Origin of the sequence: Lacinutrix iliipiscaria (assembly GCF_042686125.1) — a bacterium.
In the GTDB taxonomy this organism is placed as follows: Bacteria; Bacteroidota; Bacteroidia; order Flavobacteriales; family Flavobacteriaceae; genus Oceanihabitans; species Oceanihabitans iliipiscarium.
Window position 1 is genome coordinate 1 of the sequence record NZ_JBHUOV010000005.1, and the last position, 57538, is coordinate 57538.

Here is a 57538-nt window from a genome sequence, read left to right on the forward strand (position 1 = left end):
TTTGGGAATCAAATTACATACAACGTGTTCGTGTATGATTTTTTGCGGATTGAGCCGAAGCTATTTTTGGCTTCGGATGAGCCACTTGTGGCGAAAAATCCGCTGGAGGAAAATGGCAAGGCTTTGACTTGCGAATTTTCCGATTAGATAAATATACAAATTGTAGGATAAAATCTTCCTCTTAACCAACATTGCGTAGCAATTAATTATACACGTTGTTACCTGTTGTTATTAATCAACGGACCAATCTAAAACGTTTAAAATATCATCTAGTCCAAAATATATATAAATTTCACCGTCAGGTTTTATTAGTAAATGATTTATTTTAAATTGTGAACTTTGAAAAAACAACTTTTCTAATAAATCATAATTATCAAAATGGATATGTTTCTGTTTATTCGGTTCAATTTGTGAGTCTTTGGTTCCAATTAAGAAAGATTGATATCGATCGGAGTTGTTTTTTATCCATTTCCAATATCTTTTGTATTTGGAATCTTTATAAATGTTCTTGTTATTTTTCCTATACAAATGTATCATAGTCTTTTTTTCTTGGTTGAATTCAGGACCAATAATCTTTGTCAAGAACATTGTAATTTGTTTGAGCTTAATTGAGTCAAGTATTCCAATATTTTTATGATTATAAATATTCTTAATAATTGAAGAATCATTTTCAATTTTTCTTGTGTAATATTTTCTATTGTCAATTGATTCAAATACTGTTTTGTCAATTTCATTATTTTGATAATAATAGTAAGTTTTTTTGTTTGAATTTTGACAAAAACAGTTGATTGAAATTAAGAATATTATTATAGTTTGAATGATTCTCATAATTACAGGTAACGTGTTCGTGTATGGTTTGTGCGGAATTTCAGCCGAAGCGCTTTTGCGCTAGGATGAGCCATTTCAGGCGAAAATTCCGATGGAAAAAAAGCGCAAGGTTGCGTTTGGCTTTTTTTCCAAGTAATCATACTTGTTTGTTTAAAGATAGAAATAATAATTGAAGTTCAAGTGATAGCATGAATTATACACGTTGTTGTACAACGTTTTTTATTCGCTATATGTAAAAGTATAATCTGAGTCTTCAAGTTCTTCAAAAGTTAAGTCTATTCTTTTTAAGACTAAATTATTAGCCCTTATTTCGTTCCAAGGAGAAGAATCGACTATTTCACTAGAAAACACATAAACTGAAAACTTCCCTTCTGGAAGTTCAGAATATATTTGATTCCAATTTGGATCCACGTATTTACCAGAACTACCATTCGCAATTATCGATTGTAGTCCAAGAGGTTTTTCCATAGGTAGAATAGTGTCTGAAAAATGTCCAATTGTAAAATCTTCGGAATTATAAAAATATACATCAATAGAAGAATCATTTACTAACTTCAAACCTTTTCCTTCATGTTCATCTGGTTTACAGTTTGTTATTAATACTGCGATAATTATTAAAAAAGTATATTTTATTTTCATTTATTTCTATTCTTTGTATTCAATAGATGAATGAATTATCAAAAGGTTGCGTTGATTTTGATTTTTTTGAAATGTTGTACAACGTGTTCGTGTATGGTTTCGTGCGGATTTTCAGCCGAAGCGCCTTGCGCTAGGATGAGCCATTTCTGGCGAAAAATCCGATGGAAAAAAGGAGCGAGGCTGTGTCTTGCTGTTTTTCCAAGTAAACCATTCAGTTTGTTTAAAGATATAAATTTAAATTGAAGTTCGTGAGCTAGCATGAACAATACACGTTGTTAGGCAATGTTTTTATTTTCAATTTGTGTAATAACATCTTCTATCGCGTTGACTAAATTTTCATAAAGGTTTTTGTCATCTAATTCAAAATCAGTTACTTCAAAATGTCCAAGTTTGTCCGTTTTTCTTTTTATGAATTTAGCAGAATCTCTACTGATTTTGGAATTAAATTTTCGTCCAGAATGAGCAATCATATTCCGAATTAAATTCAATAAATTAAATAGTTGCTCGTGTTTCTCATCTTTAAAAACTTCAATTCCAAAACCAGCTTTTAGTGTTCTTTTCCAAGTTGGTAAATCATATGAGTTTTCAATAGCTATGTGGTCAATTATAAAAGTCCGAGTACTCTTTTGAGTTTTCCAATCAAGTATGTCATCTACAGAAATTTTTTTGTCTCTCGGTAAACTATCAGGGAATTTAATATAAAGTTCTCTCAAAAAATCAGTCATAAATGCTTCAAAGGAAGCATAGAGCCTAATAAAACATAATTCATATATTTGGTTAGTCTTTTTTTCATCGAAAGTAATTTTTTCCAATGCACCTTCAACTTGACTATTTAATAATTCTCTAAATTTTGGATTTGATGTAAATTTTTTAAAAACTATAACATAGGTAATTAACCCAGTTAGAAGCTCATTCATTTTTGCAATGTTTTCCTTGAGTTCACCTATCGATTTAAATTTTTTTCGTCTTGTCATTCAAATGTTGCCTAACGTGTTCGTGTATGATTTTTTGCGGATTGAGCCGAAGCTATTTTAGCTTTGGATGAGCCACTTGTGGCGAAAAATCCGCTGGAGGAAAATGGCAAGGCTCTGACTTGCAAATTTTCCGATTAGATAAATATACAAATTGTAGGATAAAATCTTCCACATAACCAACATTGCGTAGCAATTAATTATACACGTTGTTGTACGATGGCTTATTCTCCTTTATAATTTGTGAGTCTATTATTTCTAGTAAACTTTAGGTCGTTCTGTTCTCTTCTTAAAATCGACATGCTATCTATTCTATTCTCTCCATTTACAGCACCATAAAAGACATAATCATAGAGTTCAAAACTGTTATCATTTTCGTTTCCTATATATGCTTTTGTTAGAACAATTTTTTGATGATATTTCGCTATTTCATTTTCAATGCTTTTTATAAAAAGTTCAGTGCTATCCAAACTTTTTTGATATTGCTCTATTTTTGAAAGAATTTTTTTGCTCTTTGAGTAATTCATTACATTGTTAAGTAATTCCCTTTTCTCATTTAATTTATCTAATACTATTTGCTCAAGTTCAATTCCATGATTTAAACTATTAATTCTAGTGTTTAATATAAAATCGAAATCAACAGTTGTTTTTTTTAAGATATTGATACTGTCAATTTGAATTGTATCATTTTCTGTTTCCGCCGAAATATAGTAAGCACTTACTATTTCCGATTCTATGTTGTCATTTTTACATGAGAATATAATTAGGAATAATAGAATATTAATTGAATACTTCATTTCTCAGCTTGCGTACAACGTGTTGTGTATGGCTATTTGCGTTGGTTAGGTCTAATTTAGTAAAAGAAAACGAACCAGAGGAAAATCCGAAGGATTTTCCGAGTACACACAGAATAGCAATTAGTTATACACGTTGTTGCCAGTAGTTTTTATTTTCCACACTGTTTCTCTTAACGATACTTTAAATTCATCTCCTATGTTTATTTCTTCCATCATTATTTTAGTATTCAGATTATTTTTTGTTAATACTTTTATTGTGAAAAATACATTAGTCGAATCATAAATAAAATACTTTTCGGTTATAATTCCGTCAACTGAGAGATCAAATGAATTTCTAAATTCCCAATCCATAGTTGGACATGGGTAATCAACAACACTATTGTTTTCACTTACAGGCATTTTAATATTAATAGTGTCATTTACTTTATAATTTTTATAAATTTCTAATCCTTTTTTTAGTTGTATTTCAGCACATTCAAATATTGGTTCCCAGTAATCTTTAAATCGGTTTACTTGTGATTCAAGTTCAATATTTTGGTTGTTCAAATATCTTTGATACGAAGTGAGAATAATTGAAGACATATCGTCATAATGGTATATACCAATTGAATTAAAAAAATCGTTCAAGTTCTCAGACTGTTCGTGATGTCTTAAAAGGTTATTTCTCAAATACATTCCAATTCCGAAATGATAATTTCTCGGTGTTGTATCATTTTCTGAATAGTTTTTAAAATTCTCTATTTCTTTCGAATCCCAATTTTCATTAAGATACTCAAATGAGTAAATTAATTCTTTAGGAATTTCTTCTCTTTTATTACAAGATTGTATTGATAAAATTAGAAGAATTAGAATGAATGTTTTCAATGTGTTTTTCAAATTACTGGCAACGTGTTCGTGTATGGTTAGTTGCGTGTTTGAGCAACTAATTTAGCAAATAAATCACAGATAGAATGTTCCGTAGGAATATTCGTAAGTAGGCTAGAACTAGCAATTAAATATACACGTTGTTGTACGTAGTTTTTAATTTACTTTATTTTGGTGTTCTTTTATTTCAGATTCAGATAAATTCAAAAAGCGAGCTGCGTTATTATAATAAATATCTCGTTTTTCTTTTTCAGTTAACCAGTCCATATTATAAATTATTTCAATGTGCTTTCTAACTGTTCCAAAATAGTCAGAGGCGAACATCAATCTGTTTCCAAGACCTTCACGAAACAATTTTTTTACATTTGGTTCCCAAACCTCTTTTGGCATAAATAAACTTACTGCTGAAACTTCGCAATATATTTGAGGGTATAATTTCATCAATTCTATTGCTTGTTCTGAATAACCTCCTCCATAATGCAAGATATAAATTTTTAAATTAGGATGTTTTTCTAAAATAGGTTTTAACAATTCTGGATTTGCGAAAGCTGGATTGTAATTAGGTCTTTCCTCTTTGTTTACCCTTTCTGGTGGTGGTCCAATATCAGCATGAATGCCTATTGGAATACTAAATTCTTCAGCAATTTTCCAGTATGGTTCTAGTCTCTTATCGGTTGGTGGAATTCCATAGTAGTTAAACATCGATTCTCCCAAAATTTTTAGTTTTCCGGTCTTATATATTTCCCGAAGTTCTAATTCATTAAAAAACTCTTTGTCGCAAGGTTCATCTTGTTCGACTGTTTTCATGCAAGGAAAAACCAATCCTCCCCAAAAAAGGCTATCAGTTTCAACATACATTTTAGAGTATTTTAATGTTCCTCCACCAAGTGCTAAAACCACATTGTTTTTATTGTAATCTTCAATAATCCAATCTATTCGCGCACTATCAATATCTACTTTTCGTTGGTTATAAATCTCATTATCTGCATACCCTTTAGTAATATGGAAATGCATATCGATAATTGGTTGATTCTTTAAAAATTCATCAATATTATTTTGAGCAACAATTGATGAAGTTGTAAAGATTAAAAACAAGGCTATTATTTTTGAAACTATATTTTTCATGATTTTGTCAAATTACGTACAACGTGTTTGTATATGGTTTGTTGTGTGGTTTAGCACTTAATTTAACAAATAAAAACCGAATAGAAAATCCGCGAGGATTTTCGTAAGTAGGCTAGAACCAAGCAATAAATTATATACGGTGTTAGCCATAGTGCTTTACACTATAAGTAATTCACTATTCTTTATTTCAACTGAATTTTTTAAGCGTAAAACTATATTTCGTTTTCTCTTTAAATTTAATAAATAATTTGGTGTGAGTGAGAAATTCGTAAAGGGTTCACTTTGGATAGGTAAGGACGCTATCAGATATGCAGTATTCTCAATAGTGATTATTCCGTTTTGAAAATAGTAATATCTTGTTTTTAAAACTTGTTTAATTGCTTTTCTTAAATTTCTATTATTGTTTCTTGGTAATGAACTATACTTTAATTCACAAAATAATACCCAAGAAGTATTTGTAGATACAGTTGGGAAAATTACTGCCTCACATTGTGATTTTGGATTTCCATTTGAATGAACAAAACTATTATTATCAAACTCAATTCCATCAATATCTAAAAGTGGTGGATTATTTATCGTGAAATAATTTATGTCAATTGGTGGATTTGGTGAAAAGAATTCAACACTCCTTTTAATTAAATCCCTTTTAGTTTGTTCTGTATAATCTGCAATGTGTGTGTTATCACTAAAGTTATTTATTAAATTAAATTGATGAACATACTTTATTTGTATTCTTTGTTTAATCATTCGTAATGGTTCAGCATTATATAAAATTCATCCATTACTTCTTTCATTTGAGCATCAAAGAAGTTCTCTCCTATTAATCCATCATTTTGTTGGATAGTGTTAATCATTCCATTTTTAATCTGAAAAATCGAAATTAATTTCGGGTCAATTTTTGAGTGAATACAATCTAATTTATTTTTTTCCGAATCAGAAAGATTATTATGAATCAAACTAGCCATTATACAATTATTTAATGCATAAAGGATATATGGACTATGAGTTGTAATTGTAAGTGTATGATTTCGTTTCGTTTCGCTAATTCTATTTAACAAATAATAAACTAATTCTTTTTGGGTTTTTGGAAACAAATTTTGTTCAGGTTCTTCAATAATAAAGCTTGAATAATGATAATCAGATTTGTTCTTAACTAGATTTAAAATTTGTTCAACTCTATCATTTAAAGAAAATTTTTCAAATTCCGAATCACTCTTACTAGAGTACTCTTTCATTACCTGAGTTATTAAACTTTTTATATTTTCTTTTTCGTTGACACTAGAGGATTTCTTTTTCTTGTAAAAGCTGTTAGTTAAATAATCAATAATCATTATAAGTGGTATTACTGATTGTAAGCCACTAGAAGCGTTTCGTAAAGAGATTTCTTTTTTCGGTTCAATTAATGTTAGTACATCCGAATCAGTATCTTCAATGTGATGGTAATTTATGCCTAGAGATAGAACAGGTAAAGACTTTTCTTTAGAATATTGTTTTTTTGCATCGTACCAATCATATAAAAAACTCATTATATTGTCGTTAGTTTCTTTAAATCGAGAAAGGTTAGGAATGACAGATACAAAGTTTCTTTCAGCAGGAATATAGATATTTTTTGATTTTAAATATTCAAGATTCCTTTCTTTTCTTTTAACCTTTTCTTTAAAACTGGTGCCTTTATATTGTATAAGAACAAAATCAGTTTCGTAAGAGTAACTTGAGTTTTTGTTAAAATAATTCTCATCAACCTTATGAAATTCTATAAACTGTTCCTTAAAATCATATTTATATTCTCCATCCAATAGATATCTTTTTTCAACCCATTGACAATAACTAACAATTTTAGCAATGGTACTTTTTCCACTACTTTGTTCTCCCATAAATACGTTAACCTTATTCAAACTAAAGTTAACTTCATTTATAGGTCCAATATTTGATATTTTTATGCGTGTGTTATTCATTTAACTTTTTACTCCTAATTTTAGATGTAAAGGTAGTAAAATTGATTTTAGATTTATCAACAATCTTGCTTTAGATTTGTTGCGTTAATGTCTTGAATTCGGCTCGGTTTTTCAGCATTATGGCTAACGTGTTCGTGTATGGTTTCGTGCGGATTTTCATCCGAAGCGACTTTCGCTTTGGATGAGCCACTTGTGGCGAAAAATCCGATGGAAAAAAGGAGCGAGGTTGTGTCTCGCTATTTTTCCAAGTAAACCATTCAGTTTGTTTAAAGATATAAATTAAAATTGAAGTTCATGTGTGAGCATGAAGTATACACGTTGTTGTAAAACGTTTTTAGTTAATTGTTTACAAAAATCTCTATTAGTTCGATTGAAATAGAGGATAAAATTTTTCCACCATTTTTGTTGGATGTTCATCTCCAACTTGACTCACTAAAAACGAACCACCCCAAACGACATCTGGAAATTTAATAATCTGCTTGGTAATCTGATTTATTGAACTTACAGAGCATTTTTCAACAGCTTCATCCATTGGTATCCATTGCACATCATCCTTTCCTTCCGGTATTTTGAGTTCACCACTAACATATTTAGCAACAAAATAACTTCTTAAAGTAGAATATGGATGATAATCATATTTGTAACTGAAATAACCTTGAAGTTTAGGTGATGTTATTTTTATGCCATATTCATTTGATAAACTATCTAGACCTTCTTTTATAAACTGAGATTTATTATAGACTAGAGATGGTGTAAACCATAAATCTTTTTGATTAGACATTAAAATTTCATTATAATCATTAATAATTATAAGGCGCTGTACCGTAAAGTTGTGAGTTGGATCCTGATGTTCATTTCTATTACAGGATAATAAACAAAATATTGCTAATAATATAATAATCTGTTTTTTCATAAATTTATTTTTTCACAATGGTTCAAAATGTTTTACAACGGTTTCGTATATGATTTGTTGCGTGTTATAAGCGAGTAAGTTAGCAAATAATAACCGAAATAGAAAAGCCGAAGGGCTTTTCGTGAGTAGGCGAGAAGCAGCAATGAATTATATACATTGTTGGCAAACGTTTTTTATTTTCCTGCGTACTGTTTCCACGTAATATTTCCGAACGTTTTGCTATTCATACGTTATTTGCATTTTTTACTTAAATATCAAAAAAATCTTCGAATTATTATTCCGTTTTTTCCACAAAGAGAATCAGTATCGATTGATTTAAGCAACCAAATTCCGTTTAATTAAATGGCGAACAGTTCAACCGTACGTTTTGACATTCCGCTTATCAGCCAAAAGTTGAGGATTGCTATATTTTCGAATTAATGAGTAAAAGTTGGGCAAGCCAAAATTCGTGCGTAAAGTTCCGTAAGAGTGATAAAATCCAGTGTAATATTTTTTAAGATTCAGATTATACTTCTAGCGTAATATTTGTACTGCAAAAACTAATAGAATTGGGTGAAAGCCCTAAAATTATTGGTGTGACGAAATGTTTGCCAACGGTTTAGTATATGGAAAGTTGCGGGTTTGCGTGCGAGGAATTTCCGAAGGAAATTCAGACGTAGCAAACGTGCAACGACCTTTGATTAAGCACAAAACAGCAATTTTTTATATACTGTGTTGTGTGTAGTTTTTTATTTTTTCAGTTCAGTTTTGGCATTAATTTCCGTGTTTGTTTTAATGCTCTGTGTTTAATTCCCATTTCAGAAATCAAGTCAAGATAATCACAAAATTGCGTATTAAATTTCCTGTATTCAGTTTGGTTTTCAATATGAATTTCCCAAAGTGCTCCAGAACCACCAAACAACTCTCGGCTAACAACTAATTTTTTAAATTCCGATTCATTCTTATTTTCAGCCGCAAGTCGGATTTCAGATAAATAGTCGACATAAAAACCAAGTCCGTTATCAATTAGAGTTTGTCCGAGCAAATCAGATTTCAGAGTCAGTTCCAAAACATTTTTATCCGAAAAGTCAATCGGTATTTTCTTTTTTTTCAGAAAGTCAAATATTCCCATTTAGTTTCTTTTCAGTTCGGTTGCTCAAATTACACACAACGTGTTCGTGTATGATTTTTTGCGGATTGAGCCGAAGCTATTTTTAGCTTTGGATGAGCCACTTGTGGCGAAAAATCCGCTGGAGGAAAATGGCAAGGCTCTGACTTGCTAATTTTCCGAGTAACTAATATAAGAATTTTATCTAGATCGTTTACATAACCAACATTGCGAAGCAATTAATTATACACGTTGTTGGCAACTGTATTTTTTATTTTCACTCGCCAAATTATAAAATTTATTAAATAAATTATTCCAGAAACTACTGCTATATAAAAAGCGAAATGCTCAAAATCCGAAGTTCGTTCTCCAGTCAAATATTCATATACATAGAAACTTCCAGCACTATCTCCGAAATCGAATTGAAATAGAAAAATCAATGGATAAGCCAAAATTCCAATCCAAGCTAATTTTTTGTCAGAAGGTTTTAAATTGTCAAAGTGATTTGATAATTGATATAAAAATAAAAGGTGAATTATTCCGAAAATTAGAGTCGAAACTATTCCAAAAAGAAAAAGCCAACCAGCTATACTTAATCTTGCAAGAGTGCTTATCAATCCAAGCGCAATTCCGATAGTCAGTATAATGTTTTTTTCGTTTTTCATATTGTTGCCAACTGGTTATATCCAAACAAATATAACACTTTTTAGGTGCTAATTTCTGGATATGCCAAGTTTTGTCTTGTCTTTTTGGGTTTCCATTATATGCTTAACGGCATGATCTAACGGACTCTGTATCGCTAGTAAATCCTTTTTCGCAACATGTGTATATATCATCGTCGTTTCTGGTTTTGCATGACCTAATAAAGATTGTATATAGCGTAAATCGGTTCCTTGTTCTAATAAATGTGTCGCATAACTGTGCCTTAACGTATGTGGTGTCACACGTTTTTTTATCTCTGCTGTACGACAAGAAGTTCTTAAAAAGGCACGAATACTTTCCGGACTGTATTTGCCTTCGTTTCGTCCTTCAGCAAAATACTTTTTAGGTTTATAAGTATGTAAGTAATTATGCAAAAGTGGTAAAAAACTTTCAGCAATAATAACATAACGGTCTTTCCGACCTTTAGAATTCTTAATCGTTATTTGCCTTCTATCTATATCAATATGATTTAATTCTAAATTAATTAACTCGCTAATACGGAATCCGCAAGAGTAAATTAGCGCAATAATTGCACGATGTTTTAAATTCTTGGTCACACTTATAATTTGAATCACTTCTTCTAACGATAAAACAGTCGGCAATTGTTTATTTCTTTTCGGACGAACAAGTTCAAGCGCTTCAATTTTTATATTAGGATAAAACTGTTTAAAAACTTTTAATGCACTTATAAATTGTCGTTGTTTGCTAATCGAGTAGAGTCGCTTTATATAAATATCTTCAATATAACGCTCAACATGCCTATTGGTTAAATCCTCAATCCTATTTTTATAATAATAAGCTATAAAATCTGCAACCAAAAAAGTATAGGTTTCTATAGTGCTTTCACTATAACGCTTGCCTCTTAAATATTTTTTAAAATAATTTATAATTGTTTTTTGCCCTTTGGTTAACGATGTAGTGTGGTGATACTCTTGTTTTTTATGATTGCTCTCTAGAATATAATCGTTTATCGTGTAATCCTTCAACGTGTTTTTAATGATTTGTAAAGCTTTCGGACTATGCTTTACATACCAACTTTTTAAACTCAAACTCCATTTTCTGCCAGGAATTGTTTTAACTAAATCAATGATTTTATCATCGTATTTAAAACAAATAACAATTTGCTCAACATTGTGATGACGCTTTGATTTAAGCGTAATTATAGGCTTTTTCATATATTTTTTTATAAAAGAGATTAATCTTTAAATATAGAAAAAAATCGACACAAAACCAAGCTAACTTACTTCCATTTTATATTGCAACCAATACTCGGTTTTTGAGGCTTCGTATTAGACTCGTTTGCTAGAATACAATCTAATGCATGCCTTAAATCACTTCCACTTACAGCAATACCATTTCCAGGACGTGAATCGTCTAATTGCCCTCTGTAGGTTAGTCTTAACGCAGCATCAAACACATATAAATCTGGCGTGCAGGCTGCATCATAAGCTTTGGCAACATTCTGCGTTTCATCATATAAATAAGGAAAAGGATACTGGTTTTCTTTGGCATGAATCGTCATTTTGTCTGGAGCATCTTGCGGATAATTCTTTGCGTCATTGCTTGATATCGCAATAAAACCTATCCCTTTTTCTTTAAACTCATTAGCTATCGCAACCAATGCTGCATTCACATGAATCACAAACGGACAATGGTTGCAAATAAACATAATCACAGTTGCTTCAGGGCCTTTTAATTGCTGAAGACTTAACGGTTCATGCGATACTGTATCATATAATTTAAAATCTGGTGCTTCAGTACCTAAAGGAAGCATATTCGAAGGTGTTCTTGCCATAAGATAAAATTTTCTCTAAAATATAAAAATTCATATCTTCATCGTCGCTAACTTATAATAAATGACAGAAACTATAAACTTCGAAGATTTTACTAAAGTCGATTTACGTGTCGGAACCATTGTTGAAGTCCACGATTTTCCCGAAGCACGCAACCCAGCATATCAGCTCAAAATCGATTTTGGTAGCTTAGGAATCAAGACGTCCTCAGCGCAAATTACGACACTCTATAAAAAGGAAGAGTTAATTAACCGACAAATTGTGGCTGTAGTTAATTTCCCCAAAAAACAAATCGGAAAATTCATGAGCGAATGCCTTGTTCTTGGAGCAGTCGATGGTAAAGATGTTATTTTACTCCATCCAGAAGCCAATGTATTAAATGGCTCAGTGGTTTCATAATGGCTTTTTGGGCGTTCCACTTTTATTTAAAAGTGTCGCGCTTTCGCAAGTCGCTTTTTTAAAAAATTAAAAAGAGCTCCAACAATTGCTCAATCGCTAACGCAACTAAAGGTCTTTTATGCTAGAACTAGATGATGTTCAAATTAATTTCGATACTAATGCACTTTGGATTCTCAATCTCGCATTGGCTGTAGTGATGTTTGGTGTAGCACTAGGTGTGACGCTTAACGATTTCAAACAATTAGTGCGACAGCCTAAAGTAGTGGTTCTTGGTATAGTCTCGCAATTCGTATTACTGCCTTTTATTACTTACCTCTTTATTTTGCTTATTAAACCTCAAGCGAGTATTGCACTAGGCATGATAATGGTTGCGGCTTGTCCTGGCGGAAATATTTCTAATTTTATGACACATTTAGCCAAAGGAAATACAGCGCTTTCTGTGAGTCTTACAGCTTTTGCCACTTTTCTTGCCATGATAATGACACCACTAAACTTTCAGTTTTATGGCAACTTATACGCACCTACAGCACAATTACTGCAAAGTGTAGAACTCGACTTTTTTGAGTTGGTAAAATTAGTATTACTAATCCTTGGTATTCCTCTAATCTTAGGCATGACCTTACGAAGTCAAAATAAGAAATTGGCAGAAAAGCTATCTAAAATATTAAAACCTTTTTCTATAATAGTCTTTGTTACTATTGTTATCATTGCCTTTTCTAATAATTTAGATGTTTTTTACAATTATATAGATCGTGTTTTACTTATTGGTATAAGTCATAATATAATTGCATTAACTTTGGGCTTTTTATTAGCAAAGGCATTTGGGTTGTCATTTAAAAATCAAAAGACCTTAGCAATTGAAACAGGAATACAAAACTCTGGTTTGGGATTATTGCTTATTTTCACCTTTTTTAATGGTCTTGGTGGCATGGCAATCATAGCCGCATTTTGGGGAATCTGGCATATTGTTTCAGGTTTGAGTTTAGCATTTTATTGGTCAGCATCTAAAAAATAATACCTATTGAAATACCTTTGGTTACATAGTATAAGAACATATATAAGATTCGGACTCTTCTGTTATTACAAGAGTTTTAGAGTATATAACACACAACATGTTCCAAAAAATAAACCTGTTTTGTTTTTAGCTAACCATCAAAATGCATTAATCGATCCGTTATTAATTGCGACAAAATCTGGGCGATTTTCTTACTTTTTAACTCGTGCTTCTGTATTTAAAAAACCTTTAGTAAGTAAGTTTTTGCATAGCTTGCAAATGCTACCTGTGTATAGAATACGTGATGGTTGGAGTAATATAAGTAATAATAATTCAATATTTTCTACATGTACAGAGCTGTTGCATCAACATAAAGCAATAGTTATTTTTCCAGAAGGCAGTCATCATATTAATAAAACAGTTAGACCTTTAAGTAAAGGGTTTACACGAATTGTTTTTGAAACTTTAGAGAAATATCCAGATATCGATTTGCAACTCATTCCTGTAGGTATAAACTTTAAACAGTCTGAAGCTTTTGTTGATCGCACAGCGCTTTTCTTTGGTAAGCCCTTAGACGCGAAGGCTTATTTGCAAAAAGATAGAAATAAAGCTGTAATAGCTTTAAAGCAGGATGTACAAGAAGCCATTTCAAAATTAACCACACATATTCCTAACGATAACTATGAGGAGACGTTTAAAAAATTAGAGCAGCATCATGTGGACTACCTTAATCCTGAGGCAGTAAATACCTGTATTCAGACTAATTTTGAAACCTGTAAAGTAGGTGTGAAGCCTAAATTTAATCCGTTTAAACCTCTTGTTAAATATATCCTTCTCATAAACTTCATCTTGCCCTTTTTGATTTGGAGGCATGTTATCATTCCAAAAATAAAAGAAATTGAGTTTAAAGCCACGTTTAGATTTGCTATTTATGTGACCTTATTTCCTATTTGGTTTTTTGCAATTACACTAATTTTAGGCGCTTTTTTTGGATGGCAAGTGGCATTAGGTTATGCGCTTAGTATAACAGTTTTATCGTTATTGTATGTGAAGGTTTTCTAACGTTCCGAGTTTTTTTAGAAAAACTTACCTCTCTTTAGCATAAGAGAGGAGCAGGTTCTCGTTATAATGTATGTGAGAACTAAAAAAAGGAGGTTGATTTACTAATCAACAATAGCAGTAAGGCCTTTAAAATTTAAAATAGTCTCGGTTTTAGTGTAGGTAATACTATATGAAAAACCTTGCAATTGAGCGCCTCTATAACCTTTACCTCTTGTTTTATGAAGGTTTTCAATTTGGCTCCAGTCTTTGACTAAAAACTGTCCTGTTGCGCACATATTTTCATTAGTAATGCTGACCAATAAATAGTCTTGGTTGTTTTTGGTTATAACAGCTTCTAACCAAAAGGCGAGGTTTTGTTCTGTGCTTAATTCACGCGTTAATTCGTCATTGTAAATTTTAGAATCTATAGCGTTATCTATGTAAATGCGATTTAAATTTTCGCAGCGAGGTTGATCGCAACCAGATAAAAAAAGGCTTGCTAATAGCATACCAACAAAAATGATTTTTTTCATAATCTTAAATAAAAAAACCGTTACTGCGAAGTAACGGTTTGTAGAATTAAAGAATGTTATTAGATATCATCAAAATCAACATCAGTAAAACGACTTTCTACCGAATCTGTTGTTTCAGTTGAAGTATTGTCTGTTGTAGAAGTTGTGTCATATTCTTTTTTAAAGTCTTTTTGGTGACGTTCGCTAATCACTTCATCACCTTTTTCAGCAATAATATAATCAGTCATCTCAGCTAAAATGCTATTAAACTCAGAAAAATCTTCTTTATATAAATAGATTTTATGTTTTTTATAATGAAATGAGCCATCATCATTGGTAAACTTCTTACTTTCAGTAATTGTTAAGTAATAATCACCAGCTTTAGTTGCTCTTACATCAAAGAAATAGGTACGTCTTCCAGCTCTTAATACTTTCGAATAAATTTCTTCTTTCTCCATCATGCCATTAGTTTCCATAGTGTGGTTTTATATTAAAGGATTAATTAATAGTTGTTCAAAAATCAAAAAAAAATCCATAAGAACCAACAAATATTATATTTCTTTTTAAAGATGCTGTTATATAGGCTTTTATGAAACCTATAAGAGTTATACTTTTTCAGAGCTTTGTTTTAAGTATAAGTCTTTGTAGTATCCTGGGTTTTGAATAAGGCTTTCATGCGTACCATGTTGAACGATTTTACCATCATCTAAGACAATAATTTTGTTTGCGTTTTTGGCAGAAGACACTCTGTGACTGACAATTATAGTGGTTTTACCTTTGGTGACTTTTTTAAGGTTGTTTAAAATTTTCTCTTCAGTTTCTGTATCAACAGCAGACAAGCAATCATCAAATAATAAAATTTGTGGTGCTTTTATAATAGCTCTTGCAATAGACACACGTTGTTTTTGTCCACCAGAAAGCGTGATGCCTCGTTCGCCTAAGACCGTGTTATAACCTTGGTTAAACCCAATAATATTGTCATGAACTTGGGCGTATTTTGCAGCTTGAATGACTTCATCATTTGTAGCGTCTTCTTTACCAAACTTAATGTTGTTGTTTATAGTGTCGCTAAACAGAAACGCATCTTGTGGCACATAACCAATACTGTCTCGTAAGCTTTTTAAATTGATTTGGTCAATGGCTTTGTGATCGACAAATAATTGTCCGCTTGAAATATCGTAGAGTCGTCCGATTAAATCTAAAATCGTAGATTTTCCTGAGCCTGTTTTTCCGATGATAGCTAATGTTTCTCCTTGATTTACAGTAAAACTGACACCTTTTAAGGCTTCTATATTGGTGTCGTCATAAGTAAAAGATACATTTTTAAAGGCGATATGACCTTCAATAACAGAAGGAGCTTCACTATTATTTTTAATTTCAGGCACTAATTTTAAAAAATCATTAATTCTTTTTTGTGAAGCTTCCGCAGTTTGAATGATAGAAGTTACCCAACCAACTGTCGCCACTGGCCAAGTTAGCATATTAACATAAATAATAAATTCGGCAATGGTTCCTAAGCTTTCAATTTCACCATTTATATATTGCATACCTCCAACATAAATCACTAATAAATTACTTAGACCGATGAGTAAAACCATCATTGGAAAAAATAAAGCCTGAACTCTAACTAAGCTTAATTGTTTTTCTTTACTAGCGGTTGAAAGCGAATCAAAATTAGCAGAAGTCTGAGATTCTATGCCATAAGCTTTAATAATAGAAACACCACTAAAAGATTCTTGGGTAAAGGTAGATAGTTTAGATAAATACTCTTGAACTATTGTACTTCGTTTATGTATTTCTTTGCTGAGTTTGTAGATTGCAATAGAAAGAATAGGAAGTGGTAAAACCGTATATAAAGTCAGTTTTGGAGCCTGATTGTACATATATATAAGCGCAATAACAAATAAGGTAAAAGTGTTTATGCTATACATAATGGCAGGTCCAGCATACATACGTACGCGACCAACATCTTCGCTAATACGATTCATTAAATCTCCAGTTCTGTTTTTCTTATAAAAGTTTAATGAGAGTTTTTGGTATTGTTGATAGATTTCATTTTTCAAATCAAATTCTATGAAGCGCGATACGTTTATAATGGTTTGACGCATTAAGAAGGTAAATACACCAGCAACTAATGCAGCGCCTATAATGTAGAGGATGTTTTCAAAGAGTTCTGTCTTTACAATAGTCATGTCTGTAACTAAGCCATTTCTATAGTCATCGACAACATTTATAGATTTTCTAATGAGCTGAGGTGTGAACAGTAAAAAAATCCTTGCAATGATAGTAATCAAAATTCCAAAAAGTAATCTCGATTTATATTTTAAAAAGTACTTGTTAAGATGCTGTAATTCTTTCATTTACAGATTTGGTATATATATAAAGTTTTTAACAATTTCATAAATTAACAGCATTTATGTTGTGTTTATATGAATATTCGCTTAATTTTGCGCGTTGTTTTTTTGAATTTCATAAAAGAACAACATAATCCTAAATAAAAAATAAATGGTTTCAGATATAATAAATGCTAATGATTTAAAAAAAATGGATCCTGTTTTCGGACAAGTTTCATTTGATAATCATGAGCAAATCGTTTTTTGCAACGACAAAGATACAGGTTTAAAAGCAATTATTGGAATTCATAATACAGTATTAGGTCCAGCGCTTGGAGGCACTAGAATGTGGCAATATAACAACGAATGGGAAGCACTTAACGATGTGCTTAGGTTATCACGAGGCATGACTTTTAAGTCGGCAATTACAGGTTTAAACCTTGGTGGAGGAAAAGCAGTTATTATTGGTGATGCTAAAACCCAAAAAACACCTGAACTCATGAAGCGTTTTGGTGAGTTTGTACATTCTTTAAGCGGACGATACATTACTGCAGAAGATGTAGGTATGGAAACAGCTGATATGGACTTAGTGCGTGAAGTGACTCCTTATGTTACAGGAATTTCAGAAAGCAAAGGAGGAGCAGGAAACCCTTCACCAATTACAGCTTATGGCGTATTTATGGGAATGAAAGCCGCAGCTAAATATAAATTTGGTTCTGAAATATTAGAAGACCGAACAGTTTTAGTTCAAGGTATTGGACATGTTGGTGAATCTTTAGTAGAACACTTAACAAATGAAGGTGCAAAGGTTATTATTACAGATATTAACCAAGAACGATTACAAGAAGTAAGTCAAAAATATGACGCATCGATTTATACTGGGAATGATCTTTTTAGTGAAGAGGTAGATATTTATGCACCTTGCGCTTTAGGAGCAACTATTAATGACGATACCATTAATAAGCTAAAAGCTAAAGTAATAGCAGGAGCAGCAAATAATCAATTAGCAATAGAAGAAAAACATGGCGCGATACTTCAAGAAAGAGGTATTGTTTATGCACCAGATTTTTTAATTAATGCTGGCGGAATTATTAATGTGTATGCAGAATTAGAAGGCTATGATAAAAAAGAAATTATGCGTAAAACAGAAAATATCTATAATACGACACTTGAAATTTTATCGAATGCAGAAACTAATAAAATTACAACAAATAGAGCTGCATTAAATATTGCTCAAAGTAGAATTGAAAACAGAAAAAAAGAGAATTCTAAATAATTCTTTTTAAATAAATACTATTTTTGCAAGGCGAGAGTGATTAACTTTCGCCTTGTTAATTTAAAGTTCTTTGTAAATATGCTTAATAGAAGACATATACGTATTAAAGTCATGCAAACCTTATACACTTTTAAAGGAGGAGAAAGTGACGATTTTAGTAAAGACCAAAAGTTTTTAATGTACAGTATAGACAATATGTATAATTTGTATTTATTAATAATGTCTTTATTAATAGAAGTACATAAGAAAGCAGAAATACATTTAGATAAAACCCAAAAGAAACTTCTAGCTACTCAAGAAGATAAAAATCCCAACAAAAAATTAATCCATAATGAAGTGTTTCAGTTATTAAAAAATAATGAAGCCCTTTTGGAAGCTATAAAAGCACATAAAATTAATAATTGGGAACTCGATGAGGAGTATGTAGATATCATTTTTAGAGCGCTACTTTCAAGTGATTTGTATGCAGAATATATGCAAACAAAAACGTCTGATTTTAAAGAAGATAAAAATTTTATTGTCGATGTATTTAAAGAAGTAATAGCTCCTAATCCTAGGTTATATGAATATATAGAAGACAAGAATTTAACGTGGTTAGACGATTTGCCAATAGTTAACACAGCCATCCTAAAATTATTGAAGCAAGTTAAACCATCGTTAAAGCCAAATCATTTTACACCTAAATTATATAAAGATGAAGGCGATAAAACGTTTGCAATTGAGTTGTTAAAGAAAAGCATTTTAAATCAAAGCAAACTAAATGCCGAGATTCAAGGAAAAACTAAAAACTGGGACGCAGATCGAATTGCAACAATAGATTATATTTTGATGCAAATGGCCATTTGCGAACTGTTAAATTTTCCGTCTATTCCAGTAAAAGTAACAATTAATGAATATTTAGAAATCGCCAAAGAGTACTCTACACCTAAGAGTAGTATTTTTATTAATGGGATTTTAGACAATTTAGTAAAGGAATATCAAGACCAAGAAAAACTAAATAAAATAGGTCGAGGATTGATGTAATAATAATTTATTATTACATTTACACCTCAAAATAAATTTTGAACTAATTTAAAAAAACAAATTATGAAAAAAGTATTGTTAGGATTAAGTGCATTTTGCTTAATCGCTTTTACTTCATGTAAAGAAGATGCATCAAAGAAAATTGATGACAAAAATGTTGCTGAAGCAGCAGTAAGAGACGCTAACTCAACAGATTATCCAATAATCACTTTTGATGAAAAAGAGCATGATTTTGGTGAGATTGAGGCAAAAACTCAAGTAGAAACAAAATTCAAGTATACGAATACAGGTTCTGCGCCATTAGTAATTACAGATATTAAAAGTACTTGTGGATGTACAGTACCTAAAGATTGGTCAAAAGAGCCTTTAGCTGTTGGCGAATCAGGAGAATTTACTGTAAAGTTTAACGGTTCTGGAAAAAATGCTGTAACAAAAACAATTACTGTTACTGCTAACACAGAAACTGGAAAAGAAACAGTAAAAATAAAAGCTTTCGTAAAGCCAGATCCAAACGCACCAGCAACACCAGCTAAGAAACCAGCTGCTGCTGTAAGCGCTGCAGGATCACCAGCTGTACAAACAGTAAAGTCTAGTACACAACCAGGTCACGAAGGTCATAACCACGATTAATACAAATGGGAGAAGGTTTAAGTAGTTTTCTACCGTTTATAGCAATGTTTGCTGTTGTGTATTTCTTTATGATTGCACCTCAAATGAAACGTGCTAAACAAGAAAAAAAGTTTTCTAGTGAGTTAAAACGTGGTGATAAAGTTATTACCAAAAGCGGTTTACATGGAAAAGTAGCAGAACTTAACGATAAAGATAACAGCTGTGTTATTGAAACTATGGCTGGAAAGTTAAAGTTTGATCGTTCTGCAATTTCAATGGAAATGAGCCGAAAATTAAACGTTTCTCCAACAGAGATAAAGAAATAAAATATTTCTAAATAATAAAAAGGCTTCCTCATTAAGGAAGCCTTTTTTATTATAAATAAACGCTGTGTTTAGCAGTTCTTGTATTTGTCATGTAAACCAACACCTTGAAGAATCATTGGTTTTATTTTGTCTAATCTAGCATATTTAGTGGCTTCGCGTTTCGCACTTTCGATGTGCTCGCAGTATTCACGTTGCTTTCCAGGAGTAAGGGCTTTAAAAGCATCATGAAAAGATGTGTTGGACTCGAAATTTTTTTGTAATTCAGGAGGAATAATAACCTCTTTCTTTTTACGCTCGGGTTTTATTTCTTTACCTAAACGCTGATTTTCTATTGCTTCTTTGACGTATGACAGCACAATACTTTCATTAATTTCATCAATAGAATTAAAACGCATCTGTCTTAAACCCTTAGTTTTTTCTTGAGCATTCATTAATAAACCTTGCTCATCTTTTAAAAAGACACCATTAAAAAACCAAACGCAAAAATGATTTTTAAATGCGCCAATACTTAAAACATTCTTTCCATTTAAATCATAAGTAGGTGCTGACCATTTTACAGATTCGTTGAGTTCTGTTGTATTTATAATGTCACGAAGCATTGATAATGCCTCACCAAAATGGGAGTTGATTTCAATGTATTCTTCAACGGAATAAACTTTTTTCATTTGATTAATTAATTTAAAATATCCTTCTTTATGGTTTTAATTTTTGCAAAATTTTCAAGCGATATAATAGTAAAGCCATACGCATCCCATTCAATATTAAAGAAAGCTAATGTCATGCCTTCTTTATTTAAATCTTCGTTTATTTTGTTAAATAACTCAAGAATAAATTCACCATCTCTTTGGTCTAAATCCTTAGATTTACTTCTAAAATTTTCAGTTTCTGAAAAATCAACTTCAGTATTTAGAATGTCAGTAATATACTCTTCAATTTCGCCTTTGTTTTCTTCGCCTCTCCAATCTATATAAACTACTTTGTTTTTAGAATCTCCATAAGCGTACAATAAATCTATAAGCGTAGATTCGCCAGGTGTGATGTAAAAATCATTAATTAATTCCGAATAATTTTCTTCAAATTTTGAGGTATTGTCTACAAATAACTGAAAACAATTTTCAATGTCATCAGCATATTCTGGATACAGTATTTTTGCAATTTTTATAAAATCATCTTTATCATTTATAGGGCTTTTGGAGCTATTTTTAAAGCTTAGGCAAAGACTTACAGTAAAAGCCATTATGAGTATTGTTATTATTTTTTTCATAAGTGGAGATAAGTTTATTTAATTATTTTTTTCAGCCGTTAATTCAACAATCTTACAAATTACTTCTGTAGCTTTTATCATGCTTTCTACAGGAACATATTCGTAGCGTCCGTGAAAGTTATGTCCACCAGCAAAAATATTTGGACAAGGCAGTCCTTTATAACTTAATTGCGAACCATCAGTGCCACCTCTAATGGCTTTAATTAAAGGTTTTATGTTGAGTTGCTTCATGGCTTCTTCGGCAATATCTACAATATGCATAACAGGTTCAACCTTTTCTTTCATATTGTAATATTGATCGTTCATTTCTAGTTCAATGACTTCACGACCATATTGAGAATTGATTTCATTGGTAATTTTTTGCATGACTTCTTTTCGTGCTTCAAAATGCTCTCTGTCATGATCACGAATAATATATTGCAAAATCGTTTCTTCAACTTCAGCCTTTATAGAATACAAGTGAAAAAAACCTTCGTAACCTTCAGTATGCTCTGGAGTTTCAAGTCGAGGTAACGAGTTAATAAACTCAGTAGCAATGTACATGGAGTTTATCATTTTTCCTTTGGCATAGCCAGGATGTACGATTTTTCCTTTCACTTTTACTACAGCACCAGCCGCATTAAAGTTTTCATATTCTAATTCACCAATCTGACTGCCATCCATGGTATAGGCCCAATCAGCACCAAATTTTTCGACATCAAAATGATGCGCACCACGACCAATTTCTTCGTCAGGAGTAAACCCAACACGTACTTTTCCATGCTTAATTTCAGGATGTTGAATTAAGTATTCCATTGCAGAAATGATTTCGCATATTCCAGCTTTGTCATCTGCACCAAGTAGCGTTGTGCCATCTGTTGTAATTAAAGTTTGACCTTTATATAATAATAGATCTTCAAAATAGTCAGGTGAAAGCACGATGTTTTCAGCTTCATTTAAAATCAAATCTTTTCCGTCGTAATCTTCAATAATTTGTGGTTTTACATTGGCTCCAGTAAAGTCTGGAGTGGTATCAAAATGCGAAATAAAACCAATGGTAGGCACTTCGTGATCTACATTACTTGGTAAAGTCGCCATGATATACGCCTTGTCATCAATAGTGACGTCTTGCATACCAATAGCTTTGAGTTCATCGACTAATGCATTGGCCAAATCCCATTGTTTTGCTGTGCTAGGCGTTGTATCACTTTCTGGATCAGATTCTGTATCTATTGTCACGTAGCTTACAAAACGTTTTATAATATCTTCTTTTGAAATCATATGTAATATTAATTATTTATAGTGCTTGAGTGAGATTGTTAACAAACCCTAAGGGCTTAAAGATACAATTTATGTTTTTTTTTGAGATTTGAATTGTGTCATTTTTTATTTAAGTCTATTTTTGCACAAACACAGCCAAATGTATAAACGCTTCATTCGACCTTTATTTTTTCTTTTTGATCCTGAAAAAATTCATCATTTTACATTTAAATGTATTCGCCTTATAAATAAAATACCAGGATTCTCATCTATTATAAAGCAGTTATATGTGATTGAAGATAAGCGTTTAGAGCGCCAACTCTTTGGTTTAACCTTTAAAAACCCTGTGGGATTAGCGGCTGGTTTCGATAAAGACGCGAAGCTTTTTAATGAGTTGAGTAGCTTCGGATTTGGTTTTATTGAAATAGGAACACTAACTCCAAAACCTCAAGAAGGGAATCCGAAGAAACGATTATTCAGACTAAAAGCAGATCAAGCGATTATTAATCGAATGGGTTTTAATAATGGAGGCGTTGTTGAAGCTGTAGAGCGTTTAAAACACCCTTCGACTTCGCTCAGGTCAAGAGGTGTGCTTATTGGAGGAAATATTGGCAAAAATAAAGTCACACCAAATGAACATGCTGTAGATGATTATAAGATTTGTTTTAATGCACTGTTTGATTATGTCGATTATTTTGTAGTGAATGTAAGTTCTCCTAATACACCAAATTTAAGAGCCTTACAAGATAAAGAACCACTAACCAAATTGTTGAAGGTTTTAAAAGAAGAAAACGCCAGTAAAAACTATCAAAAACCAATTCTACTTAAAATTGCACCAGATTTAACTAAGGAGCAATTATTAGATATTATTGATATTGTTGCGAGTACAAAAATTGATGGTGTAATTGCCACAAATACTACAATCTCTCGTAAAGACTTACAAAGTGAAAATAAGTCCGAGGTTGGTGGTTTAAGTGGAAAACCTTTAACTTCTCGTTCAACCGAAGTGATTCGTTTTCTTTCAGAACAAAGCAATAAAGCCTTTCCAATTATAGGTGTTGGAGGGATTCATACCAAAGAGGATGCCTTAGAAAAACTTAATGCAGGAGCCGATTTAGTGCAATTGTACACAGGCTTTATATATGAAGGCCCTCAGTTAATCAAGCGCATCAATAAAGCTTTACTCCAAGATTAATTTTTGAGTTTTTGTATTGGTGTTTATATCTGTCATTTTAACCACATATAAGCCTTTGCTAAGATGTGATAAATGAAGCTCTAATGTTGGGTTTTGTTGCACTTGGATTCGTGTTACAAGTCGACCTAATATATTGTAAACTTCAACAGTTTCTAAATCTCTTGTATTGGTGATTGTTACTTTACCTTGACTAGGATTTGGAAAAAGTTTTATCGCATCTATACTGTTAAGGTCTTCTACACTTAATACATTGGTGAGTGTGATTTCAATAAAACCAATATCATTACCATTAAAAGGTTCGATTGTATTAGACATGTCAAAGATAGAAATAGGAAGATTAGCATCGTTATTTCCAGAAGTATAATTAGATCCACTATCTGTTCCAGCATCATATACGAAAGTCATAGGAATTGTTATTGAAGTTTTCCAATTGCCACTTGCATCTAATAAGTTAAGACCATCAAGACCAATATACCAATCAGGACTAGGTGCTACCATTGATAATAAGGTTAGTAAGGGGAAATCTTGATTGACTTCTAGTCCAGTTATTGTTATTGTACCTGCAGCAGTAGAAAGGGAAGGACCATTAATATATTGTTGAGCATCTAAAGCATCAATAGCGTTTTGAACATCTGTGTCTCTAAAGACATCATTCGTTCCGTTTTCAGCAATCAATTCAACACCAAGAGTAGCCATTTGCCCAACTTCAAAAAAATCAACATCACTATTGTGATTCACTCCAACTAATTTAGACCAATGCGCATTTCCTGGAAGCGACATGTCCATTGCATTAGTATGTTCACTAGCATTCCAAGTACTTGTAAAAACAATATCGTAAGTAGCTATTGATTGCGATTGAAGTGTTGCGAAAATGCTAGCCAGAAATAAGGAAAGTAAAAGTGTAATTTTTTTCATGGTCGTTAATTTTCTGATTAAGTCGTTATTTATTTAAAAGACTTACTTTTTTAAACCACTTAATTTCTAAAAACTTATTTTTGAAAAAATTTCAATATTGAATTACGAGCTTCTTCTTTCTTTTGTATTAGCCACTTCAGCATTAGCATGTTCTCCAGGACCAGACAATATTTATGTTTTGATGCAAAGCATTACCAATGGAAAACAATATGGATTGGCAACAGTTGCTGGATTGATTTCTGGGTGTATTGTACATACTACACTTGTGGCTTTTGGAGTTTCAGCAATTATAAAAGAGAATGATACTCTGTATTTTGCGATTAAACTTTTTGGAGCTTTGTATTTATTCTACTTAGCCTATAAAGTATATAAAAGTGATGCGAGTATTAGAATGACAAATACTAATGCTCCAAAAAAGAGCTTGGTGCAATTGTATAAACAGGGTTTTATTATGAATGTGCTTAATCCTAAAGTCTCTATCTTCTTTTTGGCGTTTTTTCCTGGGTTTTTATTTAGTGACACTTTAAGTACAGTTGTTCAATTTTATGTTTTAGGTCTTCTGTTTATGTTAGTCTCTTTAATCATCTTTTCTACAATTGCTATTTTAGCAGGTACTATTTCAGACTATATTAAACAAAATGAGAACGTTGGCGTTTTATTAAAATGGTTACAAATTATTGTATTTGTAGGTATTGCAATTTTTATATTATTATCTGAAAAATAGTCTTATTTTTACTGTCATGTCTAAACACGTTAAAGTTATTGAATGTCCTCGTGATGCGATGCAAGGAATAAAGCAATTTATTCCAACAGCGCAGAAGGTGCAGTATATTCAGTCGTTGTTACGTGTGGGTTTTGATACGATTGATTTCGGAAGCTTTGTATCGCCTAAAGCGATACCTCAAATGGTAGATACGGCTGAAGTATTAGCGCAATTAGATTTAAGTAAAACGACTAGTAAGTTATTAGCTATAGTTGCGAATCTTCGTGGCGCTGAAGCAGCTTGCCAGCATCCAGAAATAGATTATTTAGGGTATCCTTTTTCTATTTCGGAAAACTTTCAAATGCGTAACACGCATAAGACCATTGCACAATCGGTTTTGATTTTACAAGATATTTTAAGTTTAGCTCAAAAACACAGCAAGCAAGTAGTTGTATATATATCTATGGGTTTCGGGAACCCTTATGGCGACCCTTGGAATGTAGATATAGTAGGAGAGTGGACCGAGAGATTGAGTAAAATGGGTGTGAATATTTTATCGCTTAGCGATACAGTAGGGACTTCAAACCCAGAGAATATCGATTATTTATTTTCTAATTTAATTCCTCAATATCAGAATATTGAGTTTGGTGCACATTTGCACACAACACCAACAACATGGTTTGAAAAAGTTGATGCAGCCTATAAAGCAGGTTGTAGACGTTTTGATGGCGCTATTCAAGGATTTGGTGGTTGTCCAATGGCTAAAGACGAACTAACAGGTAATATGCCAACCGAAAAAGTACTGTCTTATTTAACCTCTAAAAAAGCACATGATTTAAATGCTTTGTCATTTGAAAGCGCTTATAATGAAGCGACTAAGATTTTTACTGCTTATCATTAATTAGTCCTTTTAAAATCTTCCGTAGTTAATTAGGGACTATAATTATTTGTTTCTGTATTTTTAAACTTCGAATTTTAAAAAAAATATGAAACAACTCCTTTTTGTTTTTATCTGTACTATTCACTTTTCAGCATTTTCAAAAGAGTGGAAAAGCCTTCAGCAGTTTCAAAAGGAAACCAAGCAAATAGCATTGTCTCAAAAAGATTGGCTCAAATCCGATAGAAAGCAGAATACTATCGTTTGGCAAAAAGCGAATGCCTATAATCTTAATCATCATCACCCAGAAGAATACATTACCATTAAGCAACGCCGAGATTTTTATGCATGGTTTTACACACATTTAAATCTTAAAGGCTATGAAGTAATATGGCCAAAAATGGCTCATTTTATTTCAAATAAACTGCGACTAATCAAAGCGTTTCCTTATAATATTTTTACCAATAAAAGTATTAAAAACTATGCGTATCAAGGTAGTGAAACTGTTTTTAACCAAGCATTTAATGAATTGCGATTATTATACAATTCTAAAGATGTTATTAAAGGTGAAATTGCTCAGCATTGGGATGAATATATGTTGTATAAAGAACAATACGAATGGTTAGAACAAATCTATCAATCTATAGATTCAAAAAGTTTAAAGACTATAGAGCGTATGGCAAAAGGGAAAGGCTTTTATGGCTTGATGGTCGATAAATCGATTCGTTTTAAAGGCGACATTTCTAATCCAGAAGCGCGTTATAAATATGCCATTCAAAGTTTACGAGACTATTGTAAAAATACTTATAAATAATATTTAGCTAAAAAGATAATTTTAGTTGTATCTTTGTGTGCAATTAAATCTTAATTGCATCATGACAGCACACGACAACAAAATTGTAGGCGAAGGTTTAACCTACGATGACGTATTATTAGTTCCAGCTTTCTCGGAAGTTTTACCACGCGAAGTCAATATTCAAACAAAATTTACTCGAAACATTAGCATCAATATTCCTATTGTATCTGCTGCTATGGATACTGTTACCGAAAGTGCCATGGCTATTGCAATTGCTCGTGAAGGCGGAATAGGTGTGTTACACAAGAATATGAGTATAGAAGATCAAGCCAATGAAGTCCGTCGTGTAAAACGTGCAGAAAGTGGTATGATAACTGACCCAGTAACAATGACCTTAGATGCTAAAGTTATAGATGCTAAAAAGCTAATGGCAGAGCATAGTATTGGAGGCATTCCTATTATAGATGATAACGGATTACTAAAAGGAATTGTGACAAATAGAGATTTGCGATTTGAAAAAAATAATAACAGAGCTATTGTTGAGGTCATGACGAGCAAAAATTTAGTTACAGCTCCAATAGGAACATCGTTACAAGATGCTGAAGGAATTTTGAATCAACATAAAATAGAGAAATTACTAATTGTCGATGACAACTATAAGTTAGCAGGATTAATTACGTTTAGAGACATTACCAAATTAACTCAGAAACCTATTTCTAATAAAGATCAATACGGAAGACTTCGTGTTGCTGCTGCTTTAGGCGTAACAGCTGATGCAGTAGAGCGAACCGAAGCATTAGTAAGGTCTGGTGTCGATGCAGTAATTATTGATACAGCGCATGGACATACAAAAGGTGTGGTGACAGTGCTAAAAGAAGTTAAAGCTAAATTCCCAGAATTAGATGTTATTGTTGGAAATATCGCCACAGGAGCTGCCGCAAAATATTTGGTTGAAGCAGGAGCAGATGCTGTAAAAGTTGGTATTGGTCCAGGTTCCATTTGTACAACACGAGTGGTCGCTGGAGTAGGATTTCCACAATTCTCAGCGGTTTTAGAAGTAGCTGCTGCCATTAAAGGCTCTGGAGTTCCAGTGATAGCAGATGGAGGGATTAGATATACTGGTGATATTCCTAAAGCAATAGCAGCAGGAGCAGATACAGTAATGCTAGGCTCTTTGCTAGCAGGAACTAAAGAATCTCCTGGAGAAACGATTATTTACGAAGGCCGAAAATTTAAATCTTATCGTGGAATGGGTTCAGTAGAAGCTATGAAACAAGGAAGTAAAGACCGCTATTTTCAAGATGTGGAAGACGATATTAAAAAACTAGTTCCAGAAGGCATTGTAGGACGTGTACCTTACAAAGGCGAATTGTTTGAAAGCATTCATCAGTTTATTGGTGGTTTACGTGCTGGAATGGGCTATTGTGGCGCTAAAGATATAACCACGCTTCAAGACCATGGTCAATTTGTGAAAATTACAGCATCAGGTATCAATGAAAGCCATCCGCACGATGTTACAATTACCAAAGAATCACCTAATTACTCAAGGTAGAATTTAGCTTTTACCAACATCTGAATTTGAACAAAGGTTTCTTGAATTGTCACCTTACGAAGCATCTTGCCTATCTGTGATAAGTCAGATGTTCTTTTTTCTTGGCGATTAATTAAGTGTTTTTTACATTTTATTGATTTGTTCATGACATCTCATCGTAAGAATGCTACAATTCGGTATTTATTAGTTTCATATGCTCTCTTTCTGATTCATCTTTGCAGCATCAATCAAATTAATCAATATTAAACACATGAAAAAACTATTACCTCTCTTTGTCTATTTTGTAACACTACAACTATCAGCACAAGTTATTAGTGGAACCGTTACAGATTCTAAAAATAATCCTATTGCAGAAGCTAACGTATATTTAGAAGGAACTTATGATGGTGCTACTACAAATGAACAAGGTGTCTTTTCATTTAAAACCACAGAAACAGGAAGTCAAACTTTAGTCGTTTCGTATTTGTCTTATGAGACTTTTATGATGCTAGGCGATATTTCATTTATGAAAGATTTAAATATAGTTCTTAAAGATGATATTAACACCTTAGATACTGTAGTGCTTTCTGCTGGAACATTTTCGGCTGGCGATAATTCTAAGGTAAATGCATTAAAGCCTTTAGATGTTGTTACTACAGCGAGCGCTTTAGGTGATTTTGTTGGCGCATTGCAAACACTTCCAGGAACCACAACAGTAGCAGAAGATGGACGCCTTTTTGTGCGTGGAGGAGATGCAGAAGAAACACAAATATTTATAGATGGCATTCGTGTATTCACGCCCTATTCACCAACAACGAATAATGTGCCAACTCGTGGACGTTATTCGCCTTTTCTATTTGATGGTATTACGTTTTCTACTGGAGGGTATTCCGCAGAATTCGGACAAGCTCTGTCTAGTGTTTTGTTATTGAATACAACTGGTATTCCTGACCAAGAAAAAACAGATATTGGTATTATGACGGTTGGTGGAGTGCTTGGTAACACTCAAAAATGGAAGACAAATTCCTTAAGCGTTAATGCATCGTATATCAACTTAGCACCATATAATTCTATTTTTAAGGATAGAAACGATTGGGATAAACCTTTCGAAGGTATTTCGGGAGAAGCTGTTTTTCGACAAGAACTAGGTAGTGGTATGTTGAAATTATATTCAGCATTCGATACAAGTAGTTTTGAATTAACTCAAGAAGATATTAATAGTGCTGATGGCGTGCACTTTAAGTTAAACAATAAGAACTTTTACTTTAATGGTTCTTATGAAGGTCATTTGAGCGATAATTGGAAATTACAAACAGGATTGAGTTATACTAAAGCTAAAAATAAAATTAGTTTTGATGATGCAGATATTGATGATGACGAAAATTCTTATCACGCTAAACTAAAACTAAAACATCGATTTAATAATTATTTTAAATTAAATGTTGGTGCCGAATATTTTTCAACACATTTTACTGAAGATTACCAGGATGTATTTACACCATCAGTTGATTATGGTTATACAAATAATATCAGTGCAGCATTTACCGAAGCAGATATTTTCTTTTCAAAAAAACTAGCCCTAAAAGCTGGGTTGCGTCTAGAGTATAGCGAATTATTTAAAGAATTAACGCTGTCTCCTCGATTATCGATGGCTTATAAAACGTCGGAAAAAAGCCAGATATCTTTAGCTTATGGCGATTTTTATCAGAACCCAAATTCTAATATTTTGAAATTTGAGCAGGACTTAGAAGCACAACATACGACACATTATATTCTCAACTATCAATATAATGGCAAAGGACAGTTGTTTAGAGCTGAAGCCTACTATAAAGATTATGATCAATTGGTGAAGTACGATAGTGACTTTGCTAGTTTCGACTCAAATTATAATAGTCAAGGCTACGGATTTGCTAAAGGCATCGATTTGTTTTGGCGCGATAGTCGAAACATCAAGAATGTAGATTATTGGGTGAGTTATTCGTTTTTAGATAGCGAACGGAATTATAATAACTTTCCGAATAGTGCACAACCAAATTTTGCGAATGCACATAATTTATCAGTAGTCGGAAAATATTGGATTAATGATTGGAAAAGTCAAGTAGGTATGAGTTATTCGTTCGCTTCAGGTCGAACTTATACCGATCCGAACAAATCAGGTTTCTTAAATCAAAAAACAAAAGCCTATAACAGCTTAAGCTTAAATTGGGCCTATTTATTGACGCCACAAAAAATTCTTTATTTTTCGGTGAATAATGTACTCGGATTTAAAAACATAAATGGCTACCAATTTGCTAATACACCAGATGTTAATGGCAATTTTGCAAGCCGAAGTTTACGTCCTGCAGCAGACCAATTCTTTTTTGTTGGATTCTTTTGGACCATCAGTGAGAAAGGAACAGACAATCAATTAGATAATCTATAAATTACAACTTATCCATATAAAATGACAATTCAGTCGAAAGAGATTTATAATAACGCTAAATCAGTCGATATTTGTCTTATAATTAATTAAAAATCAAAACACATGCAAAAAGTAATTATCATTGTAGCCCTATTTATAACAAGTATCGCTACGTCCCAAACAAAGTATGAATTAGGAATGCAAAAAGCCTTAGACCTTTGGGGAACTAACGCTATAGAAGCTTCACAGTTATTTGAACGTATATCAAAAGCAGAACCAGACAACTGGCTACCACCTTATTATGCAGCAGCTACTTTAGTGTTTGATGGGTTTTCTAAATTGAATGATAGAGAAGCACTAGAAGCTCAATTAAATAAAGCACAAGACTTATTAAATGAAGCTTCAGCAATCTCAAAAGACAATCCAGAAATTATGGTCTTACAAGCTTTATTATATACTGTTTATGTCGCTAGTGATGGTGCAACTTATGGTATGACCTTATCAGGAAAAGTAATGGCTTTATATACACAAGCCGAACAAATAGATCCTACAAACCCTAGAGTGGTGTACAATAGAGCAGAATGGGAAATAGGAGGCGCGCGTTATTTTGGACAAGATACAGCACCATTTTGTAAAAATATAGAACGCTCCATAGAACTTTTTGCTAACTTTAAACCAGAATCTGAATTTCACCCAAACTGGGGAAGAGAACGTGCTGAGGAAGCTTTAAAAGCCTGTAAATAATTCTTTTTTAAAAAAACAAACACACAATGAAATCAATTAAAAACATATTTATCACTTTCTTTATTGGATGTATCGTTTTCGTCATCGGAAATTTATTGTCAGACGGATTCTCATTTGGTACAGTACGTGGATTTTTAATTGAATTTAGCTTTTATCAATTGTATGCTTTCGTTTTAGGGTATTCTAATATGTTTTACTTTTCATATTTAGAACAACGTAAATGGAACGAATCAGATACAATTAAGCGTATTGTTATTGGCGTTTTAGGCTCTGTCGTTATTACAATTATTGGACTGGTTTTATTGCGAACGTTTACGGCTTTATATTATTTCGGACAAACCTTCGATTATTTTATAGCGCATGAAACTCTTAAACCGTATCAATTTGGACTGTGGATTACTTTAACTATTGTCATTACCTTTCATTTTATTTATTTCTATAATAAATATCAACAAAAGAAAATTAAAGAACAAAAAGTCATTGCTGGTACTGCAAGCGCTAAGTTTGATGCTTTAAAAAATCAGTTAGACCCACATTTTTTGTTCAATAGTTTAAATGTTCTAACAAGTCTAATTGAAGAAAACCCAGATAATGCTCAAAAGTTTACAACCTCATTGTCTAAAGTTTACCGTTATGTCTTAGAACAAAAAAATAAAGATCTGGTTACTGTAGATGAGGAACTCGCTTTTGCTAAAACGTATATGTCGCTTTTAAAAACAAGGTTTGAAGACAGCATCATTTTTGAAATTCCAGACCAAGCTTCAAACCCAGAAAGTAAAGTCGTACCATTATCATTACAGCTCCTTTTAGAAAATGCTGTAAAACACAATATGGTCACTTCAGCAAAACCATTACATATTAAAATATATGAAGAAAATGGCAACTTGGTTGTAGAGAATAATTTACAACCAAAACAAATCGTAAAAAAGAGTAGTGGTGTTGGTTTAAGCAATATCAAACAACGCTATGACTTATTAACCGATAAAAAAGTATTCATCAATCAAGAAGCAAAAAGTTTTGCAGTTGCAATACCAATGCTGACAAAACAAATCACAGTTATGAAAAAATTAGAAACACCATCAGAGCAAAGTTATGAACGAGCTCGAAAACACGTAGAAAATCTAAAAGGGTTTTACTATAGTATTGTCGCGTATTGCGTCGTTATTCCTTTTATTATTTTTATTAATTATAAAACGTCATGGGAATTCCATTGGTTTTGGTTTCCTCTATTTGGTTGGGGCATCGGAATATGCTTTCATGCTTATCAAGTTTTTGTCAATGATGGCGTTTTAGGCATCAGTTGGGAACAACGAAAAATAGAGCAGTATATGAAAGAAGAAGAAAATAAAAAGAAATGGAATTAAATTAAAAGTGATGGAAACAAATCATATCGAACCTTATAAAGAAACAGATCACCAAAGAAGCTTGGCATATAAACGCGCCGAAAAAAGACTTAAAGAAACTAAAACTTTTTATCAGCATCTGCTTGCCTATTGTCTGTTTACACCATTTACAATTTTTATTAACTATCTAACGTATTGGGACTATAAATGGTTTTGGTATTCCCTAATTCCTTGGGGCTTTGGTTTAGCAATACATGCATTTATAGTCTTTGTTCATAAAGGACGTGGCCTATTTGGAAGCCATTGGGAGCAACGCAAAATAGAACAGTATTTGAGAGAAGAAGAGCGTAATAAAAAATGGAATTAAATTTTATGAATCATGGAGAAGTATAATATAGAACCATATAAAGAAAACAATTATAGTGAATCGGCTTATAGACGTGCCGAAAAAAGACTCAAAGAGATTAAAGGGTTTTATTGGCATTTCTTTTGGTATTTGGCAGTTAACCTTTTTATTTCAATCTCTAAAGTTTCTAGCGATTTTAGTCATGGCGCATCTTTTAGAGAGGTTTTTACAGATTTTGGCACTTACGCTGTTTGGCTGTTTTGGGGTATAGGAATTGTTTCGCACTGGTTTGGTGTATTCGGAAAAAACATATTCTTCTCTAAAGATTGGGAAAGTAAAAAGATTAAAGAGTTTATGGATAAAGAAAATAAAATCATGAATAAATATGAATAGGTTTTGGGCGTTACCTTTGTTGCCTTTAGCTTTGCTCAGCCAACAAACGTCGCGCTTTCCACTTAAATCTTTTTTATAGAGCCATTCCTGCAGTGACAGGAATCTATAAAAAAGGATAACGTATCAATCGCTAACGCAAAATAAAAGTAAAATGAATATCATAATTATAGAAGACGAAAAGCCATCAGCAAGACGCTTACAACGCATGTTAGAGCGTTTAGATTTAAAAGTAGAAATCATGCTACATTCTGTTGAAGAGTCTATAATTTGGTTCCAAAACAACGAACATCCAGATCTTATTTTTTTAGATATTCAATTAAGTGATGGTTTATCTTTTGAAATTTTTGAGACTATAGACATTAAATCGGCTGTTATTTTTACCACTGCTTTTGATGAGTATGCTTTGCAAGCCTTCAAATTAAATAGTATAGACTACCTTTTAAAACCTATAGATGAAGATGATTTAGAGCAAGCAGTTTCAAAATACAAAACACGATTGCCTCAACAACAACAGCAAGTAACGCTCGATTTTAATGATATTAAGAAACTCCTTGTAAATCCTATAGAAAGAGAATATAAAAAGCGATTTTCAATAAAAGTTGGCCAGCATTTAAAACTTATAAATATAGATGAGATTGAATGTTTTTATAGCGAAAATAAAGGCACGTACTTATACACTACAGAAGGTAGAAATTATTTAATAGACACCACTTTAGAACAACTAGAACTAGAATTAGAACCACAGCAATTCTTCAGAATTAACAGAAAATTCTTTGTGAATATTCATGCGATTAAAGACATGGTAAGTTACACCAACTCACGTTTACAAATAAAACTAAATTCGTTTAACGAGCAAGATGTTATTGTAGCACGAGAACGTGTAAAAGATTTTAAAATGTGGTTAGAGTAAGCTAGTCTTCAATCCTATTATCATCAAAGGCACTTGGTAATAACTTAGGAATAAACTTTATAACTAAAGGGAGTAATAATGCACCTCCAGGAAGCATAAAAATAGCAAGGCTAGGTATAGATTTAAAAATATCTAGCAATTGTTCTTGTACTTTTTTCTGCTCGTTTTCGCTTAAATCTCTTACTGTAGACTGTGAAATAAGTAGCATTAACTCTTTACTCTGACTTAATTCTTTTTGTAAACGTTTACTGTTTCTAGAAATGAGTTTACTTACCATTTTACTAGAATTATCATAAAAAGTTTTGACAATGTTTTTTGAGCCTAGTAAAGTAATTTGGTCTTTGTAAGTGTCAAAAAACGTAGTTATTGCTGCAATAGCATCGTCAATGGTTTGGTTTTCTAAAAATAAATCAACACCTAACTGATTTAAAAACGCATGCTCTTTTTTATCAATGGTCTCATCTGTCCATGTGGCCATACACGCCATGTCTAAAATATAATAGGTTTCTAATTCACTATTAATAAATGAAATGGCTTGACGGTAAGTAATATTAAATTTTTTCTGATAACGAAGCGATTGTTCAAAAAGCTTAATTAAACTGTCATCATACTTACTTTTTGTTTGCTTAGAATTTAAAACAGATAGGACAATAGTTTCCAGCGAAGATTCTAAGTTTTTAATATAATCCACTGTAATTGCACCATTTTTTAAATAATGCTTATAGGCTAAAACATCTATATATAATAAAGCATTAGTGATAAAGTAATTAAAACTTTTGCTAATCAAGTTGTCGTCAATTAAAACACGCTTATGAATAATATCTTCTAATAATCCCGAAGATTTCTTATCGCCTAATAATTCTCTAAAAAACGATTTTTTATAGTCTTCAATTTTAGTGTAAAACTCTATTGCACTATCAATAAAAGCATCAGAAGCGTTAAGTTTTTTATGAGAAAAATATAAAGCAGAAAGTAAATTTACTTTACAAATTTCTTCATTTGTAAAATCTTTTCCATCGGTTAAATCAGCAACAACAGCCACATTATTTCCGTAAATAAATCCGCTATCTCTTAATGCTAAATAAAACCCTTCAATAGACAAATTATCTAGTACAGCCTTAGCTTCTAGCTCTTTTATTAATTTTTTTATCCAGCCATTTGCTGATGGATTCATGGTTTAAAGATTAGGTCATGTAAAGATAATTTTTTCTGTAAAACAAAACCTATTAAAACTTTTTTAAAACCACCTTTAACTTTTTTGCGTAGGTATGAGTGAGAGTCAAAAATTAATTAACATAAAATCTCATTTATTATGAAAAACTCAAAAAAAAATCACGAACACAAAAATAGCTTTAGTCTCGTGAGTCAAAAATTAAAAATTATTTTAGGACTAAGCGTTTTCACACTAGTAGCTTACTTTATGATAGCAGCCGATCATATTGATGCACCTTCTGTAGCAGGAGGGAATAGTGATATTACTGATTTCTATGCCTTTGAAGCACAAGATACAGATAATGTCGTTTTTATTGCAAATGTACAAGGGTTAATTAGCCCCGAAGCTACAGCTTCAGCTTCATTTAATGAAAACGTACTTGTAGAATTTAATATTGATACTACAGGCGATTATGTAGAAGATTTAGTAATTCAAGCGATTCCTCGAGATGGCAAAATGTATTTCTTCGGGCCAACAGTACCTTCGGTAACAGGATTAATTAGTTCAATTGAAACGATGGCCACACAATCTATGGTTGACATTTCTATCTATGGTTCATCAGTAGTTACAGCAACCAATGCAGGAATGCGCTTTTTTGCTGGCCCAAGAGATGATCCTTTCTTTATGGATTTCGCTAAGTATGGTGAAATTATAGCAGGAACTGCAACAAGTTTTGATAACCCAGGAACTGACACCTTTGCAGGAACAAATGTTATGTCTATTGTAGTTGAGGTACCTAAAGCTATGGTTGGAGGTTCAGGAACAATCAATACTTGGGTAGAATCTAAAAGAAAACAATAAAAATAAATTTAAAATATATATTATGAAGACTATAAAAATAATTTTGAGTGCATTATTAATATCTGCTTTTGTATTTAATTGCTCTAGCGATGATGATAATGGAGGAATGGCACCTACAGAACCAGATTTCTCTGGAACTTATGAACAAGAAGATCAAATGGGAAGGCCAGCAATTAATACGGTATTAGTAAGTGCTGATAGTAAAGACCTATTTAATGTAACACCACCTTCACAACAGAGTGCTGCATTTCAATCCATGTTTCAGACAAATTTAGAAGGGTTAAGTCCTGCATTTTCTAATCCAGGAGATATGAATGCTTTAATGCAAACATCTTCAGATTTTACGGAATTATTAGCTACAGATGTACTTAACCTTACTTTAGATGGAACGACAACATTTTATGATGGAACTAATGTTTTAACTGGACGTACTTTAGAAGATGATGTAATAACCGTTGAACTATTATTAATTTTTGGTGGAGAAGACTTTACCGAAAATCCTGGATTGTCAAACGATAATGTTGACGCAAACGATAAGCCTTTTTCTGCCTCATTCCCTTACTTGGCATCGCCTTGGTAAGAGAGTTATTAGCATTAGAGTGTGTATGACATACTCTAATGTTTTTATGACATCTACCAAAACCTACAAAAAATAATAACTAAAACAACAAAAAATGAAATCTAGATATTATATCCTACTATTTACTTTATCGCTAGTGTTTTTTAGCTGTAGTAAGACACCAAGTGTTATTACAAAGACAAGCGATTACAATACTTATCTTGAATTAGTCGAGAATGAGACGCTGCAATCTATAAAAGGAGATTATGTTTTTTGGGAAGAAAAGCTAGAAAAAGAACCAAGTCAGTATCCTTATTTAGTTAAACTTGCAGCGTCACAATCTCAGTTATTTAGCACTACTGGAAATATTTCCTTTTTGATTAGTGCTGAGAAAAACTTAATTCGGGCAAACGATAAAATTGATTATTCTAATTGTGGTTATTTAAGAGCTTTAGCACGAAATTATATTTCACAGCATAGATTTAAAGAATCTTTATCACTATTACAAAAAGCAGAAGCGATTGGAGATAACCTAAAAGACACACAAAAAATGTTATTCGATGTGCATTTAGAGTTAGGCCATATAGAAGAAGCTGAAATCTACTTATCATTGATTAAAGATTTAACCGATTTTGATTTCTTAATTCGTTTAGCCAAATGGAGTGATCATCAAGGCGAATTAGACGCGACATTAAAATATATGGAAAAAGCAATGAAAATTGCTGAGTCATCAAAACGTAAAAACCTAATGGAGTGGTCTTATACTAATATAGCTGACTATTATGGACATGATGGTCAGATAAAAAAATCTTATGAATATTACTTAAAAGCTCTGAAATTAAACCCAGGTAACGCTTATGCAAAAAAAGGTTTAGCATGGATAATCTATTCTTATGAAAGAAATCCTAAAGAAGCGCTTCGAATTTTAGATTCTATTTCTAAACAACATCAAGCTCCAGATTATTATTTGTTTAAAGCGGAAATAGCTGAATATATGAAAGATTATAAGGCTAAAAACATGTATATTAAACGTTATGTAGAACTTGTAAAGAACAAAAATTATGGTATGATGTATATGGCTTATAATGCTAAGTTATTTGCCGAAGATTTAAATAAAACAGATGAAGCTTTAAATTTCGCACAACTAGAAATTAAAAACAGACCAACAGCTGAATCTTATGGTTTGTTAGCTTGGACATATTATAACAAAGGAGAGGTAGAAAAAGCATTGCAAGTTGCAGAAAAACATGTTATCAATCATACTTACGAGCCAGAAGCGTTATTTCATTTGGCTAAAATTTATAAAGCAAATGGAAAAACAGACGAGGCTTTATTACTAAAAAAAGAATTGTTAAAAAGTGGTTTTGAACTTGGGCCAATACTTGAAAATGAGGTAATAAATATTTAGTTTAGCGTTTCAAAAAAATAAAAATCTAATGGTCAGAAATGTAATTGTATTAATTTTATTATTTAGCTCTTTTTCTATAATGTTTGGACAAACAATTAAAGGAAAGATTACGAGTAAGTATAACCAACCTTTAGAAGATGTATATGTGTTTAATATAAATTCAAACACACATGCACATACCTTATCAAATGGAACATTTATTTTGCTAAATAATACAATTGGTGATACCATAAGCATTGCTCTTCTAGGTTTTAAGAAGCAAAATTTTATTGTAGAAGAAAAACATATAAACCACGACTTAGAACTGGTCTTAGAAAGTAAAACTCTAATGTTAGATGAGCTTGTACTTACAGAACAATTAGACGCAGTACATACCATAACTAAAATAGACTTAACAACAACACCAGTGAATTCTTCTCAAGAAATATTGAGAAAAATCCCTGGACTAATTATTGGTCAACATGCAGGAGGAGGTAAGGCAGAGCAACTTTTTTTAAGAGGCTTTGATATCGATCATGGAACAGATATTTCTATTCAGGTAGATGGTATGCCTGTTAATATGGTTTCTCATGCTCATGGTCAAGGTTATAGTGATTTACACTTTGTAATTCCTGAAACAATTAATAAAATAGATTTTGGAAAAGGACCATATTATGGGAATGTAGGTGATTTTAACACAGCAGGTTATGTTAATTTTTCAAGTAAAGATTATTTAAAAGAAAGCCTGATTAAAGTTTCAGCTGGACAATTTAATTCCTTAAAAACTTTAGCCATGTTTAATTTGTTAAAAGACATTAAAAATCAAAATGCATATATAGCTGCAGAGTATATTGCTTCAGACGGCCCTTTTGAGTCTCCTCAAAATTTTAATCGATTAAACCTTTTTGGAAAATACGTCATGTATTCCCCAGAAAACAATAAACTTTCTTTAACAGCTTCGCATTTTACAAGTCGTTGGGATGCATCAGGACAGATACCACAAAGAGAAGTCGATAACGGAAACATTTCACGTTTTGGAGCAATCGATGATACAGAAGGAGGACAGACAGAACGCACAAATCTAAATGTTGTTTTTAATAAGTTTATTTCAGATAATACAAAGTTTAAAACCAATGCTTTTTATTCGCATTACGCCTTTGAATTATATTCTAATTTCACCTTCTTTTTGGAAGACCCAATACATGGAGATCAAATTAAACAAAAGGAAAACAGACATATTTTTGGTTTAAATACAGAGATTACAAAAGATTTATTATTAGGAGCTGTGCCTGTACAATTAAACTATGGTGTTGGTTTACGATACGATATATCTAAGGATGTGGAATTGTCTAAAACATTAAATAAAACAACCATCATCGAAAACGTACAGTTAGGAGATATCAATCAAACTAATGTAGATGCCTTTGTTGCTGCAGATTTTGAATTAGGAAAATTTACGATCAGTCCATCTTTACGCTTAGATTATTTTAAGTTTCTATACAATAACCAATTACAACCAGATTTAAATACGCAATCAGAAACTAAAACTATTGTTAGCCCTAAACTTAATTTCTTTTACAACGCTAAAGACAATTTACAATTATTTTTAAAATCTGGTATTGGTTTTCATTCAAACGATACTAGAGTAGTGGTCGCACAAAACGGAAAAGAAATTTTACCACGTGCTTATGGTCTAGATTTAGGAACTATTTGGAAACCTTTTCCTGAGTTGATAGTGAACTCTGCGTTATGGTATTTGTTTTCTGAACAGGAATTTGTTTATGTTGGTGATGCTGGAATTGTTGAACCTAGTGGGAAAAGCGAACGCTACGGATTAGATTTAGGATTGCGTTACCAATTAAATGATTGGTTGTATTTTGATACAGATGCGACACTTACTCATGCTAGAAGTGTTGATGATCCAGATGGTCAAAATTATATTCCTTTAGCTCCAGACTTTACAATGGCTGGAGGGTTGTCTGTGAATGATTTAAAAGGGTTCTCGGGAGGTATTAGATATCGTTTTTTAGATGATAGACCAGCAAATGAGGATAATTCTATAGTTGCTGAAGGTTATTTTGTAACTGACTTTAATGTAAATTATACCTTTCAAAATATAACCCTTGGTGTGGTTGTAGAAAATATTTTTGATGTCGAATGGAATGAAACCCAATTTGCAACAGAATCTAGATTGCAACATGAAATCCAATCTGTAGAAGAAATTCACTTTACACCAGGAACACCATTTTTTATTAAGGGAAGTGTAAGCTATAGCTTCTAACAAAAGTTCGTATTTGTATAATATTCAAAAAAGACAATAAAAACTAGCAAATAACATTATTGCTATTTTAATCAAAAAAATGTAGGACGTTTTTAATTGAGTTTTTTGTTGGTTTGAAAGCACTATGTTTAGAAATAAGCTGGTGCTTTTTTATGATATAATATTTTGTTCTTTTATCGAAAAACCGCTGACTTTACTTTCTTTGATGCTTTTCGCCATTCTTTCAGAAATAAAAAAGTAACTATGAATGTATGGAAAGAAAAATAAATCATAAGTTTCCCTTTGAAAAGCTTCAGTAAGTACTAATTGTTTTACTCTTATATGCTTAAATGATAAAGCACTTAGTTTTTTAAAATAGTCTTCCTCTGAAGTGATATCAATTTCTGATTGTTCAATAAAAGCAAAATTTGTAATTATAAATTTAGATTTTTTAAAATCTACACCAATCAAATCACTTTTAACTGGATGTAGCCAAAAATAGTTAAGAATCTCTGATTTATGCTTCATTAAAGCATTATAGATTTTGTGATTTGGGAGATGAAAAGAATTAAAAATTTTTCGCACTTGCTCATTAAATAAAAACCCTCGAGCACTCAAGTTACTAGGAGAAATAACATCTGTTAATTTACCTTTATCATCTATTTCAAAAGTTAAATCAGGAATCACTTTAGGAAAGGTATCATTTTCTAAGTTGGTCATTGAATCTTCTTGATCAAACCATTTAAAAGTATAACCTCTTGGTACACCACGAGTTTGTGGATATGTTCCAATTTCTTTTGTTGTCGAACAATTCTTAATCTGTAAATAGGGCATAGTCAACATTACTTAAAAACTAAAGGTAATAAAAAGGAATTTGAACTCAATTCTAACCCATCATAAATTTAAGGAGTCGTAGCGACTGCTCCTAGAGTATAAAGTTGTTCAAGTGTAGGAGATTCGCTTCCTCCGTCAGGCTCTAGAGTTATACCAAAAGCTTCAGAAGCATTAGTGTTTGCTATAGTAAATAGTTTATTTTCGTCTGTAGTAAAGTTTTCAATAACACCAAGACTAGTAGGTGTAAGTGGATTAAGTGTTAAAGACCAGACTTGATATACTTTACCTTTTGGAGGATCTGGTAATCCTTGAACATCTAAAACAATGTTATTGCCCTTTACGTCCCAATAAACTTTGGCATAAGCTTCAGGAGATATTGCTTGTCCATCTAATGGAACTGTTATGATGTCTTTATCCCGCAAAACAGAGATAAGTGCTTTAGCTTCAGTCAGGCTGTTTCTGCTATTCTCTATTTGGGTTTCAAGGAGTTCTTTATCTGTATCAGCTATACGGAGTTGCTCTTTAAGCTGAATGTTTTGATTTGCAAACCATAAGAGTCCTGCAGCAAATACTATTGAAGCTGCCCAACTCACATAAGTAAACCAATGTTTTTTTGTTTGGTTTAACGGTCTTACATTGTTGTTAGTTGAGATTTGACTGAGTATATTATTAAACAAAGATTGACTGTCAATTGGAGCTGTAGCAGCTGTAAGCTTTACAATTGTTGCTTCAATTTTTAGGGCTTCTTCAAGTAATTCAGGATGCTTAACTGTAAGGTTATAGACTTCCTGACTTTCTTTTTCAGAAAGCGCTCCAGCAACATAAAGTTCCAAAGTTCCAGATTCTATATACGCTTTTATATTCATATTAAGCATCAAGCATTTGACGTAGCTCGTTTATGCAATTTCTATTTCTTGTTTTTATTGTTCCTATTGGCATTTCTAAGGTTTCAGAAGCTTCTTTTTGTGTGTATCCTTTAAAATAGAGTAACTCAATAACCTCAATACATTTTTTTGTGAGCATAGACACAAACTTTTTTATACCAATAGCATCGGTTTGCTTATCTAAACTTTCATTGTCTTGTATGATATCTACGAAAAAATCGGAGTTGAGGTTTTTCTTCGAGTTCTTGTAATTTTTAGATCGTGTTTTATCAATGGCAGCATTACGTGCAATGTTTAAAATCCAAGTAAAGAATCGTCCTTTTTCAGCAGAATAGCTATCAGATTTATGCCAAGCTTTAATAAAGACATCTTGCATAACTTCTTGTGATATGTCATGATCTCTAACAATATTATATATAATACCATGCATACTTTTACTATACATATTATATAGAGTTTCGAAGGCCTTTTCGTCCTTGTTTTGAAATTTAATTACGAGTTGGTCTAATGACATGTAGTGGTTTAAGGGTTTAAAGAGTAATTAAACAGAGAAACAAAAAAGCTACTTTAACGTAGCTTTTTAATGGTTTTTAGTGATACTCTATTCTATAATACCACCACAGCTTACTCGTCCGCCAGCAGCTCCAGTTGGTTGTGTTGTAAAGTCGTCTGTTCCAGCATGGACAATAATAGCTTTGCCTAAGATATCTTTGTTAGTGTCACCACAACCAATACACCATTCATCAGTAGAGAAATTAACTACAGCATAGCCTTTTTCATCAGCGGTTAAGTTTCCAATATCACCTTTGTGATATCCAGCAGCATCTCCCCATTTGCCATGTGGTTGAGCTGTAGGATTCCAATGTCCACCTGTTGAGGTTCCATCTTCTGCCGAACAATCTGCTTTTTCATGAATATGTATAGCATGTACTCCAGGCTCTAAACCTTCAATCATAGCAACCATTTTTATTTCGCCATCTTCTTCAGTGAAGACAACATTTCCTTTTACGCTACTACCACTTTTAGGTTCTAATTTCATTTTCACTTTCTTAGCAGTCATTGCCGTTGTCGTACCTTCTTCTTTTTTAACTTCTTTTTTACAGCCTACAACAAAAATTAGGCATAATGTTAATATAAAAATAGAGCTTCTTTTCATGATTAAATATGAGTTTATAAATTAAAACAGAAAGTTAATGATTATTTATGGAACTGCATAAGGACAACATGATATATATCATGTTTTTTTATGATGAAGCTCTTTAATTTTGAACCACAACTATTGTCAATGACAAATTAAAACCAGAAATGATGAAAAAAATTATTGTACCTATAGACTTCTCTGAACATTCAGAATATGCATTGGAAACTGCTGCAGTATTTGCACGGAAACATAATGCCGAAATATTAGCACTGCATATGCTAGAACTTTCTAATGCATTAATATCTAGTGCAGAAAATACCCAACAAGCAGAAACAGTGTTCTATTTAAAACTTGCAGAACAAAAATTTCAAGATTTTTTAGAGAAAGAATATCTAAATGACTTAAAAGTTACACCAATTGTGAAACATTTTAAAGTGTTTAGTGAAGTTAATGAAGTAGCAAAAGAGCATGAAGCCGACTTGATTATAATGGGTTCTCATGGCGTCAGTGGTTTAAAAGAAGTTCTTGTAGGATCTAATACTGAAAAAGTAGTTAGACATTCAAATATTCCTGTTTTAGTTGTAAAACATAATCCTATTTTAATGGATTTCGAAAATGTTGTTTTTGCTTGTGATTTTTCAGAAGACGCGATTAAACCTTATTTAAATGCTGGTAAAATGTTTGAAGTTTTAGGCGCTAAAATGCATTTAGTTTATGTGAACTTACCAGATAACCGCTTTAGAAGTTCTACAGAAATTGAAAAACGAGTGGCTGACTTTTTAAAAGCTGCAGATGGTAATATAGATAATATGAAAAATGTTACTTATGTTAATGACTATACCATTGAGCAAGGTGTCTTAAATGTATCGAATATTCTAGGAGCAGATTTAATTGCTGTTGCAACACACGGAAGAAAAGGTTTGGCACATTTTTTTGAAGGCAGCATTTCTGAAGATATAGCTAACCATTCCACATTACCTGTCATGACATTTAAAATATAACACATCCATTTTATAGTTAGTATTTATTAAATGTGTTTAAAAGTCAGGCTTTTGCTTGACTTTTTTTAGCGACTAATTTTAATTAAGACAATTTTATCCTAAATATGATAAATATCATATTTTTTGACATGAGTAGGGCCTATTTTTGAGGTATAAATAAATTCAATATAAATGAAAACAACACTAAAATTAATGATGGTATTATTTGTAACACTACTAATAAGTTGTGGAGGCAAAGAAGAGAAGAAAAAAGAAGGTTTTTCTTATCAAAAAAAGACAACTACTGAAAAACCAACTACTCCAAAATCAGAAGAAGTCCCTGCATCAAAGAAAATAGATTTAGCGAATAAAGGTGTAGGACCAATTAAGTCTGTCACACTTTCAGCTGATATTGATGAAGACATGGCAGCACATGGAGCCGAAGTCTATAAAAAAATGTGTACTGCATGCCATAGAGCCGATAAAAAGTTTATTGGACCTGCACCAACAGGAATTATGGAAAGACGATCTCCAGAGTGGATTATGAATATGATTTTAGATCCTGAAGGTATGGTCAAAAACGACCCATTAGCTAAAGAGTTATTAATAGAATTTAATGGTTCTCCAATGGCAAATCAAAACCTTTCAGAAGAAGATGCTAGAGCTGTATTAGAATATTTCAGAACCCTTAAATAATTAACCATGAAACTCATCAATAAACTAATTTTTGTTTTTGCATGTGTCGCTTTTGTAAGTGCTTGTAAAGATAAAAGTACAGAGGCTTCAACCATGTCTTCAAAAGTACAAACAGAAGCTACTACACAAAAAACAGGTCAGGCTTTCATTGAAGATGATAAGAGTAGCACTGTTTTAAGTATCGCCATTGGCTCTAAAGATCACACAACTTTAGTTGCAGCAGTACAAGCAGCGTCATTAGAAAATGCATTAGTAAACGCTGGACCATTAATGGTTTTTGCACCAACGAATGAAGCATTTGCTGCTTTACCAGAAGGCACTGTTGAAAATTTATTAAAACCAGAAAATAAAGACGCTTTGGCTAATATTTTAAAGTATCATGTAACGCCAGGAAATTATTCGAAAGATTTTTTAAAGAAATTTAAAAAATTAGGACAAGCTAATAATGGCTATGTCAAAGTAGAGGTGGTAGATAATGAACCATTAATTGGAGGCGCAAAAATATTAGCAAGCATTAATGCTGGAAATGGTATTGTACATGTTATCGATAAAGTATTACTACCCTCAGAAGAATAATTTAAACACTAATAAATCTTATAAATAATGAAAAATATTATAAAATCAACCCTTACAATTTTAAGTGTACTAGTTGCATTTACAAGTTGTAATAATGGGAGTAAATCAAGCTCAAAATCTGGAGCGTTATCAAGTAATGTTGCAGAAAAAGTATATGTAGCTCCAGGTGAGCATGACGAGTTTTATGCCTTCATTTCTGGAGGATATAGTGGTAACTTAACCGTTTATGGTTTGCCATCTGGAAGAATGTTTAAGGAAATCCCTGTGTTCTCTCAGTTTCCAACTTCTGGTTATGGATATTCAGAAGAGACAAAACCCATGTTAAATACTTCACATGGTTTCATTCCTTGGGGAGATTCTCATCACCCAGATATTTCACAAACGAAAGGAGAGATTGATGGGCGTTTTATTTTTATCAATGAAAACAATACCCCAAGAATTGCTAAAATAGATCTTAAGACTTTCGAAACTACAGAAATTATTGAGGTTCCAAATAGTGCAGGTAACCACAGTTCTTCTTTTGTCACCGAAAATACAGAGTATGTTGTTGCTGGAACACGTTTTTCAGTTCCAATTCCACAACGTGATATGCCAATTAAAGATTATAAAGGAAACTTTCAAGGCGCTTTATCTTTTATTAGTGTTGCACCAGAGACAGGAAATATGGATATCAAATTCCAAGTCCTTATGCCAGGATTTAATTACGATTTATCTCATCCTGGACGAGGGAAATCTCACGGCTGGTTTTTCTTTACAACATACAATACAGAAGAAGCTAGCACACTTTTAGAGGTTAATGCCTCTCAAAATGATAAAGATTTTATCGCAGCTGTAAACTGGAAAAAGATTGAAGAATATGTAAATAATGGAGGAGGTAAAATGATGCCAGCAGATTATGCCCATAATGTATATGATGAACATACACACACCGCTACTTCTACAATGAAAAAAGAAGTTCGAGTAGTCAATCCAATAGATGTTCCTGGAGCTGTATTTTTCTTGCCAACTCCTAAGTCACCTCATGGTTGTGATGTCGATCCTTCAGGAGAGTACATTGTTGGTAATGGTAAGCTTTCGGCAAATTTAACTGTGCATTCGTTTACTAAAATGCTAGAGGCTATTGAAAATAAAAAGTTTGATGGCGAAGCTTATGGCATTCCAATTTTAAAATTCGAAGATGTTTTAGCAGGTTCTGTTGAGCAACCTGGATTAGGACCTTTGCATACTGAGTTTGATGATCAAGGAAATGCTTATACTACGTTCTTTATCTCTTCTGAAGTGGTAAAATGGAAACTAGGAACTTGGGAAGTTATTGACAGAAAACCTACATATTACTCTGTTGGTCACTTAACAATTCCTGGAGGAAATTCTAGAAAACCACAAGGCAAATATATGTTTGCTATGAATAAAATCACTAAAGATAGATACTTGCCAACAGGTCCAGAATTAGAGCATAGCGCACAATTGTATGACATCTCTGGAGATAAAATGGAATTGCTTTTAGATTTTCCTACTCATGGAGAACCGCATTATGCAGCTGCAATGGAAGCGAGTTTAATCAAAGAACGCTCTCAAAAAATTTACAACTTAGAAGAAAACAAACATCCTTATGCTGCTTTTTCTGATGAGGAAGTTAAAGTCGTAAGAGAAGGAAATGAAGTGCATATTTATATGACGACTATACGAAGTCACTTCTCACCAGATAATATTGAAGGTATTAAACTAGGAGACAAAGTTTATTTTCATGTTACAAATTTAGAACAAGATTTTGATGTGCCTCATGGATTTGCAGTACTTGGTCAAAATACTTCAGAGTTATTAATTATGCCAGGACAAACAAAAACATCTGTTTGGGAACCAACTAAAGTAGGTGTGTGGCCATTCTATTGTACAGATTTCTGCTCAGCGTTGCATCAAGAAATGCAAGGATATATAAGAGTCTCTCCTGCTAATAGCAGCACACCATTAAAATGGTCTCTTGGAGAAGATATTGAATAAATAATTTTAAGAATTAGAGAGATTTTGTTTTAGTGTTTATTTCTCTAATTAAGGCGAGAGTTGTTTGTTTCGCTCTCGCCTTTCTTTTTAAAACATTAAAACGTCAAGAAATTATAAGTGCTTTAACTATCTAATTTAATAAGACTTAAAAGATGAAAAAGTCAAACCTCATTATGCTCATTGCAGCGATTTTACCTTTAGGATTATTTTTATTTCCTCTTTGGAAAATTACGTTGGAAGCTCCACAATATCCTACACCTTTAGGGATGTATATTCATATTAATGATTTTTCTGATGATCATCCACATGACATCAAAAACATTAACCTAATGAACCATTATGTAGGGATGAAATATATTCCAGAAGCAATACCAGAGTTTAAAATATTTCCTGCAGGTATTATTATAACTACTGTTTTGGGCCTAATCATTGCCTTTGTAGGAAATCATAAATGGTTTTTAGCGTGGTTTGTACTCATGGTGGTTTTAAGTAGTGCTGGATTATATGATTTTTATATTTGGGAACACGATTATGGCCATAATTTAGATCCGAAAGCGATTATGAAGTTTACCAATCCTGATGGAACTCAAATGGGTTTTCAGCCTCCTTTATTTGGTACAAAAGATATTTTGAATTTTAGAGCACATTCTTATCCTCGATTAGGCGCATTATTTTTAGCTCTAGGTATTATTGGAGGATTTGTCGCTTATTTCATAGGAAAGAAAAACCTTAATAAACATTGATGATGTAGTTAATAAAAATCACTAAAATTATGCAAACACTAAAATACTATTCAATGATTACATTATTACTTTTATTTTTTAGTTGTAATGTATCACCAAAACCTATAAACTACGGAACAGACGGTTGTCACTTTTGTAAAATGACCATCGTAGATAAAGTCCATGCTGCAGAGATTGTCACCAAAAAAGGAAAAATTTATAAGTTTGATGCAACAGAATGTATGATTCATTTTATAGAAGACTTTGACACCTCTCAAATAGAATTCTACTTGTCAAATAACTATACAGAGCCAGAAAAACTTATTGATGCAACAAAAGCTACATTTTTAATTAGTAAGAATATTCCAAGTCCAATGGGAGCGTTTTTATCGGCCTTTAAAAATAAAGAAGATGCAGAAAAGTTTCAAGAAGAAAAAGGTGGAGAACTATACACATGGTCTGCCTTACTAGCAAAATTTAAAGACTAGTTTTATGAAACATAGTTTTATTTTTATAGTAGTTGTCTTACTGACTAATCTTGCTATTGCTCAAGCCATAGAGGTTTGTATAACATGTCCTATTTCAACATTAAAAGAAGCCATTACTCAAGCTAATGATTTTGACACCATTATTGTTAAAAAAGGGACTTATAAAGAGCATTCAGTATTAGTGGATAAACCGCTAACTATTTTAGGTGAAAATTATCCAGTAATTGATGGCGAATTAAAAGGTGAAATAATTACAATTAAATCTGATAATGTTACAGTAGATGGTTTATTTATTATAAACGTTGGTACGAGCTACACTGAAGATTATGCTGCAATTCGAGTTAAAAACAGTAAAAATTTCTTGATTCAGAATTTAGTGTTAGAAAAGCTTTTTTTCGGAATTTATATAGAGAAATCTAGAGATGGAAAAGTGTTTCATAATAAAATAATTGGAGATGCTATTGAAGAATATAACTCAGGAAATGGGATACAATTGTGGTATAGTAAGCATGTCGAAATAGAACACAATTTTATTCAACATGTTCGCGATGGAATCTATCTAGAATTTTCTGATGATTGTCTGATAAAGAATAATGTAAGCGAATTAAATGTACGTTATGGTTTGCATTTTATGTTTTCTAATGACGATACTTACCAAGATAATACGTTTGAAAATAATGGAGCAGGAGTAGCAGTTATGTTTTCAAAACGCATAAAGATGTACAATAATATTTTTAAAGAAAATTGGGGAACAGCATCTTATGGTATGTTGCTTAAAGAAATTAATGATGCAGAAATTATTGGTAATACCTTTGAAGATAACACCATTGGTATTAATATAGAAGGCTCAAACCGAATTATATATAAACACAATAATTTTAAAAATAATGGTTGGGCAATTAAAGTAAAAGGGGCTTGTTATGCCAATAGCTTTTTAGAAAATAATTTTTTATACAACTCTTTCGATATCGCGTATAATAGTAATGTAAACGACAATATTTTTAATAAAAATTATTGGAGCAATTACACAGGATATGATTTAGATAAAAATGGTATTGGAGATGTGCCTTACAGACCAGTTAAATTGTTCTCATATATTGTAAACCGCACACCAGAAACCATCATTCTATTACGTAGTATGTTTATTGATATTATCGATTTTTCTGAAAAAGTCTCACCAGTTTTTACACCAGATAATTTATTAGATAATAATCCGCGAATTAAAAAAATAACATGGTAACCATTCAAAATTTACATAAAAAATTTGGCAAGAATCAAGTGCTAAGTGGCGTTGATTTATCAATAAATGAAGGCGGCGTTTTTGCAATACTAGGACCAAATGGATCTGGTAAAACCACTTTAATTAAATCTATTTTGGGAATGGTTATTCCTGACAAAGGAAATATTACTGTCATTGATAAAAACATTAAAAAAAATCACGAGTACAGATATAAAATTGATTATCTACCACAAATAGCAAACTTCCCGAGTAACTTAAAAGTAAAAGAATTAATCAAAATGATTAAAGATTTACGTAAGCCAACAACCAAAGACCAACACTTAATTGAGTTATTTAAATTAAAACCATTTTTAGATAAAAAGCTAGGAAACCTTTCTGGAGGAACCAAACAAAAAGTAAATATCGTTTTAACCTTTATGTTTAATAGTCCTTTAATAATATTAGATGAGCCAACTACAGGATTAGATCCCATTTCTTTAATTCGATTAAAAGATTTAATTCATCAAGAAAAAGCCAATGGAAAAACCATCCTAATCACATCTCATATTATGAGTTTTGTTGAAGAAATCTCTGATGAAATTGTATTTATCTTAGAAGGAGAAATCTACTTTAAAGGAACGATTTCTAAATTAAAAACCAAGACACAACAGCCAGATTTTGAACATGCTATTGCGTCTATATTAACAGATAATCATGCTTAAAATATTAAAGTATAGTTTTTATGATTTAATGCGTAGCCGTTGGAGTTACGTTTATTTCGCATTCTATTTATTACTTGGTATAGTGTTACTGTTTTTAAATAACGATTTATCAAAGGCAGTCATTACTTTAATGAATGTTATTATTGTATTAGTTCCTTTAATAGGAACCATTTTTGGCGTGATGTATTATTATAATTCCAAAGAATTTACAGAACTATTATTGGCACAACCTTTAAAACGATCTTCTATATTTTTAGGACAATATTTAGGAGTCGCCATATCATTATCAATGAGCTTAGTATTGGGTTTAGGAATTCCTTTTGTTTTTTATGGTTTGTTTGAAAGTAGTGCCATTTGGGATTTTTCTTTATTACTTATTACAGGAACCTTTTTAACTTTAATTTTTACAGCTTTAGCCTTTAATATTGCTTTATCTAACGAGAACAAGATTAAAGGATTTGGTTATGCTATATTGCTTTGGTTGTTTTTTGCAGTGATTTATGATGGATTGTTTTTAATGACTTTAATTCTCTTTGAAGACTATCCTTTAGATAAGTTGTCACTAATTGGGACTATGATTAATCCAATTGATTTGTCACGAACGCTAATACTTTTAAAGTTAGATATTTCTGCGTTATTAGGTTATACAGGCGCAGTATTTAAGCAGTTTTTTGGAACCAGTTTCGGATTTATAATCTCTTTTATAATGCTGACGGTTTGGGTGATTCTTCCTGTTTTGAGAATCGTATTCAAATCAAAGAAAAAAGACTTTTAAACTGTAGTTATTTACTGATAATAATCATGTTCTATTCGTATGATTTTTATTAATTTCGCTTTATGATATCAGCAATAGCTCATAAAATAACAGCTTTTATTCTTGTCTTTATATTATTCGCTCATAATATAAATACGCTTGTTATTATTGGTGATTTTATTGTGAACCAAGACTTTATCGCTAAAACTTTATGTATTCAAAAGGAAAATCAGAAAGGATGTAATGGTAAATGTCAATTAAGAAAAGAATTAACAGAAAACACTTCCGATTCAAATCCAGAAAGTCCATTACAAGAAAGTAAACGTGTGGCTTTAGATGTGTTCTGTTTATCAGATATCAATACGATTGAAACAGGGCAGATTCAAGTGTTGCCACCTAAAGAAAAATCGCTTATCAATACTCCAAGAATTCTCAAAATGTATCTAGACATAGATACACCTCCACCAAATTTTAGAGCATCATTTTTATAATATAAAATCGTAATGATTTTTACTTTTTTCTGGCTTATTTATATAAGCGAGCAGGAGGGTTTTAGATTTATTTCAAAATAAAATAAATAACAAATTCAAAAAAATGAAACTAAAATATATATTACCAATCCTTTTTCTGGCGTTAATATCAACAGCATGCTCAGAAGATAATGATGATGGAGGCCAAGAAGTAAATGAGGTAGAAGGCCTTTTAAAAATTCAAGAAATTTCAAACGATACACATACCATCGAGTTATTCAATGAAGCTGGAATGTTTAAAACAGGTTATAATGCAATAAGTATAAGAATTAAAGACCTTGCTACAGATAGCTTTGTTGAAAATGCGTCAATCTCATGGATGCCTATGATGCAAATGCCTACTATGGAACATTCTTGCCCAAATTCTAATATTGTAAAAGCTTTAGGAAAATCTACTGTATATGAAGGCTATATTGTGTACCAAATGACTAATACTGATGGTTCTGGATGGTCTTTAACTTTAAATTACACCATTGATGACATAGACTATTTTGCAACAGAGAGCATAACTGTTATACGAAATGAAGATCAAAATGTAACAAGCTTTATGGCTAGCGATGATCATAATTATGTATTGGCGTTAGTCGAACCTAAAAACCCTATTATTGGAATTAACGATTTAAAAGTTGGTCTCTTTAAAATGGAAAATATGATGTCTTTTCCAGAAGTTGAAGACCATACCATTATGTTAGACCCTCGTATGCCTGGAATGGGTAACCATACATCACCTAATAATACGGATTTAAGTTATAATATAGCAGATAATATGTATCATGGCGATTTATCATTAACCATGACAGGTTATTGGGTGCTTAACCTAAAATTAATGAATGCAGCAGATGAGCTACTAAAAGGGGAAGACGTTACAGAAGATAACATACAAAGCTCCCTTTATTTAGAATTAGAATTCTAAACACTGAAACATTTAATACAACAGATGCTTGTCATATTTACAAGTGTCTGTTATAAACTTTTAAAAAATGAAAAAGCTCATCATTTGTTGCTTTAGCTTATTTTTTTGTGGATTAGTGTTTGGTCAAGATGAAGAAGATATCGTTAAAAAAGATACTATAATTTTAGATGAAATTACAGTCGTAGGTCGACGAAAATTAACTAATTATCGTCAAGAAAAAACCTTATCTAGTCTAGACGATTTTTTAGAAAAAGCTAATAAAATCACCATGATAAAACGTGGTAATTATGCTTGGGAACCATCACTGAATAACATGAATAGTGAACGACTTAACGTGACTATTGATGGTATGCAAATCTTTGGAGCTTGTACAGATAAAATGGATCCTATTACATCTTATGTCGATGTCTCTAATTTAGAAAAAGTACAAGTTGGTTCTGGTCAAGAAGGTACTGAAAATGGTCATTGTGTTGGCGGAGGAATTAATTTGCAACTTCCAGCATCTAAATTCTTTGAATCAGGATTAAAAACTAGTGTAGATCTTGGTTACGAAACCAATAGCAATTATAAGACTGCTGGTTTAGATCTGGAATATTCTGGAAAAAACTTCTATATAAATGCAGATGGTATTTTTAGAAAGGCTGATAATTATGATGCTGGTAGAAATAACGAGATTTTATACTCACAATTTGAAAAGTATAATGTTTCTCTTCAAACAGGCTATAAATTATCTGAGAAGCATTCGCTTGATGCCAATGTTATTTATGATAAAGCCACAGATGTTGGTTATCCAGCATTACCAATGGATGTTTCTTTAGCCGAAGCAATAATCACTTCTGTGACTCATAATTTTAGTAGTGATTCTACTATTATTAATACCTTAGAATCTAAACTATATTTTAATACCATTACTCATATAATGGATGATTCTAAACGTCCTATTGTGGCCATTAGAATGGATATGCCTGGATGGAGTGATACTTATGGTTTTTATAGTAAGGCTACTATCCTTAAAGAAAAACATAACTTATCATTAAACCTTAACGGATTTTATAATCGCTCACTAGCTGAAATGACCATGTATCCAAATGATTCTAGCCAGCCAGCAATGTTTATGTATACTTGGCCAGATATTAGAACATTGTATAGTGGAATTTACGCTAAAGATGTTTATAATATTAACGATAATGCAACTTTTTCGGCTTCTATACGATTGGGTTTCCATCAAAATAGAATTGCTGAAGAGGTCGGTTTAGAGAGTCTTCAAATATTTTATCCAGAGCTGTCTGATTCTAAAAATCGATTTTTAAAGAGTTTTTCTGGAGACTATTCTTTCAAGAAAAAAGACTATGATTTTTCTTTTGGTTTGGGTTATGGAGAAAGAGCACCTTCTGTTAGTGAAGGTTATGGGTTTTTCTTATTCAACAGTTTTGACAATTTTGATTACATAGGAAATCCAACATTAAAGAACGAAAAAGCGGTTGAAGCCAACGTAAAAGCTAATTATCACATGAATAAATTCCACTTAGGAATAGAGTCTTCTTATTTTCATATTAAGGATTATATTATTGGAAATATAGACCAAAACTTAAGTTCGATGACCATTAATGCTGATGGTGTAAAGGTATATGAAGCCTTATCTTATGCAACTATTTTTGATGTGTATTTAAATGCTTCATATGCGTTTTCTGAGCGTGTTTCTTTTAACGGAACCATTGGCTATAATTACGGAAAAGGAAGTAATGACGAAAACCTACCGTTAATTAAACCCTTTTCTTACTTCGCAGAACTAAACTATCATAAGAAACGCTTTAATGCTGCAATGCAACTTGAAGGTCATGGAAATCAAAGTCGATATAATAGTTTTTATGGAGAAGATGAAACACCTTCGTACGCTATTTTAAACTTGAATTTAGGAAATGAGTTTTATATAAAACAAAACCAACTCATTATAAAATATGGTGTAGAGAATATATTAGATACAAAGTATTCTAGTTATGCAGATTGGAATAATATTCCTAGACAAGGGCGCAATTTTTATATCAATATCTCTGCTATAATATGGTAAGGAAAGATTTAATTTAACCGAACTGACATTTGTCATTGTTTATCATTGCTTTTGATCGTAAATTAGTAATGTACTTGAGGAGGTACAATGAATGCAGGAGATTTAATTCGTAAATTATCTAATAGTTGATGGCTCTATAATTACGAGTGTATTGCGATTTAAACAAAAAATAATTACTGAAATTAAAGTCTCCAAAAAGAAACAGGAAGTTGAAAAGCTTCCTGTTTTTATTTAAATTTAAGCGTGTAGTATAAGTATAGGTTTATTTATTTTAGAGACTTTAATTCTTGTATTTGATTTAGAAAATAAATGCTCTAAAAAGCCTTCTTTTTGAATGAATAATACCATAAAGTCAATAGCATGAGTTTGTAAATAACTAGAGACAGCAAAATCTATTGGCACATCATTTACAACATGATACTTGCAATCAATTATAGATAAATTTGATTTGTCATTTAATAGATTTTCCTGGTTTTCAGAGTTAGGATTTACTCTTAAGACATGAAGATGTAGCTGATAGGTTTCTATAAATTCTAGCAAGTCTGTATAAACATTTCCTTTAATAGTATCATCAGGATCTAATGGCAATAAGATCTCTTGTATAGGTTTAAACGTGTATCCTTCAGGAACAATAATGGTTTTGCAGTTTACTTTTCGTATCACATTTACTGTATTACTACCAAGAAGGACTTCTTTTGCACCTGTAGCACCATTTGTTCCCATAACAATGTAATCAATAGCTTTATTTTTGGAAGCTTGCTTTACCGCATCAATAAATGTATCAAAATCTATAATGCTATCGAAAGTATGCTTACTATTATTAAACTCTTCTTTTAAATCATCAATAAGCTTGTTCAATTTTTCTTTAGGCTCTTTTGTAATAGATTCATAAATACTTTCTTTTGGTGAACGCATTAAATCATCTGAAGTAAACGAACCTATTTTGTGCACATACATAATGTGAAAAGTGCATGTTTCCGAAGCAAAAAAATGCATGGCGTATTGGATTGCATTTAGCGCGTTTTTAGAAAAATCGGTGAGTAATAGTATGTTTTTCATAAGATCTAATTTAATACTTAAAGATATTACTTAAACCTGTTAATACGTATGATTTAAATCAGTTTTTAATAATAAAAGTAAAAGCCCTAGAACGCTTTTAGGGAAACATTCTAGGGTTTTATAAGCTATATGGCTAACAACAACATGTTATGAATGAAACCGTTGTTCTAGTTTTATAGCTTCAGGGAATAAAATATTATTTTCTAAATGTATGTGTAAGTGTAAATCTTTTTCAAATTCTTCTAGCATAGCATAAGTGACTTTATACGTGTTGCAAGCATCAGCTGGAGGATTATAGTTGTTAGTTAATTCTGCTATTTTTCTAAAGCGTTCGCCTTCGTTATCATGTTCTTGCATCATCATAGCAATTGGGTTTTCAACGGTTCCGAATTGTGGCGATTGCAAAGCTCCATTTTCAAGTTTTGCTTTTACCATTCTTTTTATAAAAGGGAAGAGCATAAGCTCCTCTTTTTTCATGTGAGCAGTTAATTCTCCTGCAGAAGCAGTAAACAGGTCATTAATTTTTAATAGCTCAGGATGTCTTCCTCCATGTACACGACAGAGTTTGTTTAAAAACTGATTCAATACAGGAATCTTTTCTTCTACATATCTATGGTGCTTTTTCTCAATATATTCAGCTAATAAATCTAATGGCCAAGATTTATAATCAATTGATTGACTGGTTGAAGAATTGATTACAGTTTCTAGTTCTTCCATTATAATATTACTATCAATTCCTTTTTTTTCGCAAGCGTCTTCAATAGTTCTGTTGCCATTACAACAAAAATCTATTTGATGTTTTGAAAAAATTGCAGCAGTTCTATAATCGTCAGCCACATATTGTCCGATTTGTTTTTTTGTGATTTTATCTAATGTATTCATAGTTTTGT

At 31.9% G+C, this 57538-nt stretch carries 61 protein-coding genes; 34 read left to right on the plus strand and 27 right to left on the minus strand.

The features are described from left to right. Positions 1–231 precede the first annotated feature (231 nt). The 13 genes from ACFS5M_RS09680 to ACFS5M_RS09740 all read right to left on the minus strand — a co-directional run bounded on the left by ACFS5M_RS09680 (position 232) and on the right by ACFS5M_RS09740 (position 11676). The gene (locus ACFS5M_RS09680; RefSeq protein WP_183489559.1) at positions 232–828 is read right to left on the minus strand and encodes a hypothetical protein; all 597 of its coding nucleotides are present in this window, start codon (positions 826–828) and stop codon (positions 232–234) included. Positions 829–1047: 219 nt separating this feature from the next. Beyond that, positions 1048–1467, minus strand: coding sequence for a hypothetical protein (locus ACFS5M_RS09685; protein ID WP_183489562.1), 420 nt, complete (start codon positions 1465–1467; stop codon positions 1048–1050). 275 nt (positions 1468–1742) lie between these two features. Further along, positions 1743–2441, minus strand: coding sequence for a hypothetical protein (locus ACFS5M_RS09690; RefSeq protein WP_183489566.1), 699 nt, complete (start codon positions 2439–2441; stop codon positions 1743–1745). 221 nt (positions 2442–2662) lie between these two features. Continuing rightward, a complete protein-coding gene (locus tag ACFS5M_RS09695; RefSeq protein ID WP_183489569.1) occupies positions 2663–3235 on the minus strand; it encodes a hypothetical protein in 573 nt (190 codons plus the stop codon). Positions 3236–3355: 120 nt separating this feature from the next. Continuing rightward, positions 3356–4099: a DUF6794 domain-containing protein gene (locus ACFS5M_RS09700; RefSeq protein WP_183489572.1), complete on the minus strand. Its 744-nt coding sequence runs from the start codon at positions 4097–4099 to the stop codon at positions 3356–3358. Positions 4100–4255: 156 nt separating this feature from the next. Further along, on the minus strand, positions 4256–5224 hold the full coding sequence (locus ACFS5M_RS09705) for an amidohydrolase family protein (protein WP_183489575.1): 969 nt from the start codon (positions 5222–5224) through the stop codon (positions 4256–4258). A gap of 156 nt (positions 5225–5380) precedes the next feature. After that, positions 5381–5971, minus strand: a complete 591-nt coding sequence (locus ACFS5M_RS09710; protein WP_183489578.1) for a hypothetical protein — start codon at positions 5969–5971, stop codon at positions 5381–5383. Beyond that, complete coding sequence (locus ACFS5M_RS09715) at positions 5968–7179, minus strand: ATP-binding protein (protein ID WP_183489581.1); 1212 nt, start codon at positions 7177–7179, stop codon at positions 5968–5970. The genes ACFS5M_RS09710 and ACFS5M_RS09715 overlap by 4 nt, the downstream gene beginning before the upstream one ends. Positions 7180–7540: 361 nt before the next feature. Next, entirely contained in the window at positions 7541–8092 is a 552-nt protein-coding gene (locus ACFS5M_RS09720; RefSeq protein ID WP_183489584.1) for an NUDIX hydrolase, read from the minus strand. Between the two features lie 736 nt (positions 8093–8828). Next, positions 8829–9203, minus strand: coding sequence for a hypothetical protein (locus ACFS5M_RS09725; RefSeq protein WP_183489587.1), 375 nt, complete (start codon positions 9201–9203; stop codon positions 8829–8831). Positions 9204–9418: 215 nt separating this feature from the next. Continuing rightward, positions 9419–9844 (minus strand): hypothetical protein, encoded by a 426-nt coding sequence (locus tag ACFS5M_RS09730; protein WP_183489590.1) that lies wholly within the window; start codon positions 9842–9844, stop codon positions 9419–9421. Between the two features lie 48 nt (positions 9845–9892). Continuing rightward, entirely contained in the window at positions 9893–11056 is a 1164-nt protein-coding gene (xerA, locus tag ACFS5M_RS09735; RefSeq protein ID WP_183489593.1) for a site-specific tyrosine recombinase/integron integrase, read from the minus strand. 65 nt (positions 11057–11121) lie between these two features. Next, positions 11122–11676, minus strand: coding sequence for a thioredoxin family protein (locus ACFS5M_RS09740; RefSeq protein ID WP_183489595.1), 555 nt, complete (start codon positions 11674–11676; stop codon positions 11122–11124). Between the two features lie 61 nt (positions 11677–11737). Between ACFS5M_RS09740 and ACFS5M_RS09745 the strand changes: the two genes are divergently transcribed. The 3 genes from ACFS5M_RS09745 (at position 11738) to ACFS5M_RS09755 (ending at position 14129) form a co-directional block, all read left to right on the plus strand. After that, a complete protein-coding gene (locus ACFS5M_RS09745) occupies positions 11738–12073 on the plus strand; it encodes a tRNA-binding protein (RefSeq protein ID WP_183489598.1) in 336 nt (111 codons plus the stop codon). Between the two features lie 118 nt (positions 12074–12191). Continuing rightward, positions 12192–13088 (plus strand): bile acid:sodium symporter family protein, encoded by an 897-nt coding sequence (locus tag ACFS5M_RS09750; RefSeq protein ID WP_183489601.1) that lies wholly within the window; start codon positions 12192–12194, stop codon positions 13086–13088. A gap of 6 nt (positions 13089–13094) precedes the next feature. Beyond that, positions 13095–14129 (plus strand): lysophospholipid acyltransferase family protein, encoded by a 1035-nt coding sequence (locus ACFS5M_RS09755; protein ID WP_221267594.1) that lies wholly within the window; start codon positions 13095–13097, stop codon positions 14127–14129. 101 nt (positions 14130–14230) lie between these two features. On the opposite strand, the gene ACFS5M_RS09760 is transcribed toward ACFS5M_RS09755, so the two are convergent. The 3 genes from ACFS5M_RS09760 to ACFS5M_RS09770 all read right to left on the minus strand — a co-directional run bounded on the left by ACFS5M_RS09760 (position 14231) and on the right by ACFS5M_RS09770 (position 16980). After that, positions 14231–14641 (minus strand): hypothetical protein, encoded by a 411-nt coding sequence (locus ACFS5M_RS09760; protein WP_183489604.1) that lies wholly within the window; start codon positions 14639–14641, stop codon positions 14231–14233. A 59-nt stretch (positions 14642–14700) separates the two neighbouring features. After that, entirely contained in the window at positions 14701–15096 is a 396-nt protein-coding gene (locus ACFS5M_RS09765; protein ID WP_183489606.1) for a PUR family DNA/RNA-binding protein, read from the minus strand. A gap of 129 nt (positions 15097–15225) precedes the next feature. Continuing rightward, the gene (locus tag ACFS5M_RS09770; RefSeq protein WP_183489609.1) at positions 15226–16980 is read right to left on the minus strand and encodes an ABC transporter ATP-binding protein; all 1755 of its coding nucleotides are present in this window, start codon (positions 16978–16980) and stop codon (positions 15226–15228) included. Between the two features lie 145 nt (positions 16981–17125). Between ACFS5M_RS09770 and ACFS5M_RS09775 the strand changes: the two genes are divergently transcribed. The 4 genes from ACFS5M_RS09775 (at position 17126) to yajC (ending at position 20187) form a co-directional block, all read left to right on the plus strand. Beyond that, on the plus strand, positions 17126–18229 hold the full coding sequence (locus tag ACFS5M_RS09775) for a Leu/Phe/Val dehydrogenase (protein WP_183489612.1): 1104 nt from the start codon (positions 17126–17128) through the stop codon (positions 18227–18229). A gap of 78 nt (positions 18230–18307) precedes the next feature. Beyond that, a complete protein-coding gene (gene nusB, locus ACFS5M_RS09780) occupies positions 18308–19252 on the plus strand; it encodes a transcription antitermination factor NusB (protein WP_379898697.1) in 945 nt (314 codons plus the stop codon). A gap of 63 nt (positions 19253–19315) precedes the next feature. After that, a complete protein-coding gene (locus tag ACFS5M_RS09785; protein WP_183489615.1) occupies positions 19316–19882 on the plus strand; it encodes a DUF1573 domain-containing protein in 567 nt (188 codons plus the stop codon). 5 nt (positions 19883–19887) lie between these two features. Further along, positions 19888–20187 (plus strand): preprotein translocase subunit YajC, encoded by a 300-nt coding sequence (gene yajC, locus ACFS5M_RS09790; RefSeq protein ID WP_183489618.1) that lies wholly within the window; start codon positions 19888–19890, stop codon positions 20185–20187. A gap of 68 nt (positions 20188–20255) precedes the next feature. Here yajC and ACFS5M_RS09795 read toward each other — a convergent pair whose 3' ends face one another. The 3 genes from ACFS5M_RS09795 to pepT are packed head-to-tail and all read right to left on the minus strand — an operon-like array spanning position 20256 to position 22711. Next, entirely contained in the window at positions 20256–20852 is a 597-nt protein-coding gene (locus ACFS5M_RS09795) for a YdeI/OmpD-associated family protein (protein WP_183489621.1), read from the minus strand. 8 nt (positions 20853–20860) lie between these two features. After that, positions 20861–21451: a DUF6630 family protein gene (locus tag ACFS5M_RS09800; RefSeq protein WP_183489624.1), complete on the minus strand. Its 591-nt coding sequence runs from the start codon at positions 21449–21451 to the stop codon at positions 20861–20863. An 18-nt stretch (positions 21452–21469) separates the two neighbouring features. After that, positions 21470–22711, minus strand: a complete 1242-nt coding sequence (pepT, locus tag ACFS5M_RS09805; RefSeq protein ID WP_183489627.1) for a peptidase T — start codon at positions 22709–22711, stop codon at positions 21470–21472. 139 nt (positions 22712–22850) lie between these two features. Here pepT and ACFS5M_RS09810 point away from each other — a divergent pair, with 139 nt between their 5' ends. Further along, positions 22851–23885 (plus strand): quinone-dependent dihydroorotate dehydrogenase, encoded by a 1035-nt coding sequence (locus ACFS5M_RS09810; RefSeq protein ID WP_183489629.1) that lies wholly within the window; start codon positions 22851–22853, stop codon positions 23883–23885. Here the strand turns inward: ACFS5M_RS09810 and ACFS5M_RS09815 are convergent. Next, on the minus strand, positions 23871–24800 hold the full coding sequence (locus tag ACFS5M_RS09815; RefSeq protein ID WP_183489632.1) for a T9SS type A sorting domain-containing protein: 930 nt from the start codon (positions 24798–24800) through the stop codon (positions 23871–23873). The genes ACFS5M_RS09810 and ACFS5M_RS09815 overlap by 15 nt on opposite strands. 97 nt (positions 24801–24897) lie before the next feature. On the opposite strand from ACFS5M_RS09815, the gene ACFS5M_RS09820 reads away from it, so the two are divergent. The 10 genes from ACFS5M_RS09820 to ACFS5M_RS09865 all read left to right on the plus strand — a co-directional run bounded on the left by ACFS5M_RS09820 (position 24898) and on the right by ACFS5M_RS09865 (position 34844). Further along, positions 24898–25524 carry a LysE family translocator gene (locus tag ACFS5M_RS09820; protein ID WP_183489635.1) on the plus strand — a complete coding sequence of 209 codons (627 nt, stop codon included), beginning with the start codon at positions 24898–24900 and terminating at the stop codon, positions 25522–25524. Positions 25525–25540: 16 nt separating this feature from the next. Continuing rightward, positions 25541–26404 carry a hydroxymethylglutaryl-CoA lyase gene (locus tag ACFS5M_RS09825; RefSeq protein ID WP_183489638.1) on the plus strand — a complete coding sequence of 288 codons (864 nt, stop codon included), beginning with the start codon at positions 25541–25543 and terminating at the stop codon, positions 26402–26404. Between the two features lie 85 nt (positions 26405–26489). Continuing rightward, positions 26490–27194 carry an Insecticidal toxin complex protein gene (locus tag ACFS5M_RS09830; protein WP_183489641.1) on the plus strand — a complete coding sequence of 235 codons (705 nt, stop codon included), beginning with the start codon at positions 26490–26492 and terminating at the stop codon, positions 27192–27194. A gap of 61 nt (positions 27195–27255) precedes the next feature. Continuing rightward, entirely contained in the window at positions 27256–28728 is a 1473-nt protein-coding gene (guaB, locus tag ACFS5M_RS09835) for an IMP dehydrogenase (protein ID WP_183489644.1), read from the plus strand. Between the two features lie 250 nt (positions 28729–28978). Beyond that, positions 28979–31129 (plus strand): TonB-dependent receptor, encoded by a 2151-nt coding sequence (locus ACFS5M_RS09840; RefSeq protein ID WP_183489646.1) that lies wholly within the window; start codon positions 28979–28981, stop codon positions 31127–31129. Between the two features lie 102 nt (positions 31130–31231). Further along, positions 31232–31852 carry a hypothetical protein gene (locus ACFS5M_RS09845; protein ID WP_183489648.1) on the plus strand — a complete coding sequence of 207 codons (621 nt, stop codon included), beginning with the start codon at positions 31232–31234 and terminating at the stop codon, positions 31850–31852. 26 nt (positions 31853–31878) lie between these two features. After that, the gene (locus ACFS5M_RS09850; RefSeq protein WP_183489650.1) at positions 31879–33216 is read left to right on the plus strand and encodes a histidine kinase; all 1338 of its coding nucleotides are present in this window, start codon (positions 31879–31881) and stop codon (positions 33214–33216) included. 10 nt (positions 33217–33226) lie between these two features. Continuing rightward, on the plus strand, positions 33227–33562 hold the full coding sequence (locus ACFS5M_RS09855) for a 2TM domain-containing protein (protein ID WP_183489652.1): 336 nt from the start codon (positions 33227–33229) through the stop codon (positions 33560–33562). A gap of 12 nt (positions 33563–33574) precedes the next feature. Continuing rightward, positions 33575–33934 (plus strand): 2TM domain-containing protein, encoded by a 360-nt coding sequence (locus ACFS5M_RS09860; protein ID WP_183489654.1) that lies wholly within the window; start codon positions 33575–33577, stop codon positions 33932–33934. Between the two features lie 151 nt (positions 33935–34085). Further along, complete coding sequence (locus ACFS5M_RS09865; protein WP_183489656.1) at positions 34086–34844, plus strand: LytR/AlgR family response regulator transcription factor; 759 nt, start codon at positions 34086–34088, stop codon at positions 34842–34844. Position 34845: 1 nt separating this feature from the next. Here the strand turns inward: ACFS5M_RS09865 and ACFS5M_RS09870 are convergent, their stop codons facing one another. Beyond that, on the minus strand, positions 34846–36018 hold the full coding sequence (locus ACFS5M_RS09870; protein ID WP_183489659.1) for an LETM1-related biofilm-associated protein: 1173 nt from the start codon (positions 36016–36018) through the stop codon (positions 34846–34848). A gap of 138 nt (positions 36019–36156) precedes the next feature. Between ACFS5M_RS09870 and ACFS5M_RS09875 the strand changes: the two genes are divergently transcribed. The 4 genes from ACFS5M_RS09875 (at position 36157) to ACFS5M_RS09890 (ending at position 41085) form a co-directional block, all read left to right on the plus strand. Then, complete coding sequence (locus tag ACFS5M_RS09875; protein ID WP_183489662.1) at positions 36157–36858, plus strand: DUF4331 family protein; 702 nt, start codon at positions 36157–36159, stop codon at positions 36856–36858. A 22-nt stretch (positions 36859–36880) separates the two neighbouring features. Next, the gene (locus tag ACFS5M_RS09880) at positions 36881–37438 is read left to right on the plus strand and encodes a DUF4331 family protein (protein WP_183489665.1); all 558 of its coding nucleotides are present in this window, start codon (positions 36881–36883) and stop codon (positions 37436–37438) included. Positions 37439–37532: 94 nt separating this feature from the next. Continuing rightward, complete coding sequence (locus ACFS5M_RS09885; RefSeq protein ID WP_183489668.1) at positions 37533–38825, plus strand: tetratricopeptide repeat protein; 1293 nt, start codon at positions 37533–37535, stop codon at positions 38823–38825. A gap of 28 nt (positions 38826–38853) precedes the next feature. Beyond that, positions 38854–41085 carry a TonB-dependent receptor gene (locus tag ACFS5M_RS09890; protein ID WP_183489669.1) on the plus strand — a complete coding sequence of 744 codons (2232 nt, stop codon included), beginning with the start codon at positions 38854–38856 and terminating at the stop codon, positions 41083–41085. 150 nt (positions 41086–41235) lie between these two features. Here ACFS5M_RS09890 and ACFS5M_RS09895 read toward each other — a convergent pair whose 3' ends face one another. From ACFS5M_RS09895 to ACFS5M_RS09910, 4 genes are all read right to left on the minus strand, one after another. Then, positions 41236–41898 (minus strand): hypothetical protein, encoded by a 663-nt coding sequence (locus ACFS5M_RS09895; RefSeq protein ID WP_183489671.1) that lies wholly within the window; start codon positions 41896–41898, stop codon positions 41236–41238. 68 nt (positions 41899–41966) lie between these two features. Further along, positions 41967–42764, minus strand: coding sequence for an anti-sigma factor (locus ACFS5M_RS09900; RefSeq protein ID WP_183489673.1), 798 nt, complete (start codon positions 42762–42764; stop codon positions 41967–41969). Position 42765: 1 nt separating this feature from the next. Next, entirely contained in the window at positions 42766–43296 is a 531-nt protein-coding gene (locus ACFS5M_RS09905; protein WP_183489675.1) for an RNA polymerase sigma factor, read from the minus strand. Positions 43297–43383: 87 nt separating this feature from the next. Then, positions 43384–43938 (minus strand): superoxide dismutase family protein, encoded by a 555-nt coding sequence (locus ACFS5M_RS09910; protein WP_183489677.1) that lies wholly within the window; start codon positions 43936–43938, stop codon positions 43384–43386. A 152-nt stretch (positions 43939–44090) separates the two neighbouring features. Between ACFS5M_RS09910 and ACFS5M_RS09915 the strand changes: the two genes are divergently transcribed. From ACFS5M_RS09915 to ACFS5M_RS09970, 12 genes are all read left to right on the plus strand, one after another. Continuing rightward, positions 44091–44924 (plus strand): universal stress protein, encoded by an 834-nt coding sequence (locus tag ACFS5M_RS09915; protein ID WP_183489679.1) that lies wholly within the window; start codon positions 44091–44093, stop codon positions 44922–44924. A gap of 171 nt (positions 44925–45095) precedes the next feature. Further along, the gene (locus tag ACFS5M_RS09920; RefSeq protein WP_183489680.1) at positions 45096–45599 is read left to right on the plus strand and encodes a c-type cytochrome; all 504 of its coding nucleotides are present in this window, start codon (positions 45096–45098) and stop codon (positions 45597–45599) included. A 6-nt stretch (positions 45600–45605) separates the two neighbouring features. Then, positions 45606–46175: a fasciclin domain-containing protein gene (locus tag ACFS5M_RS09925; protein ID WP_183489682.1), complete on the plus strand. Its 570-nt coding sequence runs from the start codon at positions 45606–45608 to the stop codon at positions 46173–46175. A 27-nt stretch (positions 46176–46202) separates the two neighbouring features. Beyond that, positions 46203–48173 carry a Sec-dependent nitrous-oxide reductase gene (nosZ, locus tag ACFS5M_RS09930; protein ID WP_183489684.1) on the plus strand — a complete coding sequence of 657 codons (1971 nt, stop codon included), beginning with the start codon at positions 46203–46205 and terminating at the stop codon, positions 48171–48173. A 152-nt stretch (positions 48174–48325) separates the two neighbouring features. Then, the gene (locus ACFS5M_RS09935) at positions 48326–48916 is read left to right on the plus strand and encodes a hypothetical protein (protein ID WP_183489687.1); all 591 of its coding nucleotides are present in this window, start codon (positions 48326–48328) and stop codon (positions 48914–48916) included. A 53-nt stretch (positions 48917–48969) separates the two neighbouring features. Further along, positions 48970–49383: a nitrous oxide reductase accessory protein NosL gene (locus ACFS5M_RS09940; protein WP_379898717.1), complete on the plus strand. Its 414-nt coding sequence runs from the start codon at positions 48970–48972 to the stop codon at positions 49381–49383. A gap of 4 nt (positions 49384–49387) precedes the next feature. Continuing rightward, positions 49388–50623 (plus strand): nitrous oxide reductase family maturation protein NosD, encoded by a 1236-nt coding sequence (locus tag ACFS5M_RS09945; protein ID WP_183489693.1) that lies wholly within the window; start codon positions 49388–49390, stop codon positions 50621–50623. Beyond that, positions 50617–51324, plus strand: coding sequence for an ABC transporter ATP-binding protein (locus tag ACFS5M_RS09950; protein ID WP_183489695.1), 708 nt, complete (start codon positions 50617–50619; stop codon positions 51322–51324). The genes ACFS5M_RS09945 and ACFS5M_RS09950 overlap by 7 nt, the downstream gene beginning before the upstream one ends. Beyond that, entirely contained in the window at positions 51317–52099 is a 783-nt protein-coding gene (locus ACFS5M_RS09955) for an ABC transporter permease (protein ID WP_183489697.1), read from the plus strand. The genes ACFS5M_RS09950 and ACFS5M_RS09955 overlap by 8 nt, the downstream gene beginning before the upstream one ends. A 62-nt stretch (positions 52100–52161) precedes the next feature. After that, positions 52162–52569: a hypothetical protein gene (locus ACFS5M_RS09960; RefSeq protein WP_183489700.1), complete on the plus strand. Its 408-nt coding sequence runs from the start codon at positions 52162–52164 to the stop codon at positions 52567–52569. Between the two features lie 103 nt (positions 52570–52672). Beyond that, a complete protein-coding gene (locus tag ACFS5M_RS09965; RefSeq protein WP_183489703.1) occupies positions 52673–53521 on the plus strand; it encodes a hypothetical protein in 849 nt (282 codons plus the stop codon). Positions 53522–53588: 67 nt separating this feature from the next. Next, positions 53589–55589, plus strand: a complete 2001-nt coding sequence (locus ACFS5M_RS09970; RefSeq protein ID WP_183489706.1) for a TonB-dependent receptor plug domain-containing protein — start codon at positions 53589–53591, stop codon at positions 55587–55589. A 237-nt stretch (positions 55590–55826) separates the two neighbouring features. On the opposite strand, the gene ACFS5M_RS09975 is transcribed toward ACFS5M_RS09970, so the two are convergent. Together ACFS5M_RS09975 and ric are read right to left on the minus strand one after the other, a co-directional pair. Continuing rightward, entirely contained in the window at positions 55827–56648 is an 822-nt protein-coding gene (locus ACFS5M_RS09975; RefSeq protein ID WP_183489709.1) for a universal stress protein, read from the minus strand. A gap of 147 nt (positions 56649–56795) precedes the next feature. Then, positions 56796–57530: an iron-sulfur cluster repair di-iron protein gene (ric, locus tag ACFS5M_RS09980; protein ID WP_183489712.1), complete on the minus strand. Its 735-nt coding sequence runs from the start codon at positions 57528–57530 to the stop codon at positions 56796–56798. Between the last annotated feature and the right edge of the window lie 8 nt (positions 57531–57538).

What these genes read in the sequence shown, in the direction of transcription:
- ACFS5M_RS09680 (WP_183489559.1), bottom strand. Translation starts at nt 828, where the DNA reads ATGAGAATCATTCAAACTATAATAATATTCTTAATTTCAATCAACTGT.
- ACFS5M_RS09685 (WP_183489562.1), bottom strand. Translation starts at nt 1,467, where the DNA reads ATGAAAATAAAATATACTTTTTTAATAATTATCGCAGTATTAATAACA.
- ACFS5M_RS09690 (WP_183489566.1), bottom strand. Translation starts at nt 2,441, where the DNA reads ATGACAAGACGAAAAAAATTTAAATCGATAGGTGAACTCAAGGAAAAC.
- ACFS5M_RS09695 (WP_183489569.1), bottom strand. Translation starts at nt 3,235, where the DNA reads ATGAAGTATTCAATTAATATTCTATTATTCCTAATTATATTCTCATGT.
- ACFS5M_RS09705 (WP_183489575.1), bottom strand. Translation starts at nt 5,224, where the DNA reads ATGAAAAATATAGTTTCAAAAATAATAGCCTTGTTTTTAATCTTTACA.
- ACFS5M_RS09710 (WP_183489578.1), bottom strand. Translation starts at nt 5,971, where the DNA reads ATGATTAAACAAAGAATACAAATAAAGTATGTTCATCAATTTAATTTA.
- ACFS5M_RS09715 (WP_183489581.1), bottom strand. Translation starts at nt 7,179, where the DNA reads ATGAATAACACACGCATAAAAATATCAAATATTGGACCTATAAATGAA.
- ACFS5M_RS09720 (WP_183489584.1), bottom strand. Translation starts at nt 8,092, where the DNA reads ATGAAAAAACAGATTATTATATTATTAGCAATATTTTGTTTATTATCC.
- ACFS5M_RS09725 (WP_183489587.1), bottom strand. Translation starts at nt 9,203, where the DNA reads ATGGGAATATTTGACTTTCTGAAAAAAAAGAAAATACCGATTGACTTT.
- ACFS5M_RS09730 (WP_183489590.1), bottom strand. Translation starts at nt 9,844, where the DNA reads ATGAAAAACGAAAAAAACATTATACTGACTATCGGAATTGCGCTTGGA.
- xerA (WP_183489593.1), bottom strand. Translation starts at nt 11,056, where the DNA reads ATGAAAAAGCCTATAATTACGCTTAAATCAAAGCGTCATCACAATGTT.
- ACFS5M_RS09740 (WP_183489595.1), bottom strand. Translation starts at nt 11,676, where the DNA reads ATGGCAAGAACACCTTCGAATATGCTTCCTTTAGGTACTGAAGCACCA.
- ACFS5M_RS09745 (WP_183489598.1), top strand. Translation starts at nt 11,738, where the DNA reads ATGACAGAAACTATAAACTTCGAAGATTTTACTAAAGTCGATTTACGT.
- ACFS5M_RS09750 (WP_183489601.1), top strand. Translation starts at nt 12,192, where the DNA reads ATGCTAGAACTAGATGATGTTCAAATTAATTTCGATACTAATGCACTT.
- ACFS5M_RS09760 (WP_183489604.1), bottom strand. Translation starts at nt 14,641, where the DNA reads ATGAAAAAAATCATTTTTGTTGGTATGCTATTAGCAAGCCTTTTTTTA.
- ACFS5M_RS09765 (WP_183489606.1), bottom strand. Translation starts at nt 15,096, where the DNA reads ATGGAAACTAATGGCATGATGGAGAAAGAAGAAATTTATTCGAAAGTA.
- ACFS5M_RS09770 (WP_183489609.1), bottom strand. Translation starts at nt 16,980, where the DNA reads ATGAAAGAATTACAGCATCTTAACAAGTACTTTTTAAAATATAAATCG.
- ACFS5M_RS09775 (WP_183489612.1), top strand. Translation starts at nt 17,126, where the DNA reads ATGGTTTCAGATATAATAAATGCTAATGATTTAAAAAAAATGGATCCT.
- nusB (WP_379898697.1), top strand. Translation starts at nt 18,308, where the DNA reads ATGCTTAATAGAAGACATATACGTATTAAAGTCATGCAAACCTTATAC.
- ACFS5M_RS09785 (WP_183489615.1), top strand. Translation starts at nt 19,316, where the DNA reads ATGAAAAAAGTATTGTTAGGATTAAGTGCATTTTGCTTAATCGCTTTT.
- yajC (WP_183489618.1), top strand. Translation starts at nt 19,888, where the DNA reads ATGGGAGAAGGTTTAAGTAGTTTTCTACCGTTTATAGCAATGTTTGCT.
- ACFS5M_RS09795 (WP_183489621.1), bottom strand. Translation starts at nt 20,852, where the DNA reads ATGAAAAAAGTTTATTCCGTTGAAGAATACATTGAAATCAACTCCCAT.
- ACFS5M_RS09800 (WP_183489624.1), bottom strand. Translation starts at nt 21,451, where the DNA reads ATGAAAAAAATAATAACAATACTCATAATGGCTTTTACTGTAAGTCTT.
- pepT (WP_183489627.1), bottom strand. Translation starts at nt 22,711, where the DNA reads ATGATTTCAAAAGAAGATATTATAAAACGTTTTGTAAGCTACGTGACA.
- ACFS5M_RS09810 (WP_183489629.1), top strand. Translation starts at nt 22,851, where the DNA reads ATGTATAAACGCTTCATTCGACCTTTATTTTTTCTTTTTGATCCTGAA.
- ACFS5M_RS09815 (WP_183489632.1), bottom strand. Translation starts at nt 24,800, where the DNA reads ATGAAAAAAATTACACTTTTACTTTCCTTATTTCTGGCTAGCATTTTC.
- ACFS5M_RS09825 (WP_183489638.1), top strand. Translation starts at nt 25,541, where the DNA reads ATGTCTAAACACGTTAAAGTTATTGAATGTCCTCGTGATGCGATGCAA.
- ACFS5M_RS09830 (WP_183489641.1), top strand. Translation starts at nt 26,490, where the DNA reads ATGAAACAACTCCTTTTTGTTTTTATCTGTACTATTCACTTTTCAGCA.
- guaB (WP_183489644.1), top strand. Translation starts at nt 27,256, where the DNA reads ATGACAGCACACGACAACAAAATTGTAGGCGAAGGTTTAACCTACGAT.
- ACFS5M_RS09840 (WP_183489646.1), top strand. Translation starts at nt 28,979, where the DNA reads ATGAAAAAACTATTACCTCTCTTTGTCTATTTTGTAACACTACAACTA.
- ACFS5M_RS09845 (WP_183489648.1), top strand. Translation starts at nt 31,232, where the DNA reads ATGCAAAAAGTAATTATCATTGTAGCCCTATTTATAACAAGTATCGCT.
- ACFS5M_RS09850 (WP_183489650.1), top strand. Translation starts at nt 31,879, where the DNA reads ATGAAATCAATTAAAAACATATTTATCACTTTCTTTATTGGATGTATC.
- ACFS5M_RS09855 (WP_183489652.1), top strand. Translation starts at nt 33,227, where the DNA reads ATGGAAACAAATCATATCGAACCTTATAAAGAAACAGATCACCAAAGA.
- ACFS5M_RS09860 (WP_183489654.1), top strand. Translation starts at nt 33,575, where the DNA reads ATGGAGAAGTATAATATAGAACCATATAAAGAAAACAATTATAGTGAA.
- ACFS5M_RS09865 (WP_183489656.1), top strand. Translation starts at nt 34,086, where the DNA reads ATGAATATCATAATTATAGAAGACGAAAAGCCATCAGCAAGACGCTTA.
- ACFS5M_RS09870 (WP_183489659.1), bottom strand. Translation starts at nt 36,018, where the DNA reads ATGAATCCATCAGCAAATGGCTGGATAAAAAAATTAATAAAAGAGCTA.
- ACFS5M_RS09875 (WP_183489662.1), top strand. Translation starts at nt 36,157, where the DNA reads ATGAAAAACTCAAAAAAAAATCACGAACACAAAAATAGCTTTAGTCTC.
- ACFS5M_RS09880 (WP_183489665.1), top strand. Translation starts at nt 36,881, where the DNA reads ATGAAGACTATAAAAATAATTTTGAGTGCATTATTAATATCTGCTTTT.
- ACFS5M_RS09885 (WP_183489668.1), top strand. Translation starts at nt 37,533, where the DNA reads ATGAAATCTAGATATTATATCCTACTATTTACTTTATCGCTAGTGTTT.
- ACFS5M_RS09890 (WP_183489669.1), top strand. Translation starts at nt 38,854, where the DNA reads ATGGTCAGAAATGTAATTGTATTAATTTTATTATTTAGCTCTTTTTCT.
- ACFS5M_RS09895 (WP_183489671.1), bottom strand. Translation starts at nt 41,898, where the DNA reads ATGCCCTATTTACAGATTAAGAATTGTTCGACAACAAAAGAAATTGGA.
- ACFS5M_RS09900 (WP_183489673.1), bottom strand. Translation starts at nt 42,764, where the DNA reads ATGAATATAAAAGCGTATATAGAATCTGGAACTTTGGAACTTTATGTT.
- ACFS5M_RS09905 (WP_183489675.1), bottom strand. Translation starts at nt 43,296, where the DNA reads ATGTCATTAGACCAACTCGTAATTAAATTTCAAAACAAGGACGAAAAG.
- ACFS5M_RS09910 (WP_183489677.1), bottom strand. Translation starts at nt 43,938, where the DNA reads ATGAAAAGAAGCTCTATTTTTATATTAACATTATGCCTAATTTTTGTT.
- ACFS5M_RS09915 (WP_183489679.1), top strand. Translation starts at nt 44,091, where the DNA reads ATGAAAAAAATTATTGTACCTATAGACTTCTCTGAACATTCAGAATAT.
- ACFS5M_RS09920 (WP_183489680.1), top strand. Translation starts at nt 45,096, where the DNA reads ATGAAAACAACACTAAAATTAATGATGGTATTATTTGTAACACTACTA.
- ACFS5M_RS09925 (WP_183489682.1), top strand. Translation starts at nt 45,606, where the DNA reads ATGAAACTCATCAATAAACTAATTTTTGTTTTTGCATGTGTCGCTTTT.
- nosZ (WP_183489684.1), top strand. Translation starts at nt 46,203, where the DNA reads ATGAAAAATATTATAAAATCAACCCTTACAATTTTAAGTGTACTAGTT.
- ACFS5M_RS09935 (WP_183489687.1), top strand. Translation starts at nt 48,326, where the DNA reads ATGAAAAAGTCAAACCTCATTATGCTCATTGCAGCGATTTTACCTTTA.
- ACFS5M_RS09940 (WP_379898717.1), top strand. Translation starts at nt 48,970, where the DNA reads ATGATTACATTATTACTTTTATTTTTTAGTTGTAATGTATCACCAAAA.
- ACFS5M_RS09945 (WP_183489693.1), top strand. Translation starts at nt 49,388, where the DNA reads ATGAAACATAGTTTTATTTTTATAGTAGTTGTCTTACTGACTAATCTT.
- ACFS5M_RS09950 (WP_183489695.1), top strand. Translation starts at nt 50,617, where the DNA reads ATGGTAACCATTCAAAATTTACATAAAAAATTTGGCAAGAATCAAGTG.
- ACFS5M_RS09955 (WP_183489697.1), top strand. Translation starts at nt 51,317, where the DNA reads ATGCTTAAAATATTAAAGTATAGTTTTTATGATTTAATGCGTAGCCGT.
- ACFS5M_RS09960 (WP_183489700.1), top strand. Translation starts at nt 52,162, where the DNA reads ATGATATCAGCAATAGCTCATAAAATAACAGCTTTTATTCTTGTCTTT.
- ACFS5M_RS09965 (WP_183489703.1), top strand. Translation starts at nt 52,673, where the DNA reads ATGAAACTAAAATATATATTACCAATCCTTTTTCTGGCGTTAATATCA.
- ACFS5M_RS09970 (WP_183489706.1), top strand. Translation starts at nt 53,589, where the DNA reads ATGAAAAAGCTCATCATTTGTTGCTTTAGCTTATTTTTTTGTGGATTA.
- ACFS5M_RS09975 (WP_183489709.1), bottom strand. Translation starts at nt 56,648, where the DNA reads ATGAAAAACATACTATTACTCACCGATTTTTCTAAAAACGCGCTAAAT.
- ric (WP_183489712.1), bottom strand. Translation starts at nt 57,530, where the DNA reads ATGAATACATTAGATAAAATCACAAAAAAACAAATCGGACAATATGTG.